Source organism: Aeromicrobium sp. EU05-FHT14F07 (assembly GCF_058790455.1).
In genome coordinates this window covers 59,042-114,794 of record NZ_JBYTCR010000003.1, presented here as the reverse complement: position 1 = coordinate 114,794, position 55,753 = coordinate 59,042, and the positions used below count along the sequence as shown (strand labels likewise).

The window sequence follows — 55,753 nt, the reverse complement described above, 5'->3', positions numbered from 1 at the left end:
ATGGCCGGGCTCACCGTCACGGAGGTGTCGGGCCATGGCGCGCAGAAGGGGCACGCGGAGGTCTACCGCGGCGCGGAGTACCGCGTGGAGTTCCGGCCGAAGGTGCGCGTCGACGTCGTGGTCTCCGACGCCGACCTGGAGGCGGTGCTCGACGCGGTGACCGAGGCCGCCCGCACCGGTCGGATCGGCGACGGGAAGATCTGGGCGACGGACCTCGTGGAGGTCGTCCGGGTGCGGACGGGGGAGCGTGGTGAGTCGGCGGTCTGACCGCCGCCCCGACCGACGGGAGTGAGGAGCGCGGCGTCGCCCGGGGGTCGGCGCCGCGCTCCCCTCGTCGCCCGCAGCGCCCAGGGTCGGGTACCTTGGGCGTCACCGGCCGATGTAGCTCAATGGCAGAGCGCTTGCTTCCCAAGCAAGACACGCGGGTTCGATTCCCGTCATCGGCTCCATCGCGCCGAAGGCGCTCTGTCGCCGATGCTCTCATCGAGTCGGGCCCCTGTGCGGCGAAGCCGCCGGGCTTGGGATCCCGTCATCGGCTCCACGTCGCGGCCTGCTTCGACGACGTCATCACCCCCACCCAAGGGGCTCGCCCCAACTCAGCGTTGCGTTGGGGAGTCACCCTTCGGGTGGTGCCCCACCCCAAGGGCACCTGGGGGGCTAGGCGGGGGTGGTGGTGCGGAGGAGGTCGGCGACGCGGGCCAGCGCGCCCGGGACGACGGAGTAGAAGGCCCACGTGCCCCGCTGCTCGCGGGCGAGCAGGCCGGCCTCGACGAGGACCTTCAGGTGGTGCGACACGGTCGCCTGGCTCAGCCCGATCGGGCCGGTGATGTCGCAGACGCAGGCCTCGCCGCCCTCGTGCGCTGCCACGAGCGACAGCAGGCGCACGCGGCTCGGGTCGGCGAGGGCCTTGAACGTGCGGGACAGCTCGACCGCCTCCTCGCGCTCGAGCGGCGTCGACGCCAGCGTCCCGCCGCAGGCCGAGGTCGGCGAGGGGAGCGGCGAGGAGGTCACCCGGCGATTATGCCCCAGGACCCGCTACGCTCCCTCCATCGACGTCGGTCGATGTACCTCATCGAAGGAGTGGACGTGCAGCAGGAGCTCGGCGCGACGTCGTTCGGCCCGGCACCCGTCGTGGAGCGGCTCTCGCGGCTCGACCGCCTGCTGCCGGTGTGGATCCTGCTCGCCATGGCGACCGGGCTCGTCCTCGGCCGCACGGTCGACGGGCTCGACGAGGCGCTCGAGGCGGTGTCGGTGGGTTCGGTCTCGCTGCCGATCGCGGTCGGCCTGCTCGTCATGATGTACCCGGTGCTGGCGAAGGTCCGCTACGACGAGACGTCGCGGGTCACCGGCGACCGCCGACTCCTCGCGGCCTCGCTCGTCCTGAACTGGGTCGTCGGCCCAGCCCTGATGTTCGCGCTCGCGTGGCTGTTCCTGCCGGACCTGCCCGAGCTGCGCACCGGGCTCGTCATCGTCGGCCTGGCGCGCTGCATCGCGATGGTGCTGATCTGGAACGACCTCGCCTGCGGCGACCGCGAGGCCGCCGCGGTCCTCGTCGCCGTCAACTCCGTGTTCCAGGTCGTCGCCTTCGGGGCGCTCGGCTGGTTCTACCTGCAGGCGCTGCCCGGCTGGCTCGGCCTCGAGACCACGTCGGCGGAGTTCTCCTTCGTGGCCATCACCCTCAGCGTGGTCGTGTTCCTCGGCGTCCCGCTGCTCGCGGGCTGGACCACCCGGACGCTCGGCGAGCGGGCCCGGGGCCGCGACTGGTACGAGTCGAGGTTCCTCCCGCGGCTCGGACCGTGGGCGCTCTACGGTCTGCTCTTCACCATCGTCGTGCTGTTCGCGCTGCAGGGCGACGCCATCGTGGGCCGACCGCTCGACGTCGCGCGGGTCGCGCTGCCCCTGCTCCTCTACTTCGCCGTCACCTTCACGCTCGGGATGCTCCTCGGACGTGCACTGCGCCTGGGCTACGCGAAGACGGCGACGCTCGCGTTCACCGCCGCCGGCAACAACTTCGAGCTCGCCATCGCCGTGGCCGTCGGCACCTTCGGCGTCACGTCCGGCCAGGCGCTCGCCGGCGTGGTCGGCCCGCTCGTCGAGGTCCCCGTGCTGGTGGGCCTCGTCCACGTCGCGCTCTGGGCGCGCCGCTTCCACCCCCTCGAGGAGACCTCGCCATGAGCCGCGCCCGACCCACCGTCCTGTTCGTCTGCGTCCACAACGCCGGTCGCTCGCAGATGGCCGCCGGCTTCCTGCGCGAGCTCGGCGGCGATCAGGTGGAGGTCCTGTCGGCCGGCTCCACGCCCGCCGACGAGGTGAACCCCGTGGCCGTCGCGGCCATGGCTGAGCTCGGCATCGACATCGCCGGCGAGCAGCCGAAGGTCCTCACCGACGACGCCGTCGTCGCGGCCGACGTCGTCGTGACGATGGGGTGCGGCGACGAGTGCCCCTTCTACCTCGGCAAGCGGTACGAGGACTGGGTGCTCGACGACCCCGCGGGGCAGGGCATCGACGCCGTCCGCCCCATCCGCGACGAGGTCCGCAGCCGGGTCGGGCAGCTCCTCGCCTCGCTGGTCTGAGCGACGGACGCAGGGATGCGCCCGACCCCCGCCGCTGCCAGGGTGAGGGGATGAGCACCCCCGACGTCGCCGTCATCGGCGGATCCGGCTTCTACACGTTCCTGGACGATCCCGAGCAGGTCGACGTGGACACCCCCTACGGACCGCCGTCGGCACCCGTGTCCGTCGGCCAGGTCGGGGACCGCACGGTCGCGTTCCTGCCGCGGCACGGCGCCGACCACCGCTACCCTGCGCACCGGGTGCCGTACCGCGCGAACCTGTGGGCACTGCGCTCGCTCGGCGTCCGCCAGGTGCTCGCGCCGTGCGCCGTCGGCGGGCTGCGGCCCGAGCTGGGGCCCGGCAGCTTCGTCGTGCCCGACCAGCTGGTCGACCGCACCAGCGGCCGCCTGCAGACCTACTACGACTCCGGCGCGGTGCACGTCTCGTTCGCCGACCCCTACTGCGGGCGCCTGCGCGGCCACCTCCTCGACGGCCTGGCCGACCACGAGCCCACCGACGGCGGCGCGATGGTCGTCATCGAGGGCCCGAGGTTCTCCACGCGCGCCGAGTCGCGCTGGTACGCCGACCAGGGCTGGGCCGTGGTCAACATGACCGGCCACCCGGAGGCGGTCCTGGCCCGCGAGCTGGCGCTCTGCTACGCCACCGTCGCGCTCGTCACCGACCACGACGCAGGCGTCGACGACGGTGCTGGTGGTCACAGCGAGTCCGTCAGCATGGAGGCCGTCTTCCAGGTCTTCCGCGAGCACACCGACACGCTCAAGTCGACGCTCGCGACCGTCATCGGCAGCCTCGGCGAGCGCGACTGCGCGTGCGGGTTCGCCGTCGACGGCATGACGCTGCCGTTCGAGCTGCCGTGAGGGTCCTGCTCACCGGCGCCGCCGGGTTCATCGGCTCCCGCATCGACCGGCGGCTCGCCGAGCGTGGGCACGACGTGGTCCGCCTCGACGCCTACCTGCCGATGGCCCACGGGCCCGGCGCGCGCGACACCGCACCCGACGACGTGCACCTGCTCGACCTGCGCGATGCCGGCGAGGCGGAGCTCGACGCCGTCCTCGACGGGATCGACGTCGTGTGCCACCAGGCGGCGATGGTCGGCAACGGCGTCGACGCGCAGGACCTGCCCGACTACGCGGCGCACAACGACCTCGGCACCGCCCGGCTCCTCGCGGCCATGGCGCGCGTCGGGGTCGACCGTCTGGTGCTCGCGTCCTCGATGGTCGTCTACGGCGACGGCCGCTACGACTGTCCTGAGCACGGCGACGTGCCGCCCGCGGTACGCCGCGAGGACGACCTGGCGGCCGGTCGCTTCGACCCGCGGTGCCCCGTCTGCGGCGGCGACGTCACGTGGCGCCGGGTCACCGAGGACGCCCCGATCCGTCCGCGCACGTCCTACGCCGCGTCGAAGATCGCGCAGGAGTACTTCACCGACGCGTGGTGCACGCTGCAGTCGGGTCGCGCCGTGGCCCTGCGGTACCACAACGTCTACGGTCCCGGCATGCCCGCGGACACGCCCTACTCGGGCGTCGCGGCGATCTTCCGGTCGGCGCTGGAGAGCGGCGAGGCACCGCGCGTGTTCGAGGACGGCCAGCAGGTGCGCGACTTCGTGCACGTCGACGACGTCGCGCTCGCGAACGCGCTCGCCGTCGAGACGGCGGCCGAGCACCCGGTGGGCGTCACGCCGTACAACGTCGCGTCGGGGCGGCCGTTCACCATCGGCGACATGGCCCGCGTGCTCGCCGCGGCGGTCGACGGACCCGAGCCGGTGGTCACCGGCGACGCCCGCGTGTTCGACGTCCGGCACGTCCTCGCCTCTCCCGACAAGGCGGCACAGGGGCTCGGCTTCCGCGCCGAGATCGCGCCCGAGGACGGCATCGCGCGGCTGGCCACCGACCCGCTCCGACGTCGCTGACCGTGACGTCGTGGCCCAGGATCGGCCGGATCCAGGGCCACAACGTCACGGTCAGGGGAGGGTGGGCGTCACCAGCGGGTGATGAGCAGGGTCTGGGCGAGGAGCGCGACCACGACCTGCGACGCGAGCAGTGGACGCTGCCAGCGGTCGGGGAGCAGCGCCGGCACTGCCACCACCCAGATCGTGAACGGCAGCCAGATCCGCTCGACCTCCGCCTTGCTCATGCCCGACAGCGTCGCCAGCGCGATGGTGGTGAGGCCACCGGTCGCGAGCACCGCGAGGGGCACGCGGCGCCGGACGGCGTCGGCGGTCGCCGGGAACGCGGCCCACACCGCCAGGCCGGCCGTGCACGTCCACGCGGCGAGGTTTGCCCACACCCAGTAGCCGTAGGAGCGCTCCGACGCGATGCCGTCGTAGTAGCGCTCCCGCAGCACCGGGTACGCCTCCCACCAGTGGAAGCCGAATGCCGAGAAGACCGCCGTCACCACGAGGGCGCCGCCCAGTGCCCACGGCAGCGCCCACCAGCCGAGCCCCGGCGGCCTCCCGCGCTCGCGTGCACCTCCGCGGCTCGAGGCCGCGAGCCAGAGCACCGTCAGGGCGAGGACGCCGAGCAGCACCAGGCCGTACGACAGGTAGACGCACCAGCCGAGCAGCAGCCCGGCGGCGACGCCCTGCGCCCAGCCGCGCGGTCCGCGCGACGTCGCCGCGCGCGCCAGCAGGTACAGGCCCCAGGCGGCCAGGGCGGCGAAGTACCAGTCGGCGCTGACGCCCGCCCACACCACGAGCGGCGCGAGCGCGAGCCACGGCGCGGCCCGACGCGCCAGGTCGCGGCTGCCGAGCAGGTCGAGCGTCAGCAGCACGGCGGCCACGGACGTCGCGCCCACCGTCACCACGACCATCGCGATCCAGAACGGGTCCTGGACGCCGAGCCGGTCGAGCAGCACGAAGGAGAGCAGCGCGCCCGGTGGGTGCCCGGCCACGTGCGTGTGCCAGTTGTCGGGCGCCGACGACGGGATGCGCTCGACGAACTCCCGCAGCATCGCGGGGACGTCGCGCACGGTCTGCGCGTCGCGCGGGTACTCGCTGGTGCGGCCGTACACGCGCGCGAACCCGTAGCGGCCGTCGCTCAGCCCCAGTGCGCACGTCCAGAGCCATCCCGCGAAGGTCGTCAGCACCACCACCGCCAGCCAGGGCAGCTCGAGGCACAGCCGCGGCAGCGCCGACCACAGCAGCACCCCGGCCGCCACCGCCACGAGGACGAGCGGGTCGAAGCGCGGACCCCACCACGCGTGCAGCGGCGGGAAGTGCACGCGCACGTCCTCGTCGAGCAGCAGCGGCACGACCATGGCCGCGACGACGAGCACGAGTCCGACGAGCGCCGACACGACGGCCGGACGGGGACGGACCTGCATGTCGCCACGCTAGCCCGACCCCGTCCGTCCCGCAGGGCCGCTGGTTGGCGTGCGAAGTCGCGCCATCGCCCGTAGTTTCGAGGGATGGTCGATGCCGGTGTGACGTGCGACGTCGTGGTGCCGTGTCGCGACGAGGCGGCGGCCCTGCCCCTCGTCCTCGCCGACGTCCCCGACGGCCTGCGGGTCGTCGTGGTCGACAACGGCTCCACCGACGGCACCGCCGACGTCGCCCGGTCGCTCGGGGCCGTCGTGGTGCACGAGTCCCGTCCCGGCTACGGCGCCGCCGTGCACGCGGGCGTCGAGGCGGCCGAGAACGAGTACGTGGCCGTGATCGACGGCGACGACTCGATGCGGCTCGCCGACCTCCTGCCGATGCTCGACGCCGTGCGCACCGAGGGCGTCACCATGGCCGTGGGTCGACGCCGACCGGTCGCCCGCGGCGTCTGGCCCTGGCACGCACGCGCCGGCACGCTCGCGCTCGCCACCTGGATCCGCCGCTCGAGCGGGTTCGGCATCCACGACCTCGCGCCCATGCGGGTCTGCCGCCGCCAGGACCTCCTCGACCTCGACGTGCGCGACCGCCGCTTCGGGTACCCGCTCGAGCTCATGGTCAAGGCGTCCCGTGCGGGCTGGACGGTCCGCGAGCTGGACGTCGAGTACCGACCGCGCGCGGCCGGCACGCGCTCGAAGGTGTCGGGGTCGGTCAAGGGCACGGCCCGGGTCGTCCAGGACTTCGCGAAGGTGCTCCGATGACGCCCGCGCCGCTCGAGCCGCCCTCGACGGGTCCCGTGCTCCTCGTGGTCGCCAAGGCGCCCGTGCCCGGGCTCGCCAAGACGCGGCTCGGCCGCGTGGTCGGGCCCGACGCCGCCGCCGACGTGGCCGCGGCCGCCCTGCTCGACACCCTCGACGCCGTGCAGGCCGCGCGCGCGGTGACGGGCTGGCCCGTCGTCGTCGCGATGACCGGCGACGTCGACGCCGCCGCCCGTGCCAGCGACGTCCGCGCCGCCCTCGAGCGCACCATCGTCGTGCCCCAGCGCGGTGACGACTTCGGCGAGCGGCTCGCCCACGCCCACGCCGACGCAGGGGTCCACGGTCGCGGCACGGTGCAGATCGGCATGGACACCCCCCAGGTGGCACCTGACGACCTCCTGGCGGCCGGCGACGCCGTGGCCGAGGGGCGCCAGGTGCTCGGACCCGCGGACGACGGTGGCTGGTGGCTGCTCGGCCTGCCCGACCCGCACCGCGCCGACGCCCTGCGCGACGTGCCGATGTCGCGCGACGACACCGGCGAGCTGACCCGTGCCGCCCTTGGCGACGTCGAGCTGCTGCGCGCGCTGTGCGACGTCGACGAGTGGCCGGACGCGCAGGCCGTGGCGAGCAGCCTCCCGGGGTCGCGGTTCGCCGCGTCGGTGGACCGGTCCACGACGGCAGGAGCAGAGGCATGAGCCTGGACGACGCCACGTTCGACGCGGTCTTCACGTCCGACGACTCGCGGCTCGTCGACGCCGCCGGTGTCGAGGAGCACCTCGCGGTGCACCGCTGGGCGGCGGACGCGGACGACGCCGACCACGCACTGTTCGTCGACCCGTGCTCCGGCCCGACGCTCGACCTCGGCTGCGGGCCCGGGCGCCTGGTGCACGCCCTCCTGCTGCGCGGGGTCGACGCGCTGGGCGTCGACACGTCGCGCGCGGCCCTGGGGCTCGCGAAGGCTCGTGGCTCGGTCGTGCTGCGCCGCGACGTCTTCGACCGGCTCCCGGGCGAGGGACGGTGGCAGCACGCGCTGCTGGCCGACGGCAACATCGGCATCGGCGGGCGTCCGGCGCGGCTGCTCCGGCGGGTGGGCGAGCTCGTCGCGCCCGGCGGCTCGGTGCTCGTCGAGGTGCGCGAGAGCGGGGGCATCCTGCAGGAGACCCGGCGCCTGCTCGTCGACGGCCGCCTCGGTGCGCCGTTCGCGTGGGCGGTCGTCGGGCTCGACGCCGTCAGCTACCTGGCCGACCGCGCCCACCTCGTCCACACCCGCACGCTGCAGGCGGACGGTCGCTGGGTGGCCGAGCTGCACCGACCGGCCAGGGGCTGAGGACCGTGCGCCTCCCCCGGGTCGAGGACTTCGAGGCCCGCGCGCGGGGACCGCGGCTCACGGCCCGGGTCGGCACCTGGCTCGGGGTGGCGTTCGGGGTCTGCTTCCTCACCGGGATGTGGAGCCACCTCCAGTACGACCCGCCGGCGTGGGCGCCGATCGGCCCCCGGCCCACGTCGCTCTACCGGTGGACGCAGGGCCTGCACGTGGCCACGGGCATCGCCTGCGTGCCGCTGCTGCTGGTCAAGCTGTGGTCGGTGTTCCCGCGACTGTTCGCGCGTCCCCCGGCCGGCCTCCGCCGCCTCGCCCTGCACGCGCTCGAGCGGGGGTCCATCGCCCTCCTCGTGGCCTCGGCGCTGTTCCAGCTGGTGACCGGGCTGCTCAACGTCGTGCAGTGGTACCCGTGGTCGTTCTCGTTCCGGCCGGCGCACGAGGCCGTGGCCTGGGTCGCGATCGGCAGCATCCTGGTGCACGTGGCGGTCAAGCTGCCGGTGGTCCGTCAGGCCTTCGCCCCCGAGGACCCCGAGGACAGAGACGACGCCGAGCGTGCCGGGGCTCCTGGACGTCGCGCGGTGCTGGCGACCGCGCTCGGTGCCTCGGCCGTGGCGACCGTGCTCACCGTCGGGCAGAGCGTCCCGTGGCTGCGACGCGTGTCGGTGCTTGCCGTACGCGACGGGACGGGACCGCAGGGGCTGCCGATCAACCGCACCGCCCGCGCCGCTGGTGCCGTCGACGCCGCCACCGACGCCGACTTCCGGCTCGAGGTCGTGCACGGCGACCGCCGCGTCACGCTGAGCCGGGCGGAGCTCGCGGCCCTCCCGCAGCGCACGCACCGGCTGCCCATCGCCTGCGTCGAGGGGTGGAGCCGCAGCGCGACGTGGACCGGCGTGGCCGTGCGCGACCTGCTCGAGCTGGTCGGGGCGCCCGCGGCGTCCACGGTGCGCGTCACGTCGATGCAGACCCGGGGCGCCTTCGCGCGTAGCGAGCTGCCCGCCGTGTTCGTCGAGGACCACCGCACGCTGCTCGCGCTCGAGCTCGAGGGCGAGCCGCTCGACCTCGACCACGGCTTCCCGTGCCGCATCATCGCGCCCAACCGGCCCGGCGTGCTGCAGACCAAGTGGGTGCGGACGCTGGAGGTCCGCGCATGAGGACGGCTCGTCTGCTCCTCGCGCTCCCCGGGGTGGCCGCCATCGTCTGGGGCGTCCTCCTGCTGCTCGACCGGCCCGACGGCCTGGTGTCCGTGCTCGTCTGGGCCGGGGGCGCGGTGCTCGTGCACGACCTCGTCGTGGCACCGCTCACCGTCGTCGTCGGCCTGGGGCTCGGTCGGCTCCTGCCACCGGCCACGCGCGCCCCGACCCTCCTGCTGCTCGCCGGCTGGGCCCTCGTGACGGTGGCGGTCTCCGCCGTGCTGTCGGGCCAGGGTGGCAAGCCCGACAACCCGACGCTGCTCACCGGCGACTACCCACTCGCCTGGGGCGTCGCGACCATCCTCGTGGCGCTCGCCGTCGGCACGCTCGTGGTCGTCGGCGTCCGGCAGGAGCGTCGCCGTACGTCGGCGCCCTCCTGATGGGTTAGGTTGCTGCCGTGCTGCTGAGCGACCGCGACATCCTGGCCGAGATCGACGCCGGACGGGTGAGCCTGGACCCCTTCGAGCGCTCCATGATCCAGCCGTCGAGCATCGACGTGCGACTCGACAAGTTCTTCCGCGTCTTCGACAACCACAAGTACCCGCACATCGACCCGGCGGCCGACCAGTCCGACCTCACGCGCCCCGTGGAGGTGGCCGGCGACGAGACCTTCGTGCTGCACCCCGGCGAGTTCGTCCTGGGCTCCACCTTCGAGCTCGTCACCCTGCCCGACGACGTGGCGGCGCGCCTGGAGGGCAAGTCCTCCCTCGGCCGCCTCGGGCTGCTGACGCACTCCACCGCGGGCTTCATCGACCCGGGCTTCTCCGGCCACGTGACCCTCGAGCTGGCCAATGTCGCGACCCTGCCGATCAAGCTCTACCCGGGCATGAAGATCGGCCAGCTCTGCTTCTTCCGGCTGACGTCCGCCGCGGAGCACCCGTACGGGTCCGCCGCGTACGGCTCCCGGTACCAGGGCCAGCGCGGCCCGACGGCGTCGCGGTCGCACGCCAACTTCCACCAGACGAGCATCTAGACCCGAAGCACGAGCCAGCATGTCGCTACCCCTGACCATCAGTCCCGAGGTCTCCGACGCCCTCGCCGCCGGCCGGCCGGTCGTGGCGCTGGAGTCGACGATCATCTCCCACGGCCTGCCGCGCCCGGACAACCTCCACGCCGCGCACCGCTTCGAGCAGCAGCTGCGCGACGCGGGTGTCGTGCCGGCGACCATCGCCGTGCTCGACGGCCAGCTCAAGGCCGGTCTCACCGGCCCCGAGCTCGAGCGGATCGCGTCGGAGGACGTGCCCAAGCTGAGCATGCGCGACCTCCCGGTCGTGCTCGCCCGTGGTGGCAGCGGGGCGACCACGGTCGCGGCGACGTCGTTCGTCGCCGACCACGCCGGCGTGCGGGTCTTCGCCACCGGCGGGCTGGGCGGCGTGCACCGCGGGGCCGGCACGTCGTTCGACGAGTCCAACGACCTGAAGGTGCTCTCGGAGGTGCCGATCACCGTGGTGTCCGCGGGCGTCAAGTCGGTGCTGGACATCGGCGCGACCCTGGAGCGGCTCGAGACGCTCGGCGTGACCGTGCTCGGCTACGGCACCGACGAGTTCCCGAGCTTCTGGCTGCGCTCCTCGGGCGAGCCGCTGGACTGGGTGGTGCCCGACGGTCCGGCCGTCGCCGGCGTCATGGAGGCGCGCGAGCAGCTGGAGCTGTGCTCGGCGATCGTCGTGGCCAACCCGCTGCCGTTCGACCAGCAGCTCGACCCCGACCTGCACGACCGTGCCCTCACCGAGGCGCTGCGGCGGTGCGAGGAGAAGGGCATCGAGGGCAAGGAGGTGACGCCGTTCCTGCTCTCGACCATCGTCGAGCTCACGGAGGGCGACAGCCTCGCCGTCAACCTGCGGATCGTCGAGAACAACATCCGGGTGGCAGCCGAGATCGCCACCGCCTGGGCGGAGCTCTAGCCCGTGACGGTGCTCGTCGTCGGCGACGTGGTCGACGACATCAGCGTGCGACCGCTCACCGAGGTCACGCCCGCCAGCGACACGCCCGCCACCATCCGCATGGCGCCCGGGGGCTCCGCGGCCAACGTCGCGGCGTGGCTCGGCGAGCTCGGCGTGCCGACCCGCTTCGTCGGGCGGGTCGGCGCCGACGCCGTCGAGCGGCACGCGGCGGCCCTCGCCGCGCACGGCGTGGACGCGCGGCTCGTGGGCGACCCGGACCTGCCGACCGCGACGATCCTGCTGCAGCTCGACGACGCCGGCGAGCGGACGATGTTCGTCGACCGTGGCGCGAACGGGCGGCTCGCGCCCGGCGACGTCGCGGACGACGCGTGGGACGGCGTCACCTGGTTGCACCTGACGGGGTACTCCTTCTTCGACGAGCGCACCCGCTCGACGGCGCTCGGGCTCGTGGCGCAGGCGCGGGCGCGTGGCGCCGGCGTGAGCGTCGACCCCAGCACCGTCTCCTTCCTGCGGGCGTGCGGCGGGCCGACCTTCCTCGACTGGGTCGACGGGGCCGACCTCGCGTTCCCGAACCTCGACGAGGCGCGGGTGCTCGTCGACGCACGAGGACCGCAGATCGACCTCGACCACCTGGCCACCCGCTTCGGCGGCGTCGTGGTGACGCTCGGGTCCATGGGCGCGGCCTTCCTCGGCGACGTCGACGGTGTCGAGCACCGGGAGCAGGTCACGGCCCCACGGACCGCCGTCGTCGACACGACCGGCGCGGGCGACGCCTTCGCAGCCGGGTTCCTGGCGTGCTGGCTGCGCCCGGGTCCCCGTGACGTGCGCGGGGCGCTCGAGTCGGGCCGGGCCGTGGCCGAGCGGTGCATCGCCCTACGGGGTGCGCGGCCGCCGGCGTAGTACCCAGGCGACTGATTCCGTAGCCCGATCGAGTCATTTCGGGTCTCTTCGTGATTATTTATCGGTGTCCGACTTCGGTTCCCGTCATCCGTGCGGTTGTATCGAGGTGGGGCCGTCCAGGGGTAGGCCCCAGAGGGAGGACACCGTGTCGATCGTGCCGATGTCGCGACGTGGCGACCGTGCCACCCGTCGTGAGCGCCGCGCGCGTCCGGCCGGTGTCCTCGACGGCAGCGTCCACGTCGCCGCCGCGGATCACCGGGTCTACGTCCTGGCCTACTACCGCTCGCCCGAGGCTGCGCGGGACGCCCGCGGCGGCGTCGTGACCACGTGGGCCGACCACGCGAGCGCGCCCGACCAGGTCACGCTCACCGCACCGGGCCCCGGCCCCTGGTACGTCAGCGTCCTCGAGCGCCACGAGGGCCCCGACGGCTTCACCTTCGCCGCCGGCGTCGAGGCACTCCCGCTGCTGCCCGCCTGAACCCCGGGCGTCCGGCTGCCATGCTGGGCACGTGAGCGGACCGGTGGGGTGGCGGCGTGACCCGCGACGACGTGCCGGGGTCGCCGTCGGCGTGCTCGTGGTGCTCCTGGGCGGGCTGATGGGCTGGATCGTCGTGGCGCCGGAGAGCACCGGCGTGACCTTCCCCGACGGGAGCGTCGCGTCGGAGGGGGAGACCCGCACGGTGCCGGGCGGCGGGTCCTACGCGTTCCTGCAGACCCAGGCCGACGGCGAGACCCCGGTCGCGTACGACCCGTGCACGCCCGTCCGTCTCGTGGTCAACGAGCGGCTCGCGCCCGAGGACGCCGACGCGGTGCTCGAGCGGGCGGTCGCCGAGGTGCGCGAGGCGTCGGGGCTCGACGTCCGGGTCGTCGGACGCACCGACGACCCGCCGCAGGCGCACCTCGACGACCCCGAGGACGGCGACGGCTGGCGACCGGTGCAGGTCAGCTGGACCGACGCGGACGAGGTCGAGGAGCTCGGGGGCCGGGTGGCCGGCCTGGGCGGCAGCACCTGGATCGAGCGCGACGGGGTGCGGCGGTACGTGACCGGCGAGGTCATGCTCGACGCGCCCGACCTCGTCGACGGCGGCAGCGGCGGCGAAGTCGCCACCGGGGTGCTCATGCACGAGCTCGCCCACGTGCTGGGGCTCGACCACGTCGACGACCTCGGCGAGCTCATGCACCCCAGCAGCCCCCGCTCCTCCTGGGGCCCGGGCGACCGCGCCGGCCTCGCCGCCCTCGGCGACGTCCCCTGCGCCACCTGACCCCGCCCCTCTTCGCAGCGGGGGACGATCCTCCTTCACCACTTCATGCTGAGCTTCCTTCACCACCTCCTCTTCCTCGCCTTCGACGAGGTAGCAGAACGACACCCCGTACCCCGATCTCGATCGGACCCCAGCTGACGGCGACGACGTCGACGAGGCACTGCCGGCGGCTCTGGAGATCATCGATCGAGCCAGCAAGCTCATGGCGGTCATGCCGCCCTACCCACCAGAACCCCGGGCACCCCGTGCGCCCTCGGAGTGGCGCAGCTGTACGCCGGCAGGCTGCGTGATGGGAGAGGAAACCGTCCAAGAGCCCCGAACGCTGCGATTCGTGGTCAGAAGCACGCGCGTAGCCCTACTCTCGTCACAGGATGCGCTTGAGTTCCCAGGCGCGCAGCTCGAAGGGCGGACCGATGACTCGACGCAAGAGGTGGGTTTCAGCAGCGCTGGCCGCAGCGACCGTGGCAGCCGTGGGCGGCATCGCCTGGTCCGCCGGCGCCACCCCGTTCCGCAGCGCTCCCGACGGGCCCGACAAGCCCGCCCTCGAGCAGACCCCGAAGTTCGAGGCCAGTGACGGGCCCACGGCCTCCAAGGCTCAGCAGGAGCTCGCGGAGCGGATCACCTCCCTGAGCGTTCCCCCGAACGGCCAGAAGACAGACCCGCTCGGTCTCCCCGTGACTCTGCGGCTGGGCATCATCGGATTCACCGGCACGGCCGCCGAGGGCTACACGATGATCACCGGCGCCGGCGCAGACACCGACGCGCTACGCCAGAAGGTCCTGACCGGGCTCCCCGCCGAGGCCGCCAAGAACCTGTCCACCAAGCAGTCCGACGTGCCCACCTCGGCCCTCACAGCGGCGTGGACCCAGGTCGCCAAGGCCGAGTGGAGAACCACTCCCTCGAGCTGGTCCATGGACCTCGACCCAGCCACCGCCACGATCCTCGTCACCGTCTCCCAGCTCACCGACACCGAGACCGCCGCACTGCGCAAGGCCGGCAACGGCCTGGTGACCATCAAGACCAACCCGACCATCTCCCGCGCCTCCCGCACCTACGACCTCGAACCGCACTGGGGCGGAGCCCGCATCACCCGCGCGAACGCGGCATGCAGTGCCGGGTGGACGGCCAGGGGAAAGTCGACCGGCACGCTGTACTCCGTCACGGCCGGCCATTGCGGTTCGAACGGCACCCACTGGTCTTCCACCGTCTTCTACGGCGAGCTCACCGGCAAGGAGGACTACCCCGACTACGACCAAGCCCGCCTCAAGGACTCGACGTACACCAGCCGGCTCTACACCGACGGCCAGGACAACTTCGAGACCCGCAAAGCCACCAGCGCGAAGGACGGCTACATCGGCGACCGAATCTGCCAGTCCGGCGCCACGTCGAGCTCGATCTGCGGCATCCGGACTGTAGCGTTCGACTCGCGCTTCTGCGACGAAGCCGGCTGCACCACCTACCTGGGCCGCGGCATCAAGGACAACGCACTCGCTGCGCAAGGCGGCGACAGCGGCGGGCCGGTCTACTACCGCAACACCGAACTCCCTCGAGCAGACATCCGAGGACTCGTCGTCGCCGGCGGATACGAAGACCTCTGGTGGGAGCGCTACGCCTCCATCTCCAACCACCTCAACGTCAATGCCGTCGTCGCCGACTAACCCACCACCCGTGAAGACCTTCGACGACCACTTCGGCGTGTTCGCCACGGCTGCGCTCACCGCCACCGCCGTCGGCTACGTCGGCGACGACCAGACCGCCGACGGCGCCTACATCGTCGCGGACGCCGTCGCCCTCTACGTCGTTTGGGCCAGCTTCATCCGCCCCCGGCTCACACGACCAACCCCAGACGCCACCACAAACTGACCCATGAATGTCGGGTATCTCGCGATCCTCGCGCCGTTCATCCTGGGACTGCTCGTGCACGCCAGGACCCCGGGACGGCGACCCCGTCGCCCCTCATCGTGAGGGCCCAGAGGGCGAGCCTGCTGCCGGGTCGGATGTGGCTGCTGGGGAAGCTCGCGGTGGTCGGACCGGCGTTTCTGGCCCGCGAACGTCACGCTCAGGGGGAGCATCGAGCCATGACGAGTCCGACCCAGATCGCCGACGGCGTGCACGTCGCCACCGGGACCGACGTCAACTGGCTGATCCTGCAGGACGGTGACGCGCTGACGGTCATCGACACCGGATACCCCGGCGACGCCGACCGGCTCGACGCGTCGGTGCGGGCGCTCGGCCGCGAGCCCGGCGACGTCGCCGCGGTGCTCGTGACGCACGCCCACGTCGACCACGTGGGCAGCATCGAGCGCTGGTGGCAGGACCACGGCGTGCCGGTGCTGGTGCACGCCGACGAGCTGGCGAACGTGCGCGGCGAGCGACACGAGTCGGCCACCCCGCTCGACGTCGCCCGCCGGGCCTGGCGTCCGCGCACCGCGCTGTGGGCCGCGCGCATCACGCGCGCCGGTGGCACGGCGCACGTGACCGCCCCGCACGCGCAGACATGGTCGGGCGAGGAGCCGCTCGACCTGCCCGGTCGGCCCACGCCGATCCACGTGCCGGGCCACACCAGCGGCCATGCGTCGTTCCTGCTCGCCGGCGCGGGCGTGCTGGTGACGGGCGACGCGATCGTGACCGCCCACGCCACCACGTCGCGTCGTGGACCGCAGCAGCTGCCCGGCTTCTTCGCCGCCGACCCGACGCTCGCCACCCGCTCGCTCGAGCGGTTCCGCGACCTCGACGCCGACACGATCGCCCCCGGCCACGGACCTGTCTGGCGGGGCCGCCCCACCGACGCCGTCGACCACGCCCTCGCCCCCCAGCGGTAGCCGAGACGACGAGAGGGCGCCCGCAGCGTGCGGGCGCCCTCTCGGCTCAGGTGACCTCGACCGTCAGGCCTTCGGCTCCTCGTCCTTCGCCACCTCGGTCGCGGCCTCCGTGACGCCCTGGCCCGACGGGTTCGCGTCGCTCAGCGGGGCGACGTCGTCGGACTCCGGGTCGGGGTTCGGTGCGTCCTCCACGGCCACGACCTCCGACGGGACGTCCGACGGCGAGGACTCCACCGGCGTCGATGCCTGCGCCGTCGGCTCGGGGGCGACGTCGTCGACACCGGCCTCCTCGGCCTCCTCCTCGCGGGCGTCGCCGTCGACCGGCTCGTCCTCGGCGGGCGCGGGGGTGTCGGCCTCGGCGGGCGACTCCTCGCCACCCTCGGGCACCGACTCGACCTCCGGGTCGACGGCGTCGCCCGGCTCGGGCTCCGGGTCCGGCGTGGGCTCGTCGGCGGCCGCGCTGGCGGTGGAGGCCTCGACGGCTTCGTTGCCGGGCGCCTCGCCGGCCTCGCCACCGGTGCCGGCGGCATCGCCCTTCTCGTCGACGTCGACGTTGTGCTGCGCCGCCACCTCGGCGTCGGCCTCGGCGGAGGCCGGGGCCGGGTCGTCCTTCGGCGCCTCGGCCGGCTCGTCGGTGCCCTGCGGGTCCTCGTGCGCGTCGGCAGCGGGCGCGGCGTCCTCGGTGTCGCTGATCGACGCCGGGTCGGCCTCGTCCTTCGCGTCCGGCTCGGCCTCGGTGGCAGCTGCCGCCGCCGTCGCCGTCGCCTTCTCGGCCTCCTCGACCACGGCTGCGTCGTCCTCGGCCGTCGGCTCCTCGGGGCGCTTCACGGCCGCGAGCAGCATCTGCGCGACGTCGAGCACCTCGACCTCCTCGCGCGCCTCGCCAGCCGCCTGCTGGGCGGTCAGGCCGTCCGACAGCATGACGCGGCAGAACGGGCAGCCCACGGCGATCTGGTCGGCACCGGTGGCCACGGCCTCCTGGGTGCGGTTGACGTTGATCCGCGAGCCGAGGTTCTCCTCCATCCACATGCGCGCACCACCGGCGCCGCAGCAGAACGAGCGCTCGGAGTTGCGCGGCATCTCGGCGAACTTCGCACCCGGGATGACGCTGAGCAGCTCGCGCGGCGCCTCGTACACCTGGTTGTGGCGACCCAGGAAGCACGGGTCGTGGTAGGTGATCGTCTTCTCCGGCTCGGCCGACGCCGCAGCGCCTGCCTTCGGCGCGACCGGCTTCAGCCTGCCCTCGCGCACGAGGCGGTTGAGCAGCTGCGTGTGGTGCACGACCTCCAGCTCGACACCGAACTCGGCGTACTCGTTCTTGAGCGAGTTGAAGCAGTGCGCGCAGGTGGAGACGACCCTCTTTGCCTTCGTCTCCTTCAGCACCTCGGAGTTCTCCATGGCCAACTGCATGAAGACGATCTCGTTGCCGGCGCGACGTGCCGGGTCACCCGTGCAGGTCTCGCCGTCGCCGAGGATGGCGAAGTCGACGCCCGCGGTGTGCAGCAGCTCCGCGACGGCCTGCGTGGTCTTCTTCGCGCGATCCTCGAACGCACCGGCGCAGCCCACCCAGAACAGCCACTCGACCTCGTCGAGGCTCTCCACGTCGACGCCGACCTGCTTGACCTCGAAGTCGAGGCCCTTGGTCCAGTCGAGGCGGTTCTTGGGGTTCATGCCCCACGGGTTCCCCTTGCGTTCCAGGCCCTTGAAGATGTTGTTCAGCTCGGCCGGGAAGTTGCTCTCGACGAGCACCTGGAAGCGGCGCATGTCGTCGATGTGGTCGACGTGCTCGATGTCGACGGGGCACTGCTGGACGCAGGCGCCGCAGTTCGTGCACGACCACAGGACGTCGGGGTCGATGACGCCGTACATCTCCTCGTCGCCGATGAGCGGGCGCTCGACCTCCTTCTGCTGCTCCTCGGTGCGCTCGTCCTCGGGCACCGACAGCGCGGGGATCTTCGCGTAGGCGTGCTCGCGCAGGCCCATCATCAGCAGCTTCGGGCTGAGCGGCTTCTCGGTGTTCCAGGCGGGGCACTGGCTCTGGCAGCGGCCGCACTCGGTGCACGTCGTGAAGTCGAGCAGACCCTTCCAGGAGAAGTCCTCGACCTTGCCGACGCCGAGCTTCTCGAAGTCCTCCTCCTCGAGGTCCTCCATCTTCTCCAGGTCGAGCGGCTGGCCGTTGACGAGGATCGGCTTGAGGCCGCCGAGGGCCGTGCCGCCGTCGGACTCGCGCTTGAACCAGATGTTCGGCCAGGCGAGGAAGCGGTGCCAGGCGACGCCCATCGTCAGGTTGGTGGAGATGACGAGCAGCCAGATCATGGCCGAGACGACCTTGATCATCGCGATGGTGACGATGATCGTCTCCAGCGTCTCGATGTTCTCCTCGCCCGTCGGGTAGAGGTTGCCGAAGAACTGGGCGATCGGGAAGTGGAACCCGCTCGCGTACTTGCTGCCCTGGGCCTCGAGCAGGTTGTACTCGGCGCCGCGGATGAACAGGATCGCGATGCTCTCGAGGAACACCATGAACTCGACGAAGTACGCCTGGCCCTGGCGGGACCCGAAGAAGCGGCTCTGGCGGCCGAGCTTGCGCGGGTGCTTGACCTGGCGGTAGATCGCGAGCGGGATGATCGCGAGCGCGCCGAGCAGGCCGATGAACTCGCTGAACCACTCGTAGAGGAAGAAGTGACCGATGAGCGGCCACACGAACTCGGGGTCGAACAGCTGGACGAAGCCCTGGGCGACGGCCGAGCTGAGCACCAGGAACGCCGCGTAGGCGAACCAGTGGAGGATGCCGACCCAGGTCCACTGGAGCATCCGGGTGTGGACGAACGTCTCCTTCAGCATGTTCACCGTGCGCGCGGCAGGGTCGTTGGTGCGACCGGGCGCGGGTCCACCGGCGCGCACGACGGCGGTCATGCGGCGCACGGCGATGACCGTGACGGGGATCGTGATGGCCGTGACGGCCAGCGAGACGATGATCGCGACGAGCTGCATGGAGCCTCAATCCTTGGTGCGACGACCGTGACAGTGGGGGTGACACTAGCCCCTCGCGTTCTCGTCCGCGGGGTAAGGCCACCCTGATCCTGCAGGTCAGCGGTCGGTTACCGGTGGGTAGGTACAGCCTAACCCGCGCGGCGGACCTCTGTCCGCCGGTGTGAGCGGTTCGAGGTCGCGCAGGCATCGCTGGGGATTGCCCCCCGCTGGGCCGTTGCCGGGTGGTCTCGCTCCGTCGCGGCTACGCCCCCTGTGCGACGGCTCCATCGCAGGGACCTCGCAAGCTCGTCCCCGCTACTCGACCAGCGAAAGGTTTCGCTGGTCGAGTGCCTCCACGAGCGCCAGCGAGGGGAGGTGTATCGAGACCACTCCAAGCGTTCGCTGGGGGCTGGCCCGCGCTGATCCGTTGCCGGGTGGTCTCGATACGCCGTCACGAGCTCGCTGGCGCTCGCCGTGACGGCTACTCGACCAGCGGAGGGGGGCGGACCTCGGACGCCCTGTCCGGGCGGGGGCGCTCGGTGGGGACGAGGGGGAGGGCCAGCAGGGGGAGCGCGGCGACGAGGCCGAACGCCCACCCGTACCCGGCGCCGGCGATGAGCACGCCGACGACGGGCGGCACGGCGGCGCTGACGAGGTACTGGCCGGTGTTCTGCACGCCGAGCGCCTTGCCCGACCACCACGGCCCGGCCCGTTCGGCGACGGCCGTGAACGCGAGCCCGTTGTCGGCCACGGTGACGACGCTGGCGACGACGACGAGCACCACCGCGATCGGTGTCGGCTCGAGCAGGCCGAGCGCCAGCATCGCCACGGCGGCGGCGAGTGCGACGACGCGCATCGGACCCATGCGGCTGCCGACCCGGTCGGACCACCACCCGACGCCGACGCGTCCCGCCGACCCGAGCAGCTGGGTGACGGCCACGAGCGCGCCGGCAGCCGGTGCGGACCACCCGCGCTCGGCGATCAGCCAGGTCAGCATGAACGTCCACACGGTGAACTGGGGCACGACGAGCAGGGCCGACGCACCGTGGATGCGCAGGAGCGACGCGTCGCCGGCGTACGGGCTGGCGGTCTCGCCGTCGCGCAGGGCCTCGGCGCGGGCCCGGCGGGGCGGGTCGACGACGAGCACCGCGCAGGCCACGAGGGTGGCGGCGTTGATCGCGGCGATGGTCAGCAGCGTGGTGCGCAGGTCGGTCGCCTCGACGAGCGTCGGGACGAGGACGGCGGCGAGGCCGACGCCGAGCGGCAGCGCGGCCTGGCGGATGCCCATGGCGGTGCCGCGTCGTTCCGGCGGGAACCAGCCCACGACGAGCCGACCGCTGGCGGCGTTGGAGCTGGCGACGCCCACGCCGGCGACGAACCAGCAGGCGGCGAGCGGGAGGTAGCCGTCGGCGAACGCTGCCGCGGCGCTGCCCGCGGTGGTGACGACGAGGCCGAGCGTGAGGGTGAGTCGTTCCCCCCAGCGGTCGACGACGATCCCCCACCCCACGAGCGAGACGGTGGTGCCGAGCAGCGAGGCCGACGCGAGGGCGCCCGCGTGCCCGAGGGTCAGCCCGCGGTCACGGGTGAGGAACGGGATGAGCGCGACGGCCGCGTTGGCGGCGACCGTCCCTGCGACCTGCGCGAGCATGCCGACCCCGAGCATCAGCCATCGGTTCGGGGACGCCACCGTTCCATGGTGGGCCCCCGCCGACGGGGCCGCGCGGTCGGGTCGGATGTCAGTCGAGGGCGCCGACGTGCGCCAGCGCCTGGCGCACGAGGGTGCCGCGGCCGCCCTCCATCTCGTCGAGCACGAGCGGGCTGAGCACCTCCTGCGGCGTCATCCAGGTGAGCTCGAGGGCGTCCTGGCGAGGGTTGCACTCACCGGTGACGGGCACGACGTAGACGAGCGCGACGGCGTGCTGGCGCGAGTCGTGCAGCGGGGTGACGCCGGGGAGCGGGAAGTACTCGGCGACCGTGAACGGGACGATCGAGGCGGGCAGCTGCGGGAAGGCGGTGGGCCCGAGGTCCTTCTCGAGGTTGCGCAGGAGCGCGTCGCGCACCGACTCGCCGTGGGTGACACGACCCGAGACGAAGGTGCGGGTCATCGCCCCGGTCGTGGCGGAGCCGCGGAGCAGCAGGCCGACGTGCTCGACGCGACCGTGGGCGTCGACCCGGACGGGGATGCCCTCCACGTAGAGGATCGGCACCCGGGAGCGGGTCTCCTCGAGGGCGATCTCGGAGAGCCAGCCGGGGTTCGGGTCGGGGGTGCGGACGGACGCCATGGCCACATCCTCCCTCATGGTCCCCGGCGACCGCGCCGCCGAGGTCGCGGCGTCAGGTGTTGATCGCGCCCAGGACGGCACTCGTCCCGATGACGGCGGTCATGGCGTTCTGCGCGTCCTGGATCACCTGGCGGACACCGTCGCTCGCCCAGTCGCCCTCGGCCACGACCTTCGCCCGCGCCTTGGCGGCCTTGACGTCGCGACGGTCCACGACGATGCCGAGGTGGCCGATGGCCAGCAGCAGCCCCACCAGCGGCCCCGTCGTCTCGTCGGCGGGCTGCTGCTGCAGCAGGACGGCGCGCAGCCGCGCGACCAGGTCGTCGCGGTGCACGGGGTCCCCGACGTCGTACCGCTCGAGCAGCAGGCGCCGCTGGCGGCGGAGCGCGCCGGCGGTCTCGAGATCGGCGAGCAGGACCTTGCGCTGTCGGCGGCCGAGGCGGGAGATGGTGCTCTTCGGCGTGAGCCGACCCTGCTGCCAGACCCGCGCGAAGGCGGCCTGCAGCGGCGGGTCGGCCACGGGCGTGCGGTCGACGACCTCGACGCGCGACTTGCGTCCTGCGCCGACCAGCCGCAGTCGTCCGAGCAGCACCAGGTCGATGAGCGCGGCCCCACCCAGCGCGGGCTCGGTCGCCGTCGTCGCGAGCCGCACCCGGCCCGTCCGCGGGTCGGTCGCGACCAGCAGGAGGTCCTTCGCGACGGTCATGGCCCCAGCGTAGGCGCCCGCGCTCCACGACGACGGTCGCTCATGAACCAGCGGCGAACGGGTAAGCGACGGACGGGAGACCCCGGCGGTTTGGCCAAAAGCCGCCGGGGCCGCCCTTCCGAGGCGGGTCGCGGGATGCGCGGACGCCGGCGTCGTCCTACGGTCGCGACATGAGCGCCACCGCCGACGGCTCCCCTCTCGACCCGCGTGCCGTCGAGCTCGCGCAGTCCCTGCTGGACGACGCGAGGGAGGGGCGCACCGAGCGGCTCGTGGCACACGTGGACGCCGGCGTGCCCGTCGACCTGACGGACGCGTCGGGCAACACCGCGCTCATGCTCGCCGCCTACCACGGCCACGCCGACACCGTCGCGGCCCTGGTGCGGCGGGGCGCCGCCGTCGACGCCCTGAACGACCGGGGCCAGAGTCCGCTCGCGGGTGCCGTGTTCAAGGGCGAGGACGACGTCGTGCGCGTGCTCCTCGAGGCCGGCGCCGACCCTGACGCGGGTCACCCGACCGCTCGTCAGACCGCCGAGATGTTCGGGCGCACCGACCTCGTCGGACCCGCCTGACCCTGCTCGCGCTCCGTGCGAGTAGCAGGAGCCGCACTGGTCCGGGGCAGTTTCCTCACATCGTCACGAAATTGTTCGTCGCGGCAACAAACGTAACGTCGTGGGGTCCGCGGACGCGTCCTGCGTGAAACGCGACCCCTCCAGGCTGGGCGCGCGAGCCGTGCCACCCCCTGGGCGCGGTCGCCGAACACGAGGGAGACACCACCTGTGCACGCATCCATGCGACGGGTCGCCGGCGGACTGCTGACCGCCACGCTGACCGCGACCTTCCTGGGAGCCCTGGGCACCACGAGCGCCGTCGGCGCCACCGTGGCGTCGGGCTCCGACTTCAGCGTCGATCGCGCTCCGGGCGGCTATGCCGTCACGCTCGAGCTCGACGCCCCCCTGCCCGTCAAGGACGACGCCCCCACGCTCGTCGTCGACGGCAAGGAGATCGGCATCGCCACCGAGTCGCTGAAGGGCGACACGCTCACCGTGCTGACCAGCGACCCCGCCGTCGCCGACGCGACCAGCGTCGAGGCCGGCTGGGCGAGCCGCAGCGCCTCCGCCAAGGCCGAGCGCACCGGCGAGGTGGCCCAGCCGGAGGAGCTCGCCGACCCCTCCACCCTAGAGACGCTCGACGCGAACCCCGCCTCGACCGGCTCCTACGAGTACACGCAGGCCGACTACGACTTCGGCACGCAGTCCGTCGCACTCGCCAACATCGGCGGCGTGCGCGGCGAGATGCAGGGCCGGCTCTACCTGCCCAAGACGGGCGGGAAGCGCCCCGTCGTCCTGCTGCTGCACGGGCGCCACTCCACCTGCTACGCCGAGGGCAGCTCCAGCGCGTCGCTCGCGTGGCCGTGCTCGGGCACGCGCCCGCTGTCGATCCCGAGCTACGCCGGCTACGACGGCACCGGGCAGGCCCTCGCGAGCCACGGCTACGCCGTCATCTCGATCTCGGCCAACGCCGTGAACGCGAACGACAACCCGCGCTCGCCCGACCAGGGCGCCCAGGCGCGCGGTCAGCTGGTCCTCGACACGCTGTCGCTGCTGCGCGAGGCCGACGCCGGCCAGCCGGTGACGCTGCACGACGACGCCCGCGACCTCGACGTCACCCTCGACGATGCACTGCAGGACCCGCTCACCGCGGCCGACCTGCAGGGCCGCTTCGACCTGTCCGAGGTGGGCCTCATGGGCCACTCGCGCGGTGGTGAGGGCATCACCTCGGCGGCCACGCTGAACGCGGCGCTCGACGAGCCGTTCGGCATCAAGAGCCTGCTGCCGCTCGCGCCGGTCGACTTCGGTCGCATGACGGTGCCGAACGTGCCGCTCAACGTCGTCCTGCCGTACTGCGACGGCGACGTGTCGAACCAGCAGGGTCAGCACATGCTGGACGACTCGCGCTACGCGTTCGACGACGACGCGCTGCGGGCCGCCACCTGGGTCATGGGCGCGAACCACAACTTCTTCAACACCGTCTGGACGCCCGGGAAGTTCCCGGCCGGCGTCAGCGACGACTGGGGCGCCACGTCGACGAACCAGACGTGTGGTCCGGTCCCGGCCGTCGCCGCGACGTCGATCCGCCTGTCGGCCGACGCGCAGTACGACCTGGGCACCGCCTACATGGCCGGCTGGTTCCGGCTGACGCTCGGTGACGAGAAGCAGTTCCTGCCGATGTTCGACGGCTCGGGCACGCGCCCGGAGGTCGTCGGGAACGCCGACGTCCGCACCGTCACGACCGCGCCCTCGTCGGCGCGCTCGACCCTGACGTCGTTCGAGTCGACCAGCTCGCTCGTGCGCACGTCGGGACTGGCCACGGCGCAGCCCTGCGCGAGCCTGGCGGGTCGCACCATCCCGGCCGCGGCTCCCGCCTGCTCGACGCTCGCGTCGTCGCAGGTGCCGCACTGGACGCCCGCCAGCAACGGCGGCAACGTGCCCGCGACACCCGTCACCCGGTTCACCTGGACCGGCGACACGGGTGCCGTGCTGGTGACGGTGCCGAAGGCCAAGCGCGACGCGAGCGGGTTCGACCGGCTGTCGCTGAAGGTGGCCGCCGACGAGACCGTCGTGACCGGCACCGACCTGACCCTCGCGGTCAAGGACGGCTCCGGCGTGACGTGGTCGTCGAAGGTCTCGGCGCTCAACCCGTACGCCCTCGTGCGCATGCCGGCACCCTCGGACTCGACGACGACGGTGCTCAAGAAGATCGTGCTGCAGCAGGTGAACGTGCCGGTCTCGGCGCTGAAGGACGCCGGGCTCGACGTGGCCGACGTGCGGGAGGTGCGGCTGACGGCCGCGACCGGCGCGGACGCCACGACCACCGGCGCGGCGTACCTGTCCGACCTCGCGTGGGAGTCGTCCTCGCTCGGGACGCCCACCGTGAAGAAGGAGAACACCGTCAACGTGTTCGCCACGGCCGTCGAGGAGGGCGCCTCGGCCGGCACCGCCGACGTGGGGGTCTACCTGGCGCAGCCCGCGACCGAGCCGGTCGTCGCGTACGTCAGCGTCCTCGGCTCCACCACGGGCCGCGGCGGCATCGCGATGGAGAAGGTGACCTTCGCGCCAGGCGAGACGTGCAAGGTCGTCACCGGGTCGATCCTCGGCGACAGCCTGGCGTCGACGTCGGCGAGCACGGCGGTCAAGGTCTCGGCGATCAACACCTCCGGTGCCGTCATGGGTGCCAAGGCGTTCGGCTACCTCACGGTCCGTGAGGACGACGGCGTCACCGGCTCGGCCGTGGCACTGCCGCCGGTGGGCGCGCAGGGCGACCCGTGCGAGGAGCTGGCGCACTCGACCGAGGTCGGCGCCGTCACGGTCGACGACCCCACGCCCGCTCCGGGTGGTGCGGTCACGCTGACCGCGTCGGGCTACCGGTCCGGCGAGGGCGTCACGTTCTCGCTCGGCTCGAGCACGCTCGGCACCGCGATCGCCGACCCGTCCGGGGTGGCCGTGCTCAGCGCGACCGTCCCGGCCGACTTCGCCATCGGCGAGGCGGGCGTCAAGGCGGTCGGCGCGGGCTACGGCCTCACGTCGACCGGCTCGCTCGAGGTGCTGACCGAGACGTCCACGGAGCTGGCGATCGACCCGGAGCTCCCGGCGATCAACCAGCCCGTGACGCTGACGGCCACGGTCACGGCCGGCGACGGCGGCACCGTCACCTTCGCCGACGGCGACACGGTGCTCGGCACGTCGGTGGTCGAGAACGGCACGGCCACCCTCGCGGTGCCCGGCTTCAAGGCCGGCTCGCACGAGCTGGTCGCGTCGCTCGCGAAGACGGCGACCGCGCAGGCGTCGCAGTCGGGTGCGGTCTCGTTCACGCTCACCAAGGGTGCCTCGACGATCGCGCTGGTCATGGCGTCGGCGCAGAGCACCTTCGGCTCCCCGTTGGAGGGTGCCGTGGCGGTCGCCGGGGCCGACGAGGGCACGGTGACGGTCACCGTCGCCGGCACGCCCGTGACGGTCGCGCTCGACGCGCAGGGCACGGGACGCTTCCAGCTCCCGGCCACGCTGAAGGTCGGCTCGCACACGGTGAGCGCGGTCTTCGACGGCACGGACGAGGTCGAGGCGAGCGGCACGGCCACGGCCGACGTCACCGTCGTGAAGCGGGCGACGACGACGGTCACGAACGCGACGTCGTCGGTCAAGCGGAGCGCGACGTACCGGGTGCGTGCGACGGTCTCGCCGACCGTGGCGGGCGTCGCCCCGTCGGGCGTGGTGCGGGTGTACGTCAAGGCGCCGGGCGCCAAGTCGTTCACCTGGGCCAAGACGATGCGCCTCTCCGGTGGCACGGTCGTGACCACGCTGAAGGCGCCGAGGACGAAGGGCACGCTGTCCGTCCGCACGGTCTACGCGGGCGACGGCTCCTTCACCGGCAGCACCAGCGCGACGAAGGGGGTGCGCATCCGCTGACCCGCTGAGCGCGCCGACGGGCGTCCGGTCCACCCCGGACCGGGCGCCCGTCGTCCGTCCCGCTCCGTGCCCCGGCGGAGGCTAGTGTCGACGTGACGCAGTCCAGGGGCCGGAGGGGAGCGGGACGTGGGGCGGTTCGGGAGCAGGGTCGCCGACCCGAGGGCGTGGGTCGTGGAGCTCGGCCCCGACGAGGATGCGCTCGCACCGGCGGCCGTCGTCGGGACGGTGCAGGAGGCGTTCGAGCTCCTGAGCGAGGCGCACGCCCGGGCACCCCACCTGCACAACGTGGCCCACGACTGGCCCTTGCGGTCCGGCTCGCCGCTCGCGCCGGGGGAGCGTCGCGGGGTGCACGTCGTGCTCGGCGCCGACGGGACCTGTGAGGTGTTCGACGACGAGGCCGCGGCCGGTGCCGCCGCGCGGCAGGTCGCCGACCGGGCGGACGGCCGTCCTCCCGGCGCCCCGCCCGTGGTGAGCGGGGAGACCGGCACGTGGCTGGTGGCCCTCGACGGCGCCGGTTCCCGCTAGGCTGGTCCCACCACGACAGGGGAGCGCCACGCAGAGGGCGCTGAGAGTGCGGAGAAGCCGCAGACCCTTGAACCTGCTCCGGTTAGCACCGGCGAAGGGAGTCACGATGAGTAGTTCTGCATCCACGCGTCCGTCCACCGACCTGGGGTCGGCGTTCCGGTACCGCACCGTCGACCTCGTCACGATCGCGACGCTCGCCGTCGCCATCGGCGTCACCTTCTGGGTCTGGGGCAAGGCCTACGCCGGCATCAGCGCGCTGGCGGTCTTCTCCTTCCCGCCGTCCCTCGGTCTGCTGGCCGGGCCCTGGCTGCTGGCGGGTGTCGTCGCCGGCCTGATCATCCGCCGCCCGGGTGCCGCGCTCGTGACCGAGCTCGCCGCCGCTGCGGTCTCGGCGCTCGTCCCCGGCGGCACCGAGTGGGGGCTGAGCGTCCTGGCCTCGGGACTCGTGCAGGGCCTGGGCGCCGAGCTCGTCCTCGCGCTGTTCCTGTACCGACGGTTCTCCCTCGGCGTCGCCGTCCTGGCCGGCGCCGGAGCCGGTGCGTTCGGCTCGGTCTACGAGTGGTTCGCCTACTGGGAAGGCGTCTTCTCCGGAACGGACCGCCTGGTCCACCTCGCGTTCTTCGCGCTGTCCGGCGCGGTCGTCGCCGGCGCCGGCGGCTGGCTGCTCGTGCGCGCTTTGGCCCGCGCCGGGGTGCTCGACGCCTTCGGCCCCGGCCGCGAGCTGCACGAGCGGAACGCGGTCTGAGCGACCTCCGGCCAGGTCAGGTCCGCGTCGAGGGCCTGACCTGGCGCCCGCTCGGTCGTCGCCACCCGGTCGTCGCCGGTCTCGACGTGCGCGTCGACCCCGGCGAGCGGGTGATGCTGCTCGGCCCGAGCGGCGCGGGGAAGTCCACGCTGCTCCACGCGCTCGTCGGCGCCCTCGGCACCACGTTGTCGGGCGACCTGACCGGCACGGTCGAGGTCGGCGGGGTCCTCGGCTTCGTCCCCCAGGCACCGGGCGACGCGGTGGTGGCCGAGCGGATCGGCCGCGACGTCGCCTTCGGGCCGGAGAACCGCGCCCTCGCCCGACCGGAGATCTGGGCCCGTGTCGACCGCGCCCTGGCCGACGTCGGCCTGACCTACGGCCGGGAGCACCCGACGGCGGCGCTCTCCGGCGGCGAGCTGCAGCGCCTGGCCCTCGCCGGTGCGCTGGCCGTCGAGCCCGACGTGCTGCTGCTGGACGAGCCGACGTCGATGCTGGACCCCGAGCATGCCGCGTCGGTGCGCGAGGCGGTGCGCACGACTGTCGGCGCCCGCGGTGCCACGCTGCTCGTCGTCGAGCACCGCATGGGTCCGTGGCTCGACCTCGTCGACCGCGTGCTGGTGCTGGGACGCGACGGAGCGCTACTGGCCGACGTCGCGCCCGACGTGCTCGTGCGCGACCACGCCGAGGCCATGGGCCGGCTCGGGCTCTGGATGCCGGGCCTGCCCGCGCCCACGCCCCTGGAGGTCGATCCCCGGCTGGTCGCGCCCGCCTCGCGGGCGACGTCCGTGGTGGCGCAGGACCTCGTCGTCGACCTGACCAGCCGGTCGATGCGCGGCGTCACGCGGACCCGCGCGCTCGACGGGGTGAACGCCCGGCTGGACCCGGGCCGGCTCACGGCCGTCACCGGGCCGAGCGGTGCCGGCAAGTCGACGCTGCTCGCCGCCCTCGGCGGGCTCCTCGAGCCGACGTCGGGGCGGGTGACGCCGTCACGTCACCGGCTCCGCAGCCGCGAGCTCGCCGCGCAGGTCGGCTGGTCGTCCCAGGTCCCCGAGCACGGGTTCGTCGCCGCGACCGTGCGCGAGGAGGTCGCGCTCACCGCCGGCCGGACCGGGCGCACCGTCGACGTCGACGCCCTGCTGGACGTCGTCGGCCTGGGTGCGCTGGCGTCCACGCACCCGTTCCGGCTCTCGGGCGGCGAGCAGCGACGGGTCTCGATGCTGACGGCCGTCGCCCACCGTCCGGAGGTCGTGCTGCTCGACGAGCCGACCGTGGGTCAGGACCGGGACACGTGGGCGGCCGTGGTCGGGCTCGCGCTCGCCGCGGCGGGCGAGGGCGCCGTGGTCGCCGCGGCCACCCACGACGCCGACGTCGTCGACCTGGCGGCCGAGCGGGTGGAGGTGGCCCCATGAGACGCGTCCTGGCTCGGACGAACCCGCTGGCCCTGATGTGGATCGGGGTGGCGGCACTGCTCGGCTCCTTCGCCGTCCGCGACCTTCCGTCCGCCGTCGCCGCGGCCACGGGGTGGGCCCTTGCCGGCCTCCTCGTCCTGCCGTCCTGGCGCTACCCGGTGGCGTGCCTCGCACTGTGCGGCGTGTCCGCGGGTCTGGTGGCCTACTCGGCCTGGCGGCTCGGCAACCCCGACCACGCGCCGGTGGCGGCGCTGCGGATCCTGGTGCTCGCCTGGCCGGGGGCCGTGGTCGTCGCGTTCGTCGACCTGTCCGACCTGGGGGACGAGCTCGCCCAGCGGCTCCACCTGCCCGGTCGTCCGGTGGCGGCCTTCGTCGCGTCGCTGCAGCGGGTGTCCGGCTTCGGCGTGACCGTGCAGCAGGTGCTCCGGGCACGCCGCGTGCGCGGCACCGGGCCGGACGGACCGGTGTCGGCCGTCCGCCACGCCGGGTCGGTCACCTTCGCCATGCTGGCCGCCGCCCTGCGCGACGCCGGGCGGACGTCGATCGCGATGGACGCCCGCGGGTTCGCGACCGCGACGCGACGGACCTGGGCCCAGGGGGTGCCATGGACCGTGCGCGACACCGCCGTCGTCGTGGTCGCGACCCTGCTGGCGCTCGTGCCCGTGGTCGCACGCGTCCTGACGTAGGTCGCGGGGGTGCACAAAGGGGACGAGGTCGTCTAGGCTGCGAACTAAGCAAGCGCTTAGTCGTCGCCCGAGGGCGACCTGTCCCGGAGGTAGTCCCATGGCCCGCGTGTTCGACAGTCTCGACGACTTCAAGGCAGCTGCCGGGCAGGAGCTCGGCACCAGCGACTGGGTCACCGTGACGCAGGAGCAGATCAACACCTTCGCCGACGCCACCGGCGACCACCAGTGGATCCACGTCGACCCCGAGCGCGCCGCGTCCGGCCCGTTCGGCGGCACGATCGCCCACGGCTACCTGACGCTGTCGCTGCTGCCGGTGTTCTCGGAGAACATCTACGCGGTCAACGGCCTGGCCATGGGGGTGAACTACGGCGCCAACAAGGTGCGCTTCCCGAACCCGGTCCCCGTCGACTCGCGGCTGCGCGCGACGGCGACGCTCAAGGAGACCAGCGACATCCCGATCGGCACCCAGGCCGTCATCACGTTCGTCGTCGAGCGCGAGGGCGCGGAGAAGCCGGTCTGCATCGCCGAGGTCGTCTACGTGATGGCGGCGGCCTGACATGCACTTCGCCTTCGACGAGACCACCACGGAGCTGATCGCGAAGCTCGAGGCCTTCATGGACGAGGCCGTCTACCCGGCCGAGGCCGAGGCCGCCGAGCAGATCGAGGCCCTCTACGCCGAGGATCGCTGGGACCCGCCGGCCGTGCTCGACGGCCTCAAGGCCGAGGCGCGCGAGCGTGGCCTCTGGAACTTCTTCCTCGCCGGCCACCCGGAGCGCGGCGGCCTGACGAACCTGCAGTACGCGCCGCTCGCCGAGATCACGGGTCGCTCGATCCAGCTCGCGCCCGCCGCGCTCAACTGCGCCGCGCCCGACACGGGCAACATGGAGGTGCTGACCATGTTCGGCACCCCGGAGCAGAAGGAGCAGTGGCTCGAGCCGCTCCTGGAGGGCGAGATCCGCTCGGCGTTCGCCATGACCGAGCCCGACGTCGCCTCCTCCGACGCCACCAACATCGAGCTGTCGATCGTGCGCGACGGCGACGAGTACGTCATCAACGGTCGCAAGTGGTGGATCACCGGCGCGATGAACCCGAACTGCCGCGTCTTCATCGTCATGGGCAAGACCGACCCGTCGGCCGAGCGGCACCGCCAGCAGTCGATGATCCTCGTCCCGCGCGACACCCCCGGCCTCGAGGTCGTGCGCGGCATGCACGTGTTCGGCTACCACGACCGCGACCACGGCGGCCACGCCGAGCTGCGGTTCACCGACGTCCGCGTGCCCGCGTCGAACCTCATCGGCGGCGAGGGCGAGGGCTTCGCGATCGCGCAGGCGCGGCTCGGGCCCGGGCGCATCCACCACTGCATGCGCTCCATCGGCATCGCCGAGCGCGCCGTCCAGTACATGTGCGAGCGGGCGCTGAGCCGCACCACCTTCGGCAAGCCGATCGCCCAGCAAGGCGTCGTGCAGGACTGGATCGCGGAGTCGCGCGTGCGGCTGGAGCAGCTGCGCCTGCTGACGCTCAAGACCGCCTGGCTCATGGACACCGTCGGCAACCGCGGGGCCCACAAGGAGATCCAGGCCATCAAGATCACCACGCCGCAGACGGTCGAGTGGATCCTCGACAAGGCCATCCAGGTGCACGGCGCGGGCGGTCTCAGCCAGGACTTCCCGCTCGCGGAGATGTTCGCCGGCATCCGCACGCTCCGCTTCGCCGACGGTCCCGACGAGGTGCACAAGGCGTCGCTGGCGCGGGCCGAGCTGAAGAAGTACGCGGTGCGCGGATGAAGGTGGGGCGCGGATGAAGGTGGGGCGCGGATGAGGGTGGAGGGCGCGGCCGCCGTCGTCACCGGCGCGGCCGGCGGCATCGGCCTCGCGGTGGCGCGCGCCCTGCTGGAGCGGGGCGCGGCCTCGGTCGTGCTGGCCGACCTCGACGGTGACCGGCTCGCCGACGCGGCCTCCGCCCTCGCCGAGGAGTTCGGCGAGCGGGTGCTGCACCGCGCGGCCGACGTGACGGCGGAGATCGGCGTCGACGCCGTGCTGCAGACGTCGCCGACCCCGGTCGACCTGTACGTCGCGAACGCCGGCGTGTTCCAGGGCTTCGGCCTCGACGCGGCGCCCCAGGACTGGGCGGCGTCGTGGGACGTCAACGTCATGGCCCACGTGGCCGCGGCGCGGGCACTCGTGCCGCAGTGGCTGGAGCGGGGTGCGACGGACGGCCCGGCGGGCTGCTTCGTGAGCGTCGCGTCGGCGGCGGGGCTGCTGACGCAGCTGGGCTCGCCGACCTACTCGGTGACCAAGCACGCCGCCGTCGGCTTCGCGGAGTGGCTGGCGGCCACGTACGGCGACCGCGGCGTCCAGGTGACGACGGCCTGCCCGATGGGCGTGCGCACGGCGATGCTCGAGGAAGGGGAGACGTCGACCGACGCCGACGCACGCCTCGGCATGCGGGCGGTCACGTCGGCCGGCGAGCCGCTCGACCCGTCCGACGTCGCCGCCACGATCCTCGACGCGGTCGAGGACGGACGCTTCCAGGCCCTGCCCCACCCCGAGGTCGCCACGATGTGGGCCCAGAAGGCGTCCGACCCCGACCGCTGGGTCGCCGGCATGCAGCGCTACCGCCGCACCCTCGAGTCCTGACCCACCCCACCCCCACCCCACCTCCAACTTTCGGACAGTTGCGGGGCGTTGCGGGGCGTGAGAACGCCCCGCAAGTGTCCGAAAGTTGGGGGAGGGGTGGCGGTGGGTAGGGTCGCGGCCATGAAGATCGGACCCGGCCTCGTGGTGCCCGCCCTCGCCGAGCTCGTCGTGCTGGCGCTCTACGTCACCGACGTGCTGGGCGACGTCGACTGGCCCGACGGCTTCGTCGTGCCGGGACGGGTCCTGCTCGTCGTGGCGGCCCTCGTCGTCGCCGGCATCTGCTACCAGGCGTGGTCGACGGTCACCGCCGAGCAGCGCACCCCGGTGGTGCACGCCGCGGCCGGCGCGTCGCTGGTCGGCGGGGCCGCCCTGACGTCGGCCGTCTTCTCCGCCCCCGAGGGCGCCCTGCTGGGTGCGCACGCCCTCGCGACGCTCGGCACGGCCGCGCTCGTCGCCGCCGTCGTCTGCCACCAGATGTCGACCGCCCGCCGCAGCCTCGGCTGAGCCCCCGTCCCACGACTCCCCCGCCCCACGACGCAGACCCCACGCCCACGACGCGACGACGCCCCGCCCGGGTCCCGGGCGGGGCGTCGTGCTCGACGCTGAGGGAGGTCAGGCGCCGATGTCGCCGCCGTCCTTGCGTCGCACGAGGGCGACGGCCGGACGGGGCAGGGAGGTGCCTCCGTCGGGCCAGTGGGACGCCGGCGCGTCGGCGGTCGCGCCGTCCTTCTCGCCCGGGTGCTGGACGCAGACCAGGACGCGCTTGCGCTGCACGACCGGGCCGCACGTCTCCGCACCGAACGGCACCGTGAGGAACTGGCGGGTCAGGCCGCGGTCACGACCCTCCACCGCCACGCCGAACAGGCCGTCGTTCGAGCCGAGCGCGTTGCCGTCCGTGGAGATCCACAGGTTCCCGTGCCGGTCGAACGCGACGTTGTCGGGGCACGAGATCGGCGAGACCTGCGACTTGTCGTAGCCGCCGAAGTACGTCGACGGGTCGTTCGGGTCGCCGCACACGAGCAGCAGGTTCCACTCGAACCTGGTGGACGCGCTGTCGTTGCGCCGCTCCGTCAGCTCCAGCACGTGGCCGTTCTTGTTGGCCTTGCGCGGGTTCGCCTCGTCGGATCCGGCCTTGCCGGACGCGCCGCGGTTGGAGTTGTTCGTCAGCGCGACGTAGACCTTGCCGCTCACGGGGCTCGGCTCGACGTCCTCCGGGCGGTCCATCTTGGTGGCGCCCACCTGGTCGGCGGCGAGGCGCGTGAACAGGAGCACCTCCTCGGCCGTGAAGCCCTGGACGAACGAGCGGTCGCCGCTCACGAGCGGGATCCAGGCGCCGGAGCCGTCGAACTGCCCGTCCTTGGGCAGCGTGCCGGAGCCGTCGATCTGCGCGGACGGCGAGTCGCCGGTGAGGCGGGCGACGTAGAGCGTGCCGTGGTCCAGCAGCGTGTCGTTGTGACGCTTCGCGGCGCGCGAGGTGCCCTTCTTGACCTTGTCGCGCGAGACGAACTTGTAGAGGTAGTCGAAGCGCTCGTCGTCGCCCATGTACACCGCGACGCGACCGTCCTTCGTGATGCGGGGCGTCGCGGCCTCGTGCTTGAAGCGGCCGAGGGCGGTGCGCTTGCGCGGCGTCGACGTCGGGTCGTAGGGGTCGATCTCGACGATCCAGCCGAAGCGGTTGACCTCGTTCGGCTCGACGGTCAGGTCGAAGCGCTCGTCGAACTTCTCCCACTGGCGGGTGGTCGCGTTGCCGGACACGCCGTAGCGGGCGAGCCGCTGGGCCGTCGTCGGGTCGGTGACCTGGGCCGCGTTGGCGAAGTACTGGTTGAAGTTCTCCTCGGCCGTCAGCCAGGTGCCCCACGGGGTGGTGCCGCCGGCGCAGTTGTTGAGCGTCCCCAGCACCGTGCGGCCCCTCGGGTCGGCCTTGGTGCGCACGAGCGCGTGGCCGGCGACCGGACCGGTGAGCACGAACCGCGACTGCGTGTGGAAGCGGCGGTTGAGCCGGTGCCCGACGACCGGCTTGAGCGAGCCGGACCGGGTCTCCTGCACCGTGACGACCGACAGGCCGTGCGCGGCCCACGACGTCTCGACCTGCTCCTTGGTCGGGTTGGCCGCGTCGTAGCCGGGGTACATCATCTCCTCGGTCGTGTACTCGTGGTTGGCCACGAGCAGCTGCGTGCCGCGGGCGAGCGGCAGCAGGGCCAGGAAGTCGTTGTTGAAGCCGAACTGGCGACGCTGCGCCGCGCCGCTCTGGGTGGTCGGCGACCAGCGCGGCGAGTCCTTGAACAGCGGGTCGCCCCAGCGGATCACGACGTCCTGCGTGTAGCCCTCGGGGACGCTGACGGCGTCGGCGGTGTTGGGCGCGACCGGACGGAACCGCAGGCCGAGCGGGCCCTTCTTCACGGTCGAGGAGGCGGGACCGCCCTTCGCGGCGGGCAGGCTGACGGGGGCGGCGGCCACGGGGCCGGCGAACGCGGCGGTGGCGGCGGTCGCGGCACCGATGACGGCACCGGCGCGCAGCACGCCGCGGCGGCTGGCGACCTGCGCCATGACGTCGGCGAAGGTCTCGTTCGACGACGTGTTGGGTGCGTCGTGCGAGCAGGCGTCGCCGCAGCGGTACAGGCACGTCATGGCCGCGCGGCCGGACGCACAGGGGGCGGTGGGGGAGCAGCCCTCGACGTCACCGGTGTGGGGGACGACGGGCAGCAGGGGGCGTTCGGGCGAGATCGTCACGAGAAGAGTTCCTCCAGAGCCGGGGGACGTCGGGCCGTCCCCCTCGACGTGCTGACGCTAGGGAAGGCGGTCCACGCCGACGTGGACCTGCGGTGAACACGAGGTGACGGCCTCCTCGGCGGCCGGACGGACCCGGCGGACTACCCTCGGCGACATGGCCATCGAGCTCCGCACCCCCGCCCAGGTCGACGAGATGCGCGCCGCCGGGCAGTTCGTCGGCGAGGTCCTCACCGCCCTCGTCGACGCCGCCGACGTCGGTGTCGACCTGCTCGACCTCGACGCCCTCGCGCACCGGATGATCCGTGAGCGCGGCGCGGAGTCCTGCTACATCGACTACGCCCCCTCCTTCGGGCGCGGGCCCTTCGGCAAGGTGCTGTGCACGTCGGTCAACGACGCGGTCCTGCACGGTCTGCCGCACCGCTACCGGCTGAAGGACGGCGACCTCGTCAGCTTCGACTTCGCCTGCTCGGTCGACGGCTGGGTCGGCGACTCCGCCGTCAGCATCGTCGTGGGGACGCCGCGCGAGGAGGACCTTGCCCTCATCGCCGCCACCGAGGAGGCGCTCGCGGCCGGCATCGACGCGGCCCGCGCGGGCAACCGGCTCGGCGACATCAGCGCCGCGATCGGCGGGGTCGCCCGGTCGCACGGCCTGCTCGTCAACACCCAGTTCGGCGGCCACAGCGTCGGGCGCACCATGCACGGCGACCTGCACCTGCCGAACGACGGTCGGCCCGGTCGCGGCGTCCGGCTCGACCCCGGTCTGGTCGTGGCCATCGAGCCGTGGTTCCTGCAGTCGACCGACGAGATCGTCATGGACCCTGACGGCTGGACGATCCGCAGCGCCGACGGGTCGCGCGGCGCGCACAGCGAGCACACCATCGCCGTCACCGACGGCGACCCGGTGATCCTCACCGCGCGCGCCCGCTGATCCCCTACTGCCCCAGGGGCGGTCGGCGGGCGTGCCACGGGTCCGCCTGCTCGACCTGGGCGCACAGGGAGAGGAGCGGACCGTCCTCGCCGGGGCGGCCGGCGAGCATGACCCCCACCGGCAGCCCGTCGACCACGGACAGCGGCAGGCTCGCGGCCGGGACGCCCGCCATGTTGTAGACGGCCGTGTACGGCGTGAAGTCGAGCTCGCGACGGTGGTCCTCGACGGGGTCGCCGGACTCGGTGAACCACGCGACCGGCTGCGGCGGCAGGGCGAGGGTCGGGGTGAGCCAGGCGTCGAACCCGGCCATGGACGTCACGACGTCGCGCGTCGTGGCCTCGAGGAACTGGATCGCCCGCGCGAGCTCGGCGGCGCTGTACGTGCGCCCCCGCTCCAGCCAGTAGCGGGTCGTCGGACGCAGCAGGTCGAGCGCCGCGTCGGGGATCGGGGCCGCGGCCATGCCGCTGGACCAGACGACGTTGAACTGCGGCTCGAGCGCGGGCGGGAACGGGTTGTCGACGTCGACGACCTCGTGGCCGAGGGAGCGCAGCACGTCGGTCGCGTGCTCCCACGCCCGCACGGACGACGCCGAGGCCTCCACGCCGGGCAGGTAGGGGTCGACCCAGCGGGCGATCCTCAGCCGCTCCGGGCGGCGCGCGGCCCAGGCGGTGAAGGGCTCCGCGGGGTCGGGCAGCGGACGCAGGTCGCCCGGCATGGGGTGCGCCATCGCGTCGAGCAGCGCCGCCGCGTCGCGCACGGTGCGGGCGATCGGACCGTCGCCCGAGAGGCCGCTCCAGTCCGACCCCGTCGGCCCGGCGCTCACCCGACCGCGGCTCGGCTTGAACCCGAAGACGCCGCAGCAGCTCGACGGGATGCGGATCGAGCCGCCACCGTCGCTGCCCTGGGCGAGCGGCACGAGCCCTGCCGCCACGGCTGCGGCGGCGCCCCCGGACGACCCGCCCGCCGTCCGCGACGGGTCCCAGGGGGTGCGGGCCGGGCCCACGAGGTCGTTGTCGGTGTAGGACGACAGCCCCATCTCGGGCGTGTTCGTCTTGCCCAGGCTCACGAAGCCCGCGAGCTGCACGAGCGTCACGACGTGCGCGTCGACGTCGGGCACGTGGTCGGCCATCAGGCGCGACCCGAGCGTGGTGCGCACGCCCGCGGTGGGGGTGAGGTCCTTGAACGCCGTGGGCACGCCGAGGAACGGCGGCAGGTCGCGCGCCGACGTCGAGCGTCGGCGGGCGTCGGCGGCGTGCGCGGCCTCCAGCGCCGCCTCCGCGGTCACCGTCACGAACGCGCCGAGCGTCGCGGCATGCTGCTCCACGCGGGCGAGGTGGTGCTCGACCAGCTCGACCGAGGTGGTCTCCCCGGCCGCCATCGCGTCGGCCATCGCGTGGGCGTCGAGCTCGTGCAGCGCGGTCACCGCTCCAGCGTGCCACGCTGAGCCCGTGCTGCAGTCCGTGGAGGCCCTGCTCGACCCGGTGCTCGACGCGAGCGTGAGGGAGGAGTGGGCGCGGCTCCTCGACGCCGGCCTGCCCAGCCAGGCCCGGCACCCGGGCCCGTCGAACGCCCCGCACGTCACGCTCGCCGTCGCCGAGCGGATCGGCGCCGAGGCCGAGTCCCGGCTCGCCGCTGCCGTGCCGGAGGACCTCCCTGCCCTGCGGCTCGGCGGCCTGCTCGTCCTCCCGGGGCCGTCGGGCCGGTGCGTCCTCGCCCGCTCGGTCGTGGTGTCCGCCGGCCTGCTCGACCTGCACGCGCAGGTGCTCGACGCCGTGGGCGACCAGCCCGGCGTCGTCGCGCACGTGCGGCCCGACGCGTGGACGCCGCACGTCACGCTCGCGCACCGGCTCGACGTCGGGCTCCTGCCCGCGGCTCTGGCCGCACTGTCCGACGTCGGACGCGAGCGGGAGGGTCGTGTCGACGCCGTGCGCCGCTGGGACCCCGAGACGCGGAAGACCTGGCTGCTCTGAGCCGCGCGGCACGTCAGGGACAATCGTCGACGTGGCCGTGCCGAAGGTGATCCTGTTCTACGTCTTCACCCCCGTGCCCGACCCCGACGCGATCCGTGTGTGGCAGCTGAGCCTCGCCGGGTCGCTGGGTCTGCGCGGGCGGGTGATCGTGTCCTCCCACGGGATCAACGCGACGCTCGGCGGCGACCTCGACGCCCTCAAGCGCTACGTGCGGGGCCTGCGCGAGTACGCGCCGTTCCGTGCTGCCGACGTGAAGTGGTCGGCGGGACGCGCCCTCGACGACGGCGTGACGACGGCGCTGTTCCCGCGGCTCTCGGTCAAGGTGCGCGAGGAGGTCGTCACGTTCGGCGCGCCCGACGAGCTGGCCGTCGACGCGGACGGCGTGGTCGGCGGCGGCGAGCACCTCAGCCCCGAGGCGCTGCACGCGCTGGTCGAGACGGAGGACGTCGTCTTCTTCGACGGCCGCAACCGCATCGAGTCCGAGGTCGGACGCTTCGCCGGCGCGGTGCGGCCCGACGTCGAGACCACGCGCGAGTTCGTCGAGCTGCTCGACTCCGGCGCCTACGACGACCTGAAGGACCGGCCCGTCGTCACGTACTGCACGGGCGGCATCCGCTGCGAGGTGCTCACCCCGCTCATGCGCAGCCGCGGGTTCCAGCGCGTGTACCAGCTCGACGGCGGCATCCACCGCTACGGCGAGACGTACGGCGACACCGGGCTCTGGGAGGGGTCGATGTACGTCTTCGACGCCCGCACCACCGTCGAGTTCAGCCCCGACGCGAAGGTCGTGGGGGTCTGCGACACGTGCGGCACGCCGAGTCGCGACGTCGTCGACTGCGCCGACCCGGCGTGCGTGCGGCAGATGGTGCGCTGCCCCGCGTGCACGACCGGGTCGGCCGTCTGCGGCCGCTGACCGTCAGGCCCAGGACCAGCTGGCGAGGATCGACTGGTCGACCGCGTCGCGGTCGGCCTCCGACAGGTCCTTGTTGTGGGAGAACGTGATGACGTAGCCCTTGCCGTCGACGGCGAGCGTGTACTGCTCGACGCGGTACTCGTTGCCGTTGAGGTTGAACAGCGCGGTGGAGTGCACGGCCTCCTGGCCGTCGATGGTGAGCGGGTCGCGCACCTCGACCTCCTGGGCGTTCGCGCGCTCCAGCACCTTCACGAGCGCGTCCTCGAGCTGCTTGCCGCTGACGTTGACGATCGTCGGGTCGGAGACGACGTTGACGTTGTCGGCGAAGCCGTCCTTGTCGGTCGTGTCGATGGCCAGGCTCAGGGCCGCGCCCGCGCCTCCCTTGTTCTCCTTCCAGCCCTGCGGCACGGCGTAGCTGAAGCCGTCGGCCTCGATGCGGTCGCCGTCGGCGGGCTTCGCGGTGGGGGCGGGGGCGGAGGAGTCGCCCCCGTCGGCCGAGGCGCTGGCCGAGGAGGACGGGGAGCCGGCGGAGTCGGAGTCGTTGCCGCCGCAGGCGGTCAGCACGACGGTGGCGGTGGCGGCGACGAGGAGGGCGCGCACGGGGACGCGGTCGAGGAGGCGCATGACGGTCAACCTAGTCGTCCGTCCAGGACTGTGCTCGGTGAGGTCGTCAGCCGAGCTCGCCGCCGTCCCAGTCGGGGTTGGCGAGGTTGCGCTGCATCGCGATGTTGAGGTCGCTCACCACGAGCGCGACCTGTCGGGCCACGACGTCGTTCAGCCGCCGCTGCAGCGCGTCGGTCGGGACCGGGTGCACCTCGTCGACCCGCACCTCGAGCAGGTGACCCTCGGGTGCGGCGGCGCCCTCGCGCACCACCAGGAGGTCGACGACGTCGGCCCCGCCGAGCGCCGGCCACACCGTCACCCTCACGCCGAGCCGGGCCGCGCTCGAGGTGCGCGACTGCACCACGACCCGCACCGACACCGCTCCGGCCGCCGGGCGCCGGTAGCCGTCGGGCGGGCTGAGCCGCAGGACCGGGTCGGTGTCGACCTCGATGGCGAACTCGTGCAGCAGGGGGCGGCCGATCTGCCGCTCCGCCGTGGCGACCAGCAGGTCGCGCAGCCGTCGGGCGCACTCGTCCAGCTCGGCGTATCCCAGCCCGGCGCGACCGGCCAGCAGCGGGTCGACGTCGTCGTGGCTCATGGCCGCAGTATGGCCACGACCCCGTCCACGGTCTAGCGTGGGCCGCCATGAGCACATCGGCCGACGACCACCGGCTCCTCGCCGCGGGGTTCACCTCCGTGGCCGACGCCGTGACCGACTGGGACGCCCCCGCGCCGGTCGAGGGCTGGACCGCCCGCGACGTCGTCGAGCACCTGGTCACCTGGCTGCCGGCCTTCCTGTCCGCCGGCGGCGTCGCGCTCGGGACGGCCGACCCGCGACCCGTCGACCCCGCAGCCGCCTGGCGCGACCACGCCGACGCCGTGCAGGCGCTCCTCGACGCACCCGACGCGGACCGTCCGTTCACCCACCCCCACGTCGGCACGCACCCGCTCGGCCAGGCGGTCGCGCAGTTCTACACGGCCGACGTCTTCATGCACACCTGGGACCTCGCCCGCGCGAGCGGCCAGGACGTCGAGCTCGACCCCGACCGCTGCACCGCGATGCTCGCCGGCATGCAGCCGATCGAGGACCTGCTGCGCGGCTCCGGCCAGTACGGCCCGGCCGTCCCCGTCCCCGACGACGCGTCCGTGCAGGACCGGTTCGTCGGCTTCATCGGTCGCGACCCCGCCTGGAGCCCGCCGCGCTGACCCCGGTCGAGGCCGGGCACACCACGCGGGGCTGGATTCTGTCGGACGCCGGCAGCACCATGGTGGGGAACCCGGGAGCGACCATGGCCACGCTGCACACGACGAACAACCACGACACCTTCACGTCGGTCTCGCCCGACTGCCCCGCCACGACGGCGCAGGTGCCCCCGGAGCGGGCCACGCCGAGCGTCGCGCGGCTCCAGTACGACCTCCTGGTCGACGCGCCCTACCGCTACACCTCCGACGACGTCGTCCACCTCTCCCAGGGCGAACGGCGCGGCATCGACCGCGAGACCTTCTTCTCCCAGGGGCAGCCGTGCCTGCGCGCCTCGCCCCTCGTCAAGCGGTACGGCTGGGGCGTCCACCACGATGCCGAGGGGCGTGTGGCGCTCGTGCCCGTGGAGTCGGCCGCGTACGCGGCGTTCCGCGCCGACCCCGCCCTCCAGCAGCGCGAGGGCATGCGGTCGTCCCGAGCCTGAGGTCCCAGCCGGACGTCCACCCACCGGTCGTCCCGACGTGCAACCTTGTCGCACAGGAGTTGGATGGAGACATGACCACGACGCACACCACGCTCGGCACGACCGCGCCGCTCGACGTCTCGCCGCTGGGTCTCGGCTGCATGGGCATGAGCGAGTTCTACGGCACCCGCGACGAGTCCGAGGCCACGCGCACGATCCACCGCGCGCTCGACCTCGGCGTCACGTTCCTCGACACCGCCGACATGTACGGCCCCTTCACCAACGAGCAGCTCGTCGGCTCCGCCATCGCCTCCAGCAGCCAAGGTCGCGACGCCGTGCAGCTGGCCACCAAGTTCGGCAACGAACGGCTGCCCGACGGCACGCGCCTCGGCGTCAACGGCAAGCCCGAGTACGTGCGGTCCGCGTGCGACGCGTCCCTGCAACGTCTCGGCGTCGACCACATCGACCTCTATTACCAGCACCGCGTCGACAAGACCGTCCCCATCGAGGAGACGGTCGGCGCGATGGCCGAGCTCGTGCAGGCCGGCAAGGTCCGTCACCTCGGACTCTCCGAGGCCTCCGCCGAGACCATCCGCCGCGCGCACGCGGTGCACCCGATCACGGCGCTGCAGACCGAGTACTCCCTCTTCACGCGTCACCTGGAGGACGAGATCTGGGGCGTGCTCAGCGAGCTCGGCATCGGTCTCGTGCCCTACTCGCCGCTCGGTCGCGGGCTGCTGACCGGCGCCATCACCGCCGAGACCGACCTCGAGGAGTCCGACTCCCGGACCACCGCGTACTTCCCGCGCTTCCAGGGCGAGGCGCTGCAGTCGAACCTGCAGCTCGTCGCGAAGGTGCGCGAGATCGCCGAGCGGCTCCACTGCACCCCCGGCCAGCTCGCGCTCGCCTGGGTGCTCAGCCGCTCCGGCCGCGACGGCGTCGGCGTCGCGCCCATCCCGGGCACCAAGCGGGTGGCCTACCTCGAGGAGAACCACGGCGCGCTGGAGGTCGAGCTGACGTCCGACGTCGTCGAGGACCTCGAGACCGCCGTCCCCCGCGACGCCGTCCGCGGCGACCGCTACGGCGACCTGTCGAGCATCGATGCCTGAGGACACCATGGCCGCACCCACGCCCCGCCCCGACATCCACACCGTCGGCGCCCTGCGCGCCAGCGGTCACGTGCACAAGCCGCTGCGCACGGAGATCCGCGACAACCTCCTCGCGGCCCTCGCGGAGGGCCGCGACCCGTGGCCCGGCCTGCACGGCTTCGAGGACACCGTCGTCCCCCAGCTCGAGCGGGCGCTCATCGCCGGCCACGACGTCGTGCTCCTGGGCGAGCGCGGCCAGGGCAAGACCCGGCTGCTGCGCACCATGGTGGGGCTGCTCGACGAGTGGACGCCGGTCATCGACGGCTCCGAGCTCGGCGAGCACCCGTACGCGCCGATCACGGTGGCCAGCATCCGTCGCGCCGAGGAGCTCGGCGACGAGCTGCCGGTCCGGTGGCGCCACAGAGACGAGCGCTACGCCGAGAAGCTGGCCACGCCCGACACGAGCGTCGCCGACCTGATCGGCGACGTCGACCCGATGAAGGTCGCGGAGGGCCGCAGCCTCGGCGACCCCGAGACCATCCACTTCGGGCTCATCCCGCGCAGCCACGGCGGCATCGTCGCGATCAACGAGCTGCCCGACCTCGCCGAGCGCATCCAGGTGGCGATGCTCAACGTCATGGAGGAGCGCGACATCCAGATCCGTGGCTACGTGCTGCGGCTGCCGCTCGACGTGCTCGTCGTCGCCAGCGCCAACCCGGAGGACTACACCAACCGCGGTCGCATCATCACGCCGCTGAAGGACCGATTCGGCGCCGAGATCCGCACGCACTACCCGACGCAGCTCGTCGACGAGATCGCCGTCATCCGCCAAGAGGCCGACCTCGTCGCGACCGTGCCCGACCAGCTCGTCGAGGTGCTCGCCCGCTTCACGCGCGCCCTGCGTGAGTCGTCCGCGGTCGACCAGCGCAGCGGCGTCAGCGCCCGGTTCGCGATCGCCGGCGCTGAGACCATCGCGGCCGCGGCGCTGCACCGGGCGACCCGCCAGGGCGAGTCCGACGCCGTCGCGCGTCCGGTCGACCTCGAGACCGCCGTCGACGTGCTCGGCGGCAAGATCGAGTTCGAGTCCGGCGAGGAGGGCCGCGAGGACCTCGTCCTCGACCACCTCCTGCGCACCGCCACCGCCGAGACCGTCCGCGGGCTGTTCACCGGCATCGACTTCGGGCTCCTCGTGGAGGCGCTCGAGGGCGGCTCCCTCGTGGCCACCGGCGAGCAGGTGAGCGCCCGCGACTTCCTCGCCGGGCTTCCCCGGCTCGGCGAGTCCGACGTCTACGACCAGGTCTGCGAGCGGGTCGGCGCAGGGCGTGAGGGCGGAGGCACCGACGGCGAGCGTGCCAGTGCCATCGAGCTGGCCCTGGAGGGTCTGTTCCTCGCCCGGCGGATCAGCAAGGACACGGCCGGCGGCGAGACGGTCTACGGGTGACCTCGTGAGCCGCCAGAACCGTCGCCTGAGCCGTGCCTCCCGGTACGGCGCGTACGTCGACGGGCCGGACCCGCTGGCCCCGCCCGTCGACGTCCGGGAGGCGCTCGACGCCATCGGCGAGGACGTCATGGCCGGCTACTCGCCCGACCACGCGCTGCAGGAGTTCCTGCGTCGTGGCGGTGCCGACCAGCGCGGACTCGACGACCTCGCGCGACGGGTGGCCGAGAAGCGGCGCGAGCTGGTCGGCCAGCACTCGCTCGACGGCACGCTGCGCGAGGTGCGCGAGCTGCTCGACCGTGCCCTCCTGGAGGAGTGCAAGCAGCTCGCCCGCGACGTCGACCTCGACGACGGCGACCGCGCGCTCGCCGAGCTGACCCTCGACAACGTCTCCCCGTCGCCCGCCGCCGCGGTGCGCGACCTGAACGGCTACGAGTGGCAGAGCTCGCAGGCGCGCGAGGACTTCGAGCGTATCAAGGACCTGCTCGGCCGCGAGATGCTCGACCAGCGGTTCGCGGGCATGAAGGACGCGCTGGAGAACGCCACCGACGCCGACCGCGCCGCCGTCCACGAGATGCTCGACGACCTCAACGGCCTGCTCGAGAAGCGCCAGCAGGGCGTCGACACGCAGGCCGACTTCGACGACTTCATGGACAAGCACGGCCAGCACTTCCCGGAACGCCCGGCGAACCTCGACGAGCTGCTCGACACGTTGGCGCAGCGGTCGGCCGCGGCGCAGCGGATGATGAGCTCGATGACGCCCGAGCAGCGGCGCGAGCTGATGCAGCTGTCGAACCAGGCCTTCGGGTCGCCGCAGCTCACCGAGGCGCTCGACCGGCTCGACGGCCACCTGCAGGCCCTGCGACCCGGCGAGGACTGGAGCGGCTCGACGCCCATGGAGGGCGACCAGGGCCTCGGGCTCGGCGACGGCACCGGCGTCTTCCAGGACCTCGCCGACCTCGACGCCCTCGCCGAGCAGCTCGCGCAGTCGCACCGGGGGTCCACGCTGGACGACGTCGACCTGGAGACCCTGTCGCGCCAGCTCGGCGACGAGGCCGGCGTCGACCTGCGCACCCTCAAGGAGCTCGAGCAGGCCCTGCGCGACTCCGGTGTCATGGAGCGTGGCACCGACGGCCGGCTGCGCCTCACGCCCAAGGCGATGCGCCAGCTGGGCAAGGCGCTGCTGCGCGACGTCGCCAGCGCCATCTCCGGCCGTCGCGGTCAGCGGGACACCCGTGCGTCGGGTGCCGCAGGCGAGCGGTCGGGTGGCACGCGCGCCTGGGAGTTCGGCGACACGGAGCCGTGGGACGTCACCCGCACCGTCACCAACGCCGTCGTCCGCACGGTCGGTGAGGGCGGGTCTCCCGCGTCGATGGCTCGCGACGGCGTGCGGCTGCAGATCGGCGACGTCGAGGTGCAGGAGACGGAGGAGCGCACCCAGGCGTGCGTGGCGCTGCTCGTCGACACGTCGTTCTCCATGGCGATGGACGGCCGGTGGGTGCCGATGAAGCGCACCGCGCTCGCCCTGCACACGCTCGTCAGCACCCGCTTCCGCGGCGACGCGCTCGAGCTGATCGCCTTCGGCCGGCACGCCGAGACGATGGAGATCGAGCAGCTCACCGCGCTCGACGCCCAGTACGCCAAGGGGACCAACCTGCACCACGCGCTGCTGCTCGCCAACCGGCACTTCCGCAAGCACCCCAACGCCCAGCCGGTGCTGCTCATCGTCACCGACGGCGAGCCGACGTCGCACCTGGAGTCCTCGGGCGAGGTCTACTTCAGCTACCCGCCGCACCCGGTGACCATCGCGCTGTCGGTGCGCGAGCTGGAGGCGTCGATGCGGCTCGGCGCCCGCACCACGTTCTTCCGCCTGGGCGACGACCCGGGACTCGCCCGCTTCATCGACCAGATGGCCCGCCAGGTCGACGGCTCGGTCGTCGCGCCGGAGCTCGACGACCTCGGCGTCGCCGTCGTCGAGTCCTACCTGGGCACCCGCCGCGGTGGCAGCAGCGGCCTCGGCGACTGGTCCTCCCGCGGCTGGTGGGCCGGCTGACCCACCCCCTGACCTTCCCCCCTCCCCGCTGAGTGTGACGTTTCGGGCCCAGAATCGAGGATCTCGGGCCCGAAACGTCACAGTCAGCGGGGAGGGGGAGGGCTCAGTCGAGGACGAGACCCTCCGCGGGGGCGACCTTCGCGGCGCGGCGGGCGGGCACGACGCAGGCCAGCAGCCCGGCGAGGGCGGCGACGCCGACCACGGCGGCCAGCTCGCTCCACGGCGTCACGAGCGGGACGTCCTGCACCGCGGCCGTGACGACCGAGACGGTGCCGACCCAGCCGAACGCGACGCCCACGACGGTGCCCAGCACGGCGGCGACCAGCGCGAGCAGCAGCCCCTCCGCCGCGAGCATGCGACGCAGCTCCCCGCGGGTCAGGCCGAGCGCGCGCAGCAGCGCGTGCTCCCGACCCCGCTCGAGCACCGACAGCCCCACGGTGTTCGCGATCCCCACGAGCGCGATCGCGACCGAGATGCCCAGCAGGCCGAGGACGGCCCACGTGAGCACGTCGAGCTGCTTCTCGATCGACGCGCGGCTGTCCACCGTGCTCGAGACGCCCAGGTCGAGCTCGCGGGCCACCGCGCCGAGCTCGCCCGTGAGGCGGACCGTGTCGGTGCCGTCGGCGACGCGCACCCACAGGGCCTGCGGCGTCGCGCCGCCACCCAGCGCTTCCACGACCCCCGGCCCGGCCAGCACGGCCGATCCCCACTCGCTGCCGACGACCTTCGTCGCCACCTCGACGCTGCGTCCGTCGCGGGTCAGCCGCAGCCGCTCGGGGATGCCGTCGGTCATCGTGGTCGCGACGGCACCGGGGATGAGCAGGGTGAGCCGGGGCGGCTCGACGGTCGACGGATCGCGGGTCAGGTCGAGCGCGCCGCTGCCGGGAGTCAGCACCGGCACGACGCCCGCGCCCGGCAGCTCGGCCCGCACGCCGGGCACGAGGCTCGCCCGGTCGACGCCGTCGAGGCGGCCCACCCGGTCGAGCGCGTCGTCGGGCAGGGTCGAGGAGCCCGTGAGTGCGACGTCGACCGGGTACTGCACCTTCAGCTCGTCGTCGAGGGCGCCGCGGGCGCTCGCCATGCCGGTCAGCACCGCGGCGGCGAGCGTGACGCCGACGAGCAGCGACGCCGTGGTCGCGGCGCTGCGGCGGGGGTTGCGGACCGCGTTGGCCGCTGCCAGCCGGGTGGCCAGCCCCGTCCCGCCGAGCAGGCGTCCGGCCACCCTCAGGAGCGCAGGGACGAGGACCGGACCGAGCAGCAGCACGCCGGTGAAGGTCACCATGCCGCCGAGCAGCAGCGGCGGCAGCGTCGACGTCCTGACCGCGACGGCCAGGGCCGCGGCACCGGTGGCGACCACCGCGACACCGAGCCCCACCCGCGCCGCACCGGCACGACTGAGCACGTCGGCGTCGTGCGGACGCAGGGCCGTGAGCGGACTGACGCGCACGACCCGCCGGGTCGGCAGCCAGGCCGCGGCCACGGTCACCACGACCCCGCCGACGAAGGCGCCCCCGACCCACAGCGGCGACAGCGCGACGGGACCCAACGTGCTGGCGTCGCTCAGGGCGCGCACCGCGGCGACGATGCCGTAGCCCGCGCCGACGCCTGCGACGACGCCGAGCGTCGAGGCGAGCAGTGCCACCGCGACGGACTCGACCCGCACCGACCGCACCACCTGCTGACGGGTGGCGCCCACGCAGCGCAGCAGCGCGAGATCGCGGGTGCGCTGGGCGAACAGGATGGTGAACGTGTTGGCGATGACCAGCACGGCCACGAAGCCCGCCACCGTCGCGAACAGCAGGAGCAGGATGCCGATGGCGTCGAAGCCCTGGTTCAGCGTCACGACGCGCGCGTCGACGTACTCGCCCTGCGTGCGTACCGGCTCCTCGGTGACCTTGCTCAGCGCGGCGGAGGTGGCCGCAGGGTCGCCCGAGGTGCGCACGACCACGGCGTCGGGGAGGGCGTCGGGCAGGGCCGACAGCGTCGACCACGGCACGTACAGGTCGGCCGAGAGGTAGGTCGTCGCCTTCGCGACGCCCACGACGGTGACGGTGCGACGGTCGCCGTCCGTGCCGACGACGAGCCGGTCACCGACCCGGATGCGGTCGGCCTTCGCGGCCCGCTGGTCCACGAGCGCCTGCCCGTCGGCTGCGGGCGCCCGGCCGGCCACGACCGTCTGCCGACGCAGCTCGGGGTCGAGGCTGACGGTGGACACCGAGGTGTCCTGGCCGAGCGGCGTCCCGTCGTGGGTGACGGTGGTGAACGCCGAGCCGATGACGTCCGCGGCGGCCCCCTGGTCCGCCGCGGCTCGTTCGACGGGCTCGACCTGGCTGCGGTCGAGGCCGTAGTCCTGGCCGACGACGAGGTCGGCGCCGCGGTAGGCGCGCTCGAACTCGGCTGACAGGCCCGACTTCGCGGCCGACCCGACCGCGTTGGTCGCGATGACGAAGCCGACGGCGACCATGACGGCCACGAACGCGGCGACGTACCGGCGGGTGTGCGTGCGCAGCGACGCGCGCAGGACGGTCCTCATCACGCGTCCCGGTGGGTGCTGCCGGCGAGCACGGACACCAGCTCGGCCCGCGAGGGGCTGACGAGGTGGGAGCGGATGCGCCCGTCGGCGAGGACGACGACGTCGTCGGCGTACGCGGCGGCGTCGATCTCGTGGGTGACCATCACGACGGTGCGGCCGAGCTCGCGCACGGAGCGGCGCAGGTAGGCGAGCACCTCGGCCGACGCGGCGCTGTCGAGGTTGCCGGTCGGCTCGTCGGCGAAGACGATCGACGCCTGGCTGACGAGCGCGCGGGCGATGGCGACCCGCTGCTGCTGGCCGCCGGACAGCTCGCTGGGCCGGTGCTCGAGCCGGTCGCCGAGGCCGAGGACCGACACGACCGTGTCGAGGTCGTCGCGGACGTTCGCGTCGACGCGCCGGCCCGCGAGCTCGAGGGGCAGGAGGATGTTCTGGCGCGCCGTGAGCATCGGCAGCAGGTTGAACGCCTGGAAGACGAAGCCGAGGTGGTCGCGGCGGAAGCGGGTGAGCCGGTCGTCGTCGAGCCGGGTCAGGTCGACGCCGTCGACGGTGACCGTGCCGCGCGTGGGCCGGTCGAGGCCGGCGAGGCAGTGCATGAGCGTCGACTTGCCGGAGCCGGACGGCCCCATGACGGCCGTGAACCGGCCGGGCGCGAGGTCGACGTCGACACCGTCGAGGGCGTGCACGGCGGCGGCACCCGTGCCGTAGGTCTTGGTGAGGTCGCGGGCCGATGCGGCGGTCGCGACCGGTGCGTGAGTGGTGGTCGTCATGGCGACGACGCTATGGATCCGGACCCCCTCCGGTCGTCGGAGCGCGGGATGGTCCTGACGTCATCCCTGGGTCTGACACCGCGCGACTAGCCCAGTCCAGCCTCGAGGGCGAGGAGCACCAGCTGGACGCGGTCGCGGGAGTCCGTCTTGGCGAGCAGGCGCCCGACGTGGGTCTTGACCGTCGCCTCCGACAGGAACAGCGAGGCGGCGATCTCCGGGTTGGTGAGGCCGCGGGCGATGAGCGACAGCACCTCGCGCTCGCGGTCGGTGACGTCGGCGAGCCGGCGGGCGGTCGCCCCGCTGACCACGGCGCGCGACCCGGACGGCTGCACGAAGTGGTCGAGCAGACGGCGGGTCGTCGAGGGGGCGACGACGGCGTCGCCGGCCTGCACGGCGCGGATCGCGGCCAGCAGGTCAGGTGGCGCGGCGTCCTTCAGCAGGAACGCCGACGCTCCGGCCTGCAGCGCCGCGAACGCGTACTCGTCGAGGTCGAAGGTCGTGAGCACGATGACCCGCGGCGGCGACTCTCCCTGCAGGATGCGTCGCGTGGCCTCGACACCGTCGAGCACGGGCATGCGCACGTCCATCAGCACGACGTCGGCCGTCACCTGCGTGAGCAGGTCGAGCGCGGCCTGCCCGTCACCGGCCTCGCCGACCACCTCGAGGTCCGGCTGGCTGTCGACGAGCATCCGGAAGCCGGCACGCACCATCTGCTGGTCGTCCACGAGCAGCACGCGGATCGTGGCGGTCACCGGGGGATCCTCGCACGCACGCGCCAGCCGCCCCCGGGAGCAGGTCCCACGTCGAGCGTGCCGCCGTGCACGGCCACCCGCTCCCGCATGCCCACCAGGCCGAGCCCGCCCGACGTCGAGGGGCGGGCGGCGCCGTGGCCGTCGTCGACCACCTCGACGAGCACGTCGGGACCATCGACCGCGACGTCGACGGCAGCGGTGGCCCCGGCTCCGGCATGCTTGCGCACGTTGGTGAGCGACTCCTGCACGACGCGGAACACCGTGAGCGCGACGCTGTCGGGCACGTCCGGTGCGGGGTCGGGGAGGGTGGCGCGCACCCGCCCCGCCTCGACGTCGGCGGCCAGGAGTCGGGGCAGGTCGGCGAGACCCGGTTGGGGTACCAGCTCCGGGTCGGACGTCCCGCGCAGGAGTCCGAGCAGGCGCCGCATCTCTGTGAGCGCCTCCCGCCCGGTCGACGCGACGGTCTCGAGGGTGCGGACAGCGACGGCGGGGTCGTGCTCCGCCGCGTAGCGCGCGCCGTCGGCCTGGACGATCATGCCGGTGATGCCGTGCGCGACGACGTCGTGCATCTCGCGAGCCACCCGGGTCCGTTCCTCGGCTGCGGCCGCCCGGGTCCGCTGCTCGGCCTCCTCCGCCATCCGTTCGCCGCGATCCAGCAGGGCCTCCTCGTAGGCGCGTCGGATGCGGCCCTGCGTGCCGAGCGCCCACGCGGCGATGACGATCGCACCCACGGTGAGCGTGTACGGCAGGAAGGTCGCGAGGGAGAGGTCGGGCTGGACGACGCCACGCGGCGGGTCGTCGTAGCGACCGGCGGTCACCCACACCCAGGCGGCGACGCCGGTGGCGACGAGGCTGAGCACGAGCCCGACCAGGGCGTCGCGCGAGCGGCCGAAGCGCGCGAGGGAGTACAGCGCGACGGGGTAGGCGAGCTGTCCGATGGCGGGGTAGTCGTAGACGAGTGCCTGCACACCGCTGAACAGCCAAACGAGGGCGAACGTCGTCGCGGGCCTGCTGCGCCGCCACGCGAGGGGCGCCACCTGCAGGGCGCTGAGCGCGGTCACGTGCAGCGGCTGTCCGACGAGCAGGGTGACGGCAGTCAGGCCGAGCAGCCCGACCACGAGGGCGGCGTCGAACCACTGCACCGCCTCGGGCCCCAGCCGCCAGGGGCGTCGCTCCTGCTCCGTCCTCACCTCTGAGACCCTAGGCGCTCCCGTCGCGCGGAGCGTCAGTCCCAGGTCTGATGCGTGCTCGCCCGGGTCGGAATCGTCACCGCTCAGGCGTAGCGTCGAAGCATGAGCCAGTTCCCGGACCGTCACCGCAGTGCCCTGCTGGTCGTCGACGTGCAGGTCGACGTCGTCGCCGAGGCCCACGACCGCGACGGTGTGGTCTCGCGCGTCCGCGATCTCGTGGACCAGGCGCGGACCGCCGACGTCCCTGTCGTGTGGGTGCAGGACACGTTGCGCAGCGGCGGCCCGTCGCGGTCCGGGGCGTCCGGGTGGCAGGTGGTGCCCGAGCTCGACCCGGACCCCGAGGAGCCGCGGATCGAGAAGGACTACGGCGACTCCTTCGAGGCCACCGACCTCGGCGACGTGCTGGCCCGGCTGGGTGTCGGCCGCCTGGTCGTCACGGGCGCGCAGACCGACGCCTGCATTCGCGCCACCTTGCACGGCGCGTTCGTGCGCGGCTACGACGTCACGCTGGTCTCCGACGCGCACACCACGGAGGACCTCACGGCCTACGGCGCACCGCCGCCGGGCCAGGTCGTCGCGCACACCAACCTCTACTGGCAGTTCCAGGGCGGACCCGACCGCACGGCCGACGTGGTCGCCGCCGCGGACGTCGCCTTCTGAACCACCCGCCGTCCGTTGCTGGTCAGCCGGCTCGGGTGCGGCGGGGGCTGGTGCGGGTGCGCAGGGTGCGGTGGGTCTCGTGCGTGCGGGGGTCGATGGTGAAGAACCCCTGGTGCACGGCTGCATGCTCCCCCACCGCTACGCGCCTTGTGTGGGGGGACCCCCAGTCTCGGGCAGAGCCCGATCAGGTTTTGCAGGTCAGAGGCGCCGCCCTCGGACCAGTACTCGATGTGGTGGTAGCCGGCTCGCGCTCGTTCCTCGCGCTCGGCGCACAGCTCGCTGGCGCTCGCTGAGGACCGGCTGCCGGGCTTCGCCCGGTTGGCTCACTGTGCGGTGGGTGCGGCCGACGTCGAGGGTGGCGTGTCTGCCGGCGGTGAGGATGGGGGTGAGGTCGGCATCGCAGAGCATCTGCTGGAGCTGGGCGGGGCCGATGGTCCCGAATCCGGCGAGCTCGGCGGTCGCGGTGTCCGCGTCCTGGGCGAGGGCGGTCAGGTCGGCGGTGAGCGTGACGTGTGGGCGCACGCCCTTGTCCTGCGGCAGACCGGATGCGAGCACGGATGAGAGCAGGGCGTCGAGGGCGGTGACGCGTCGGCGGCGGCAGGTCGGTCGTCCTCGGCGCAGGTGGGTGCGGAGAGTGACTGCAGGACGGTGTGGAACTTGGTGCCGGTGTCGGCGGGCAGGAACCCGGTCACGCGACGCCGTCGCCGACGACGGAGACCTTGATGTCGTGGCGGTCCATGCCCTTGATCCAGGCCTCGTTGAGGTCGTCGGGGTGGGCGACCTCGCGGAGCTTCTTGACGGCCTTGCGGACCTGGACCGGCTCGGCCTGCTCGGCCAGACGCAGCATCCAGTCCATCGAGCGCTCGACGACCATCGGGTCGATGTGCTTGGCGGCGTAGCCGAACGCGTCGACATGGTCGAGCGAGACGGCACCGGCGATAGCGAGGTCAGCCAGGTCGGGCATGTCCCGCAGCGTCCGCGCCGAGCGGGCCAGCTGAGAAGCCTGCCTGCCGTCGAGGTGCAGCTGGTCACGCAGCCAGTTCTTCAGGCTCGAGCAGCCCTCGGCCTCGAAGTCCCGGCGCTCGTCCACCTCCGCGACCAGGGCGACCTTCTCCGCGTCGATCGCTTTCGAGACTCCCTGCAGCAGCCGCAACGCGTCGGTGGTCGTCGGGTAGGTGCGCAGCTCGGCAGCGACGGCCTCGAGCCGGTCGACGAGTGCGGTGCTGGACATGTCCCAAGTATACCGAATAGGCAGTCGAAAAAGACAGTACGCACAGCCTCTTTTCGCCTCTGATTCCAGCCTTCTTCCTTCTCGTGCGGTGCGCGCTTCGGAGCCGGAATAGTGCGGCCTGGAACGAGGTTGATAAGATCAGACTCAAGTCAGTTGCCAGCGATTCAGCAACGACCCCAGAGCTTCCAGAACCCCGCAGCACCCGATCAGCAGGAGGAACCACCATGGCACGTGCCGTCGGAATCGACCTCGGCACGACGAACTCCGTCGTCGCCGTCCTGGAGGGTGGCGAGCCCACCGTCATCGCGAACGCCGAGGGCGCTCGCACCACCCCGTCCGTCGTCGCCTTCGCGAAGGACGGCGAGGTCCTGGCCGGCGAGGTCGCCAAGCGCCAGGGCGTCACGAACGTCGACCGCACCATCCGCTCCGTCAAGCGCCACATGGGCACCGACTGGAAGACGGAGATCGACGGCAAGTCGTTCAACCCGCAGCAGATCAGCGCCTTCATCCTGCAGAAGCTGAAGCGCGACGCCGAGGCGTACCTGGGCGAGTCGGTCACCGACGCGGTGATCACCGTCCCCGCCTACTTCAACGACCACCAGCGCCAGGCGACGAAGGAGGCCGGCGAGATCGCGGGCCTCAACGTCAGCCGCATCATCAACGAGCCGACCGCGGCTGCGCTCGCATACGGCCTCGACAAGGGCGACGACCAGACGATCCTCGTCTTCGACCTCGGCGGCGGCACGTTCGACGTGTCCCTGCTGGAGATCGGCGACGGCGTCATCGAGGTCAAGGCCACCAGCGGTGACAACAACCTCGGTGGTGACGACTGGGACAACGCGGTCGTCGACTGGATCGTCAGCACCTTCAAGTCCAAGACGGGCATCGACCTGACGAAGGACAAGATGGCCATGCCGCGCATCCGCGAGGCTGCCGAGCGAGCGAAGATCGAGCTGTCCAGCTCGTCGTCGACGTCGATCAACCTGCCCTACATCACGGTGCAGGACGGCAGCCCCGTCTTCCTCGACGAGACGCTGAGCCGTAGCGAGTTCGAGAAGATCACGAGCGACCTGCTCGAGCGCACCAAGGCGCCGTTCAACAACGTCGTCAAGGACGCCGGCATCAAGGTCGCCGACATCGACCACGTCGTGCTCGTGGGCGGCTCGACCCGCATGCCCGCCGTGAGCGAGCTCGTCAAGAGCCTCACCGGTGGCAAGGAGCCCAACAAGGGCGTCAACCCCGACGAGGTCGTCGCCGTGGGCGCCGCGCTCCAGGCCGGCGTGCTCAAGGGCGAGGTCAAGGACGTGCTCCTGCTCGACGTCACCCCCCTGAGCCTCGGCATCGAGACCAAGGGCGGCGTCATGACGAAGCTGATCGAGCGCAACACCACGATCCCGACCAAGCGCAGCGAGGTCTTCACGACGGCCGACGACAACCAGCCGTCCGTGGCGATCCAGGTGTACCAGGGCGAGCGCGAGATGGCCGCCGGCAACCAGCTGCTGGCCACCTTCGAGCTCACGGGTCTGCCGCCCGCGCCCCGCGGCGTGCCGCAGATCGAGGTCACGTTCGACATCGACGCCAACGGCATCGTGAACGTGTCCGCGAAGGACCGCGGCACCGGCAAGGAGCAGTCGATGACGATCACCGGCGGCAGCGCGCTGTCGAAGGACGACATCGACAAGATGGTCAAGGACGCCGAGCAGTACGCCGAGGAGGACCGCAAGCGTCGCGAGGCCGTCGAGACCCGCAACCAGGCCGAGGCGCTCGTCCACACCACCGAGAAGTTCATCGCCGAGAACGGCGACAAGGTGGGTGACGACGTGAAGTCGCAGGTCCAGGCCGACGTCGACGCGCTGAAGGCGGCGCTCGAGGGTGACGACAACGACGCCGTCCAGGCGGCCGTCACCAAGCTGGGCGAGTCGAGCTCGAAGATGGGCGAGGCGATGTACGCCGCGGCCGCCGCCGAGCAGCAGGCCACCGGTGCCCCCGCCGACGACACGTCCGCGCCCGACTCCGACGACGACGTCGTCGACGCCGAGATCGTCGACGACGAGGAGAAGAAGTGACGTCGGAGCCCGAGGGCACCCACCCCGACGCCGAGTCGGCCGACCCGGGGGTCTCCGCGGAGACCCCCGGCGAGGCAGGGGCCGACGAGGCCGTGGAGGTGCCGACGGGCGAGGAGGAGGTCGTCGAGGAGGCTGCGTCGGGTGACGACGCACCGGCCGAGCCGACCGCCGAGCAGCAGCTCGCGGAGCGCACCGCCGACCTGCAGCGTCTGCAGGCCGAGTACGTCAACTACCGCAAGCGGGTCGAGCGTGACCGCGCGCAGGCCCGCCAGCAGGGCGAGGCCGCCGTGCTCCGCTCGCTGCTGACGGTGCTCGACGACATCGGTCGCGCGGAGCAGCACGGTGAGCTCACCGGCGGCTTCAAGGCCGTCGCCGACGCCCTCACGCAGGCGCTCAAGGCGCACAAGCTGGAGGCGTTCGGCGCCGAGGGCGACGCGTTCGACCCGCGGCTGCACGAGGCGCTGTTCGCGGCGGGGGAGTCCGCCGAGGTGAGCGTCACGTCGGTCGGTCCGGTCGTCCGCACCGGCTACAAGGTCGGCGACGAGGTCCTGCGTCACGCGCAGGTCGGCGTCGTCGAGCCCGCCGAGGGCGACGCAGCGCCCGCACCGGACGAGGCGTCCGCCGAGGACGAGTGACCCGGCGGGGGGGGGGCGACCACGGTCGTCGCCCCGTCTCTTATCCACACCCTACGCTGCCGACGACGAATCT

Annotated in this window: 56 protein-coding genes, 1 tRNA gene and 1 riboswitch (1 of these 58 only partly in view); of the genes, 40 read left to right on the top strand and 17 right to left on the bottom strand. The window is 73.1% G+C overall.

Features of this window, described 5'->3' with window-relative positions; translation table 11 throughout:
* Together AC3WRM_RS04395 and AC3WRM_RS04390 are read left to right on the top strand one after the other, a co-directional pair.
* Positions 1 to 267, top strand: the 3' portion of a protein-coding gene (locus AC3WRM_RS04395; RefSeq protein WP_286691146.1) for a P-II family nitrogen regulator. The gene continues 72 nt to the left of window position 1, outside the view; the window shows 267 of its 339 coding nt (coding positions 73-339); the start codon falls outside the window, past its left edge; its stop codon occupies positions 265 to 267.
* 108 nt (positions 268 to 375) lie between these two features.
* Positions 376 to 449: transfer RNA gene (locus AC3WRM_RS04390), tRNA-Gly, on the top strand.
* Between the two features lie 208 nt (positions 450 to 657).
* On the opposite strand, the gene AC3WRM_RS04385 is transcribed toward AC3WRM_RS04390, so the two are convergent.
* On the bottom strand, positions 658 to 1,011 hold the full coding sequence (locus AC3WRM_RS04385) for an ArsR/SmtB family transcription factor (protein ID WP_492247459.1): 354 nt from the start codon (positions 1,009 to 1,011) through the stop codon (positions 658 to 660).
* A gap of 75 nt (positions 1,012 to 1,086) precedes the next feature.
* Here AC3WRM_RS04385 and arsB point away from each other — a divergent pair, with 75 nt between their 5' ends.
* Genes arsB through AC3WRM_RS04365 form a run of 4 tightly spaced genes read left to right on the top strand, consistent with a single transcriptional unit; the run spans position 1,087 to position 4,482 of the window.
* Entirely contained in the window at positions 1,087 to 2,175 is a 1,089-nt protein-coding gene (arsB, locus tag AC3WRM_RS04380; RefSeq protein ID WP_492247460.1) for an ACR3 family arsenite efflux transporter, read from the top strand.
* Entirely contained in the window at positions 2,172 to 2,573 is a 402-nt protein-coding gene (locus AC3WRM_RS04375; RefSeq protein WP_492247461.1) for an arsenate reductase ArsC, read from the top strand. The genes arsB and AC3WRM_RS04375 overlap by 4 nt, the downstream gene beginning before the upstream one ends.
* Positions 2,574 to 2,623: 50 nt before the next feature.
* Complete coding sequence (locus AC3WRM_RS04370) at positions 2,624 to 3,430, top strand: S-methyl-5'-thioadenosine phosphorylase (protein ID WP_492247462.1); 807 nt, start codon at positions 2,624 to 2,626, stop codon at positions 3,428 to 3,430.
* Positions 3,427 to 4,482, top strand: coding sequence for an NAD-dependent epimerase/dehydratase family protein (locus AC3WRM_RS04365; RefSeq protein ID WP_492247463.1), 1,056 nt, complete (start codon positions 3,427 to 3,429; stop codon positions 4,480 to 4,482). Before AC3WRM_RS04370 ends, AC3WRM_RS04365 begins: the two co-directional genes overlap by 4 nt.
* A gap of 68 nt (positions 4,483 to 4,550) precedes the next feature.
* Here the strand turns inward: AC3WRM_RS04365 and AC3WRM_RS04360 are convergent, their stop codons facing one another.
* Positions 4,551 to 5,894, bottom strand: coding sequence for a hypothetical protein (locus AC3WRM_RS04360; RefSeq protein WP_492247464.1), 1,344 nt, complete (start codon positions 5,892 to 5,894; stop codon positions 4,551 to 4,553).
* A gap of 84 nt (positions 5,895 to 5,978) precedes the next feature.
* On the opposite strand from AC3WRM_RS04360, the gene AC3WRM_RS04355 reads away from it, so the two are divergent.
* The 13 genes from AC3WRM_RS04355 to AC3WRM_RS04295 all read left to right on the top strand — a co-directional run bounded on the left by AC3WRM_RS04355 (position 5,979) and on the right by AC3WRM_RS04295 (position 16,043).
* Positions 5,979 to 6,647, top strand: coding sequence for a glycosyltransferase family 2 protein (locus AC3WRM_RS04355; protein ID WP_492247465.1), 669 nt, complete (start codon positions 5,979 to 5,981; stop codon positions 6,645 to 6,647).
* Positions 6,644 to 7,339: a TIGR04282 family arsenosugar biosynthesis glycosyltransferase gene (locus AC3WRM_RS04350; protein ID WP_492247466.1), complete on the top strand. Its 696-nt coding sequence runs from the start codon at positions 6,644 to 6,646 to the stop codon at positions 7,337 to 7,339. The genes AC3WRM_RS04355 and AC3WRM_RS04350 overlap by 4 nt, the downstream gene beginning before the upstream one ends.
* Entirely contained in the window at positions 7,336 to 7,971 is a 636-nt protein-coding gene (locus tag AC3WRM_RS04345) for a methyltransferase domain-containing protein (RefSeq protein ID WP_492247467.1), read from the top strand. Before AC3WRM_RS04350 ends, AC3WRM_RS04345 begins: the two co-directional genes overlap by 4 nt.
* A gap of 5 nt (positions 7,972 to 7,976) precedes the next feature.
* On the top strand, positions 7,977 to 9,119 hold the full coding sequence (locus tag AC3WRM_RS04340) for a molybdopterin-dependent oxidoreductase (protein WP_492247468.1): 1,143 nt from the start codon (positions 7,977 to 7,979) through the stop codon (positions 9,117 to 9,119).
* Positions 9,116 to 9,538, top strand: coding sequence for a hypothetical protein (locus tag AC3WRM_RS04335; RefSeq protein WP_492247469.1), 423 nt, complete (start codon positions 9,116 to 9,118; stop codon positions 9,536 to 9,538). Before AC3WRM_RS04340 ends, AC3WRM_RS04335 begins: the two co-directional genes overlap by 4 nt.
* Before the next feature lie 17 nt (positions 9,539 to 9,555).
* On the top strand, positions 9,556 to 10,131 hold the full coding sequence (dcd, locus tag AC3WRM_RS04330; RefSeq protein WP_492247470.1) for a dCTP deaminase: 576 nt from the start codon (positions 9,556 to 9,558) through the stop codon (positions 10,129 to 10,131).
* A 19-nt stretch (positions 10,132 to 10,150) separates the two neighbouring features.
* Positions 10,151 to 11,059 (top strand): pseudouridine-5'-phosphate glycosidase, encoded by a 909-nt coding sequence (locus AC3WRM_RS04325; protein ID WP_492247471.1) that lies wholly within the window; start codon positions 10,151 to 10,153, stop codon positions 11,057 to 11,059.
* 3 nt (positions 11,060 to 11,062) lie between these two features.
* On the top strand, positions 11,063 to 11,959 hold the full coding sequence (locus AC3WRM_RS04320) for a carbohydrate kinase family protein (RefSeq protein ID WP_492247472.1): 897 nt from the start codon (positions 11,063 to 11,065) through the stop codon (positions 11,957 to 11,959).
* 145 nt (positions 11,960 to 12,104) lie between these two features.
* A complete protein-coding gene (locus AC3WRM_RS04315) occupies positions 12,105 to 12,437 on the top strand; it encodes a hypothetical protein (RefSeq protein WP_492247473.1) in 333 nt (110 codons plus the stop codon).
* Between the two features lie 31 nt (positions 12,438 to 12,468).
* Positions 12,469 to 13,221, top strand: a complete 753-nt coding sequence (locus tag AC3WRM_RS04310; RefSeq protein ID WP_492247474.1) for a hypothetical protein — start codon at positions 12,469 to 12,471, stop codon at positions 13,219 to 13,221.
* 413 nt (positions 13,222 to 13,634) lie between these two features.
* Positions 13,635 to 14,879 carry a chymotrypsin family serine protease gene (locus AC3WRM_RS04305; RefSeq protein ID WP_492247475.1) on the top strand — a complete coding sequence of 415 codons (1,245 nt, stop codon included), beginning with the start codon at positions 13,635 to 13,637 and terminating at the stop codon, positions 14,877 to 14,879.
* A gap of 10 nt (positions 14,880 to 14,889) precedes the next feature.
* The gene (locus AC3WRM_RS04300; protein WP_492247476.1) at positions 14,890 to 15,084 is read left to right on the top strand and encodes a hypothetical protein; all 195 of its coding nucleotides are present in this window, start codon (positions 14,890 to 14,892) and stop codon (positions 15,082 to 15,084) included.
* A gap of 215 nt (positions 15,085 to 15,299) precedes the next feature.
* Positions 15,300 to 16,043, top strand: a complete 744-nt coding sequence (locus AC3WRM_RS04295) for an MBL fold metallo-hydrolase (RefSeq protein WP_492247477.1) — start codon at positions 15,300 to 15,302, stop codon at positions 16,041 to 16,043.
* A gap of 63 nt (positions 16,044 to 16,106) precedes the next feature.
* Here AC3WRM_RS04295 and AC3WRM_RS04290 read toward each other — a convergent pair whose 3' ends face one another.
* From AC3WRM_RS04290 to AC3WRM_RS04275, 4 genes are all read right to left on the bottom strand, one after another.
* Complete coding sequence (locus AC3WRM_RS04290; protein WP_492247478.1) at positions 16,107 to 19,034, bottom strand: (Fe-S)-binding protein; 2,928 nt, start codon at positions 19,032 to 19,034, stop codon at positions 16,107 to 16,109.
* A 460-nt stretch (positions 19,035 to 19,494) separates the two neighbouring features.
* Complete coding sequence (locus AC3WRM_RS04285; RefSeq protein WP_492247479.1) at positions 19,495 to 20,700, bottom strand: MFS transporter; 1,206 nt, start codon at positions 20,698 to 20,700, stop codon at positions 19,495 to 19,497.
* A gap of 49 nt (positions 20,701 to 20,749) precedes the next feature.
* The gene (locus AC3WRM_RS04280) at positions 20,750 to 21,295 is read right to left on the bottom strand and encodes an NUDIX hydrolase family protein (protein ID WP_492247480.1); all 546 of its coding nucleotides are present in this window, start codon (positions 21,293 to 21,295) and stop codon (positions 20,750 to 20,752) included.
* Positions 21,296 to 21,347: 52 nt separating this feature from the next.
* Complete coding sequence (locus tag AC3WRM_RS04275) at positions 21,348 to 21,998, bottom strand: GOLPH3/VPS74 family protein (protein ID WP_492247481.1); 651 nt, start codon at positions 21,996 to 21,998, stop codon at positions 21,348 to 21,350.
* A gap of 170 nt (positions 21,999 to 22,168) precedes the next feature.
* Here AC3WRM_RS04275 and AC3WRM_RS04270 point away from each other — a divergent pair, with 170 nt between their 5' ends.
* The 10 genes from AC3WRM_RS04270 (at position 22,169) to AC3WRM_RS04225 (ending at position 32,963) form a co-directional block, all read left to right on the top strand.
* On the top strand, positions 22,169 to 22,567 hold the full coding sequence (locus AC3WRM_RS04270; RefSeq protein WP_492247482.1) for an ankyrin repeat domain-containing protein: 399 nt from the start codon (positions 22,169 to 22,171) through the stop codon (positions 22,565 to 22,567).
* A 219-nt stretch (positions 22,568 to 22,786) separates the two neighbouring features.
* Positions 22,787 to 26,458, top strand: a complete 3,672-nt coding sequence (locus AC3WRM_RS04265; protein WP_492247483.1) for an Ig-like domain repeat protein — start codon at positions 22,787 to 22,789, stop codon at positions 26,456 to 26,458.
* Between the two features lie 126 nt (positions 26,459 to 26,584).
* Positions 26,585 to 26,983 (top strand): hypothetical protein, encoded by a 399-nt coding sequence (locus tag AC3WRM_RS04260; protein WP_492247484.1) that lies wholly within the window; start codon positions 26,585 to 26,587, stop codon positions 26,981 to 26,983.
* 7 nt (positions 26,984 to 26,990) lie between these two features.
* Positions 26,991 to 27,100: riboswitch (TPP riboswitch) on the top strand.
* Positions 27,090 to 27,728, top strand: coding sequence for an ECF transporter S component (locus tag AC3WRM_RS04255; RefSeq protein WP_492247485.1), 639 nt, complete (start codon positions 27,090 to 27,092; stop codon positions 27,726 to 27,728). Its footprint overlaps the riboswitch before it by 11 nt.
* Before the next feature lie 86 nt (positions 27,729 to 27,814).
* A complete protein-coding gene (locus AC3WRM_RS04250) occupies positions 27,815 to 29,137 on the top strand; it encodes an ATP-binding cassette domain-containing protein (RefSeq protein WP_492247486.1) in 1,323 nt (440 codons plus the stop codon).
* Positions 29,134 to 29,823, top strand: a complete 690-nt coding sequence (locus tag AC3WRM_RS04245; RefSeq protein WP_492247487.1) for an energy-coupling factor transporter transmembrane component T family protein — start codon at positions 29,134 to 29,136, stop codon at positions 29,821 to 29,823. The genes AC3WRM_RS04250 and AC3WRM_RS04245 overlap by 4 nt, the downstream gene beginning before the upstream one ends.
* A 97-nt stretch (positions 29,824 to 29,920) precedes the next feature.
* Positions 29,921 to 30,379 carry a MaoC family dehydratase gene (locus AC3WRM_RS04240; protein WP_067853399.1) on the top strand — a complete coding sequence of 153 codons (459 nt, stop codon included), beginning with the start codon at positions 29,921 to 29,923 and terminating at the stop codon, positions 30,377 to 30,379.
* A 1-nt stretch (position 30,380) separates the two neighbouring features.
* Positions 30,381 to 31,607, top strand: a complete 1,227-nt coding sequence (locus AC3WRM_RS04235; protein ID WP_492247488.1) for an acyl-CoA dehydrogenase family protein — start codon at positions 30,381 to 30,383, stop codon at positions 31,605 to 31,607.
* A 30-nt stretch (positions 31,608 to 31,637) separates the two neighbouring features.
* The gene (locus AC3WRM_RS04230; RefSeq protein ID WP_492247489.1) at positions 31,638 to 32,459 is read left to right on the top strand and encodes an SDR family oxidoreductase; all 822 of its coding nucleotides are present in this window, start codon (positions 31,638 to 31,640) and stop codon (positions 32,457 to 32,459) included.
* Between the two features lie 120 nt (positions 32,460 to 32,579).
* Positions 32,580 to 32,963, top strand: a complete 384-nt coding sequence (locus AC3WRM_RS04225; protein ID WP_492247490.1) for a hypothetical protein — start codon at positions 32,580 to 32,582, stop codon at positions 32,961 to 32,963.
* A gap of 108 nt (positions 32,964 to 33,071) precedes the next feature.
* Here the strand turns inward: AC3WRM_RS04225 and AC3WRM_RS04220 are convergent, their stop codons facing one another.
* Positions 33,072 to 35,189: a PhoX family protein gene (locus AC3WRM_RS04220; RefSeq protein ID WP_492247491.1), complete on the bottom strand. Its 2,118-nt coding sequence runs from the start codon at positions 35,187 to 35,189 to the stop codon at positions 33,072 to 33,074.
* A gap of 154 nt (positions 35,190 to 35,343) precedes the next feature.
* On the opposite strand from AC3WRM_RS04220, the gene map reads away from it, so the two are divergent.
* On the top strand, positions 35,344 to 36,117 hold the full coding sequence (map, locus tag AC3WRM_RS04215; RefSeq protein WP_492247492.1) for a type I methionyl aminopeptidase: 774 nt from the start codon (positions 35,344 to 35,346) through the stop codon (positions 36,115 to 36,117).
* A 4-nt stretch (positions 36,118 to 36,121) separates the two neighbouring features.
* On the opposite strand, the gene AC3WRM_RS04210 is transcribed toward map, so the two are convergent.
* Positions 36,122 to 37,540, bottom strand: a complete 1,419-nt coding sequence (locus tag AC3WRM_RS04210; RefSeq protein WP_492247493.1) for an amidase — start codon at positions 37,538 to 37,540, stop codon at positions 36,122 to 36,124.
* 25 nt (positions 37,541 to 37,565) lie between these two features.
* Between AC3WRM_RS04210 and AC3WRM_RS04205 the strand changes: the two genes are divergently transcribed.
* Positions 37,566 to 38,087, top strand: a complete 522-nt coding sequence (locus AC3WRM_RS04205) for a 2'-5' RNA ligase family protein (protein ID WP_492247494.1) — start codon at positions 37,566 to 37,568, stop codon at positions 38,085 to 38,087.
* Between the two features lie 31 nt (positions 38,088 to 38,118).
* Positions 38,119 to 39,000, top strand: coding sequence for an oxygen-dependent tRNA uridine(34) hydroxylase TrhO (gene trhO, locus AC3WRM_RS04200; protein ID WP_492247495.1), 882 nt, complete (start codon positions 38,119 to 38,121; stop codon positions 38,998 to 39,000).
* A 3-nt stretch (positions 39,001 to 39,003) separates the two neighbouring features.
* On the opposite strand, the gene AC3WRM_RS04195 is transcribed toward trhO, so the two are convergent.
* On the bottom strand, positions 39,004 to 39,624 hold the full coding sequence (locus AC3WRM_RS04195) for a hypothetical protein (protein ID WP_492247496.1): 621 nt from the start codon (positions 39,622 to 39,624) through the stop codon (positions 39,004 to 39,006).
* Positions 39,625 to 39,670: 46 nt separating this feature from the next.
* Positions 39,671 to 40,201, bottom strand: coding sequence for a hypothetical protein (locus AC3WRM_RS04190; RefSeq protein ID WP_492247497.1), 531 nt, complete (start codon positions 40,199 to 40,201; stop codon positions 39,671 to 39,673).
* Positions 40,202 to 40,248: 47 nt separating this feature from the next.
* On the opposite strand from AC3WRM_RS04190, the gene AC3WRM_RS04185 reads away from it, so the two are divergent.
* From AC3WRM_RS04185 to AC3WRM_RS04165, 5 genes are all read left to right on the top strand, one after another.
* Positions 40,249 to 40,809: a TIGR03086 family metal-binding protein gene (locus AC3WRM_RS04185; protein ID WP_492247498.1), complete on the top strand. Its 561-nt coding sequence runs from the start codon at positions 40,249 to 40,251 to the stop codon at positions 40,807 to 40,809.
* A gap of 83 nt (positions 40,810 to 40,892) precedes the next feature.
* Positions 40,893 to 41,288 (top strand): DUF6157 family protein, encoded by a 396-nt coding sequence (locus AC3WRM_RS04180; RefSeq protein WP_492247499.1) that lies wholly within the window; start codon positions 40,893 to 40,895, stop codon positions 41,286 to 41,288.
* Between the two features lie 71 nt (positions 41,289 to 41,359).
* A complete protein-coding gene (locus AC3WRM_RS04175) occupies positions 41,360 to 42,376 on the top strand; it encodes an aldo/keto reductase (protein ID WP_492247500.1) in 1,017 nt (338 codons plus the stop codon).
* A complete protein-coding gene (locus AC3WRM_RS04170) occupies positions 42,369 to 43,796 on the top strand; it encodes a sigma 54-interacting transcriptional regulator (protein WP_492247501.1) in 1,428 nt (475 codons plus the stop codon). Before AC3WRM_RS04175 ends, AC3WRM_RS04170 begins: the two co-directional genes overlap by 8 nt.
* 4 nt (positions 43,797 to 43,800) lie before the next feature.
* The gene (locus AC3WRM_RS04165; protein WP_492247502.1) at positions 43,801 to 45,846 is read left to right on the top strand and encodes a vWA domain-containing protein; all 2,046 of its coding nucleotides are present in this window, start codon (positions 43,801 to 43,803) and stop codon (positions 45,844 to 45,846) included.
* A gap of 103 nt (positions 45,847 to 45,949) precedes the next feature.
* Here the strand turns inward: AC3WRM_RS04165 and AC3WRM_RS04160 are convergent, their stop codons facing one another.
* The 4 genes from AC3WRM_RS04160 to AC3WRM_RS04145 form a co-directional block, all read right to left on the bottom strand.
* On the bottom strand, positions 45,950 to 48,379 hold the full coding sequence (locus AC3WRM_RS04160) for an FtsX-like permease family protein (RefSeq protein WP_492247503.1): 2,430 nt from the start codon (positions 48,377 to 48,379) through the stop codon (positions 45,950 to 45,952).
* A complete protein-coding gene (locus tag AC3WRM_RS04155) occupies positions 48,379 to 49,146 on the bottom strand; it encodes an ABC transporter ATP-binding protein (protein WP_492247504.1) in 768 nt (255 codons plus the stop codon). The genes AC3WRM_RS04160 and AC3WRM_RS04155 overlap by 1 nt, the downstream gene beginning before the upstream one ends.
* An 86-nt stretch (positions 49,147 to 49,232) precedes the next feature.
* Entirely contained in the window at positions 49,233 to 49,898 is a 666-nt protein-coding gene (locus tag AC3WRM_RS04150; protein ID WP_492247505.1) for a response regulator, read from the bottom strand.
* Positions 49,895 to 51,088 carry a sensor histidine kinase gene (locus AC3WRM_RS04145; protein WP_492247506.1) on the bottom strand — a complete coding sequence of 398 codons (1,194 nt, stop codon included), beginning with the start codon at positions 51,086 to 51,088 and terminating at the stop codon, positions 49,895 to 49,897. The genes AC3WRM_RS04150 and AC3WRM_RS04145 overlap by 4 nt, the downstream gene beginning before the upstream one ends.
* 102 nt (positions 51,089 to 51,190) lie before the next feature.
* Between AC3WRM_RS04145 and AC3WRM_RS04140 the strand changes: the two genes are divergently transcribed.
* On the top strand, positions 51,191 to 51,748 hold the full coding sequence (locus tag AC3WRM_RS04140) for an isochorismatase family protein (protein ID WP_492247507.1): 558 nt from the start codon (positions 51,191 to 51,193) through the stop codon (positions 51,746 to 51,748).
* On the opposite strand, the gene AC3WRM_RS04135 is transcribed toward AC3WRM_RS04140, so the two are convergent.
* The 3 genes from AC3WRM_RS04135 to AC3WRM_RS04125 all read right to left on the bottom strand — a co-directional run bounded on the left by AC3WRM_RS04135 (position 51,679) and on the right by AC3WRM_RS04125 (position 52,979).
* A complete protein-coding gene (locus AC3WRM_RS04135) occupies positions 51,679 to 51,978 on the bottom strand; it encodes a hypothetical protein (RefSeq protein WP_492270912.1) in 300 nt (99 codons plus the stop codon). The genes AC3WRM_RS04140 and AC3WRM_RS04135 overlap by 70 nt on opposite strands.
* On the bottom strand, positions 51,947 to 52,303 hold the full coding sequence (locus AC3WRM_RS04130) for a hypothetical protein (protein WP_492247508.1): 357 nt from the start codon (positions 52,301 to 52,303) through the stop codon (positions 51,947 to 51,949). Before AC3WRM_RS04130 ends, AC3WRM_RS04135 begins: the two co-directional genes overlap by 32 nt.
* A gap of 133 nt (positions 52,304 to 52,436) precedes the next feature.
* Complete coding sequence (locus tag AC3WRM_RS04125; RefSeq protein ID WP_492247509.1) at positions 52,437 to 52,979, bottom strand: DUF222 domain-containing protein; 543 nt, start codon at positions 52,977 to 52,979, stop codon at positions 52,437 to 52,439.
* A 224-nt stretch (positions 52,980 to 53,203) separates the two neighbouring features.
* On the opposite strand from AC3WRM_RS04125, the gene dnaK reads away from it, so the two are divergent.
* On the top strand, positions 53,204 to 55,045 hold the full coding sequence (gene dnaK / locus AC3WRM_RS04120; protein ID WP_492247510.1) for a molecular chaperone DnaK: 1,842 nt from the start codon (positions 53,204 to 53,206) through the stop codon (positions 55,043 to 55,045).
* Positions 55,042 to 55,680 carry a nucleotide exchange factor GrpE gene (locus AC3WRM_RS04115; RefSeq protein ID WP_492247511.1) on the top strand — a complete coding sequence of 213 codons (639 nt, stop codon included), beginning with the start codon at positions 55,042 to 55,044 and terminating at the stop codon, positions 55,678 to 55,680. The genes dnaK and AC3WRM_RS04115 overlap by 4 nt, the downstream gene beginning before the upstream one ends.
* Positions 55,681 to 55,753: the final 73 nt, after the last annotated feature.

Excerpts from the sequence above, each read along its gene's own strand:
- AC3WRM_RS04375 (WP_492247461.1), top strand. The coding sequence starts at position 2,172 with ATGAGCCGCGCCCGACCCACCGTCCTGTTCGTCTGCGTCCACAACGCC.
- AC3WRM_RS04370 (WP_492247462.1), top strand. The coding sequence starts at position 2,624 with ATGAGCACCCCCGACGTCGCCGTCATCGGCGGATCCGGCTTCTACACG.
- AC3WRM_RS04360 (WP_492247464.1), bottom strand. The coding sequence starts at position 5,894 with ATGCAGGTCCGTCCCCGTCCGGCCGTCGTGTCGGCGCTCGTCGGACTC.
- AC3WRM_RS04355 (WP_492247465.1), top strand. The coding sequence starts at position 5,979 with ATGGTCGATGCCGGTGTGACGTGCGACGTCGTGGTGCCGTGTCGCGAC.
- AC3WRM_RS04350 (WP_492247466.1), top strand. The coding sequence starts at position 6,644 with ATGACGCCCGCGCCGCTCGAGCCGCCCTCGACGGGTCCCGTGCTCCTC.
- AC3WRM_RS04345 (WP_492247467.1), top strand. The coding sequence starts at position 7,336 with ATGAGCCTGGACGACGCCACGTTCGACGCGGTCTTCACGTCCGACGAC.
- AC3WRM_RS04335 (WP_492247469.1), top strand. The coding sequence starts at position 9,116 with ATGAGGACGGCTCGTCTGCTCCTCGCGCTCCCCGGGGTGGCCGCCATC.
- AC3WRM_RS04325 (WP_492247471.1), top strand. The coding sequence starts at position 10,151 with ATGTCGCTACCCCTGACCATCAGTCCCGAGGTCTCCGACGCCCTCGCC.
- AC3WRM_RS04305 (WP_492247475.1), top strand. The coding sequence starts at position 13,635 with ATGACTCGACGCAAGAGGTGGGTTTCAGCAGCGCTGGCCGCAGCGACC.
- AC3WRM_RS04295 (WP_492247477.1), top strand. The coding sequence starts at position 15,300 with ATGACGAGTCCGACCCAGATCGCCGACGGCGTGCACGTCGCCACCGGG.
- AC3WRM_RS04290 (WP_492247478.1), bottom strand. The coding sequence starts at position 19,034 with ATGCAGCTCGTCGCGATCATCGTCTCGCTGGCCGTCACGGCCATCACG.
- AC3WRM_RS04280 (WP_492247480.1), bottom strand. The coding sequence starts at position 21,295 with ATGGCGTCCGTCCGCACCCCCGACCCGAACCCCGGCTGGCTCTCCGAG.
- AC3WRM_RS04275 (WP_492247481.1), bottom strand. The coding sequence starts at position 21,998 with ATGACCGTCGCGAAGGACCTCCTGCTGGTCGCGACCGACCCGCGGACG.
- AC3WRM_RS04270 (WP_492247482.1), top strand. The coding sequence starts at position 22,169 with ATGAGCGCCACCGCCGACGGCTCCCCTCTCGACCCGCGTGCCGTCGAG.
- AC3WRM_RS04265 (WP_492247483.1), top strand. The coding sequence starts at position 22,787 with ATGCGACGGGTCGCCGGCGGACTGCTGACCGCCACGCTGACCGCGACC.
- AC3WRM_RS04255 (WP_492247485.1), top strand. The coding sequence starts at position 27,090 with ATGAGTAGTTCTGCATCCACGCGTCCGTCCACCGACCTGGGGTCGGCG.
- AC3WRM_RS04245 (WP_492247487.1), top strand. The coding sequence starts at position 29,134 with ATGAGACGCGTCCTGGCTCGGACGAACCCGCTGGCCCTGATGTGGATC.
- AC3WRM_RS04240 (WP_067853399.1), top strand. The coding sequence starts at position 29,921 with ATGGCCCGCGTGTTCGACAGTCTCGACGACTTCAAGGCAGCTGCCGGG.
- AC3WRM_RS04235 (WP_492247488.1), top strand. The coding sequence starts at position 30,381 with ATGCACTTCGCCTTCGACGAGACCACCACGGAGCTGATCGCGAAGCTC.
- AC3WRM_RS04230 (WP_492247489.1), top strand. The coding sequence starts at position 31,638 with ATGAGGGTGGAGGGCGCGGCCGCCGTCGTCACCGGCGCGGCCGGCGGC.
- AC3WRM_RS04225 (WP_492247490.1), top strand. The coding sequence starts at position 32,580 with ATGAAGATCGGACCCGGCCTCGTGGTGCCCGCCCTCGCCGAGCTCGTC.
- map (WP_492247492.1), top strand. The coding sequence starts at position 35,344 with ATGGCCATCGAGCTCCGCACCCCCGCCCAGGTCGACGAGATGCGCGCC.
- AC3WRM_RS04195 (WP_492247496.1), bottom strand. The coding sequence starts at position 39,624 with ATGCGCCTCCTCGACCGCGTCCCCGTGCGCGCCCTCCTCGTCGCCGCC.
- AC3WRM_RS04190 (WP_492247497.1), bottom strand. The coding sequence starts at position 40,201 with ATGAGCCACGACGACGTCGACCCGCTGCTGGCCGGTCGCGCCGGGCTG.
- AC3WRM_RS04185 (WP_492247498.1), top strand. The coding sequence starts at position 40,249 with ATGAGCACATCGGCCGACGACCACCGGCTCCTCGCCGCGGGGTTCACC.
- AC3WRM_RS04180 (WP_492247499.1), top strand. The coding sequence starts at position 40,893 with ATGGCCACGCTGCACACGACGAACAACCACGACACCTTCACGTCGGTC.
- AC3WRM_RS04175 (WP_492247500.1), top strand. The coding sequence starts at position 41,360 with ATGACCACGACGCACACCACGCTCGGCACGACCGCGCCGCTCGACGTC.
- AC3WRM_RS04170 (WP_492247501.1), top strand. The coding sequence starts at position 42,369 with ATGCCTGAGGACACCATGGCCGCACCCACGCCCCGCCCCGACATCCAC.
- AC3WRM_RS04160 (WP_492247503.1), bottom strand. The coding sequence starts at position 48,379 with ATGAGGACCGTCCTGCGCGCGTCGCTGCGCACGCACACCCGCCGGTAC.
- AC3WRM_RS04155 (WP_492247504.1), bottom strand. The coding sequence starts at position 49,146 with ATGACGACCACCACTCACGCACCGGTCGCGACCGCCGCATCGGCCCGC.
- AC3WRM_RS04140 (WP_492247507.1), top strand. The coding sequence starts at position 51,191 with ATGAGCCAGTTCCCGGACCGTCACCGCAGTGCCCTGCTGGTCGTCGAC.
- AC3WRM_RS04125 (WP_492247509.1), bottom strand. The coding sequence starts at position 52,979 with ATGTCCAGCACCGCACTCGTCGACCGGCTCGAGGCCGTCGCTGCCGAG.
- dnaK (WP_492247510.1), top strand. The coding sequence starts at position 53,204 with ATGGCACGTGCCGTCGGAATCGACCTCGGCACGACGAACTCCGTCGTC.